The following is a 56,515-nucleotide window of genomic DNA, read 5'->3' as shown; positions in this document are numbered from 1 at the left end:
TTCCCCGAAGCGCTGGTAGCGGCGCAGCCAGGTCTCGTCGAGGGTGCGCGTGAGGCGTACGGCGGAGACGTCGGCGTCGAGGTCGGCTATCGGGGCGAGCGCCGCGATGCGGACCTCCGCGGAGACCTCGCGCCGCCAGCCGTGCCGGTCGAGTTCGGCGCACAGCAGTTCCTGGGTGCCTTCGGCGCCGGTGGCTGTCTGCACGTACGCGGGGAGCTTCCGGGCCGCGTACCACGCGCGCGCGTGCGTCAGGGCGTCGGCGACCGGGAGTCCGGGATCGCCGAGCGGGAGCACGGAGTTGGCGCGGCGGGTGAACCCGTCGGAGGCCCGCAGGGTCCATTCGCCGAGGGCCTCGCTCTCGACGGGCTGCCACGCGCGCGCGGTGGCGCGCGCCAGCTCGGGGAACGTGGCCGAGGGGCCGCGCCTCCGGGCGGGCGCGGCCGGTACGACCTTTCCGGCGACGAGTGCGGATTCCGGGATGCGGACGCTGTCACCGCTCTTTCGTGTGATCAGCAGCACAGCGTCGTCCCATGATGTGAGAACTCCGACCGAGTCGGTGAACTTCTCACTCGTAGCCGAGTCCGTCACGTACCGAACGGAGACACGTTTTCCCACGTCAGCGCCGGTGATTCGGACCTCAAGACGCCCTCCGCCGATGAATTCCACAGCTTCTCCGCCCCTCCTGTTCGGATCGCCCCCAAGAACGGAGATACTAGGTGCGGGCATCGACGACGCCGCGCTCCCGCGCAGACCAGCCCTATCGAGGAGGAACGACAGCGTGACCTACGTCATCGCGCAGCCTTGTGTCGACGTGAAGGACAAGGCGTGCATCGAGGAGTGCCCCGTCGACTGCATCTACGAGGGCAAGCGGTCCTTGTACATCCACCCGGACGAATGCGTCGACTGCGGGGCCTGTGAGCCGGTCTGCCCGGTGGAGGCGATCTTCTACGAGGACGACACCCCGGAGGAGTGGAAGGACTACTACAAGGCGAACGTCGAGTTCTTCGACGACCTCGGTTCGCCCGGTGGTGCCTCCAAGCTCGGTGAGATCGAGCGTGACCACCCCTTCATCGCCGCCCTGCCGCCGCAGAACGGCTGATTGAACGACCGCATCCGGTCCCGTACGGCCTCCGCCGCCGTACGGGACCGAGGCGTTTTCCCGTACGTACAGGAAGTGAGAGCCAACCCGTGAGCGCAGTCTCCTCGCGCCTGCCCGTCTTTCCCTGGGACAAGCTGGAGCCGTACAAGAAGACGGCCCTGGCGCACCCGGACGGAATCGTGGACCTCTCGGTCGGCACGCCCGTCGACCCGGTCCCCGCGCTGATCCAGGAGGCCCTGGTCGCGGCGGCGGACTCTCCGGGCTATCCGACGGTGTGGGGCACGAAGGAGCTGCGGGACGCGCTCACCGGCTGGTGCGGGCGGCGTCTCGGCGCGGTGGACTTCGCGCACGAGAACGTGCTGCCGGTGGTCGGCTCCAAGGAGCTGGTGGCCTGGCTGCCGACGCAGCTGGGTCTCGGTGCGGGCGACGTGGTCGCCTACCCGCGGCTCGCCTACCCGACGTACGAGGTCGGCGCGCGGCTCTGCGGCGCGACACCCGTCGTCTACGACGACCCGACGGAGCTGGACCCGGCCGGGCTCAGGCTCCTCTGGCTCAACTCGCCGTCCAACCCGACCGGCAAGGTCCTCGCCAAGGAGGAGCTGACCCGGATCGTGGCCTGGGCGCGCGAGCACGGCGTGCTCGTCTTCTCCGACGAGTGCTACCTGGAGCTGGGCTGGGAGGCCGACCCGGTGTCGGTCCTGCACCCGGACGTCTGCGGCGGCTCGTACGAGGGCATCGTCGCCGTCCACTCGCTGTCCAAGCGTTCCAATCTGGCCGGCTACCGGGCCGCCTTCATCGCGGGCGACGCGGCCGTGCTCGGCGAGCTGCTGCAGATCCGCAAGCACGGCGGCATGATGACCGCCGCGCCCGTCCAGGCGGCGACGGTGGCGGCGCTCGGCGACGACGCGCACGTGGCCGAGCAGCGCGGGCGGTACGCGGCCCGGCGGGCGGCCCTGCGGGCGGCCCTGGAGGCGCACGGCTTCCGGATCGAGCACAGCGAGGCGAGCCTGTACCTGTGGGCGACGCGCGACGAGCCGTGCTGGGAGACCGTGGCGTACCTCGCGGAGAAGGGCGTCCTGGTGGCGCCGGGCGACTTCTACGGCGAGGCGGGGGATCGATTCGTGCGGGTGGCGTTCACGGCGACGGACGAGCGGGTCGAGGCGGCGGTCAAGCGCCTCGGCTGATCGCGCGCCCACGGCATGGGAGAGGGCCCGGGGAGCAGGTGCTCCCCGGGCCCTCTGTCGTTCCCGTGCGGGGTCAGCCGCCGAGGGGCAGGCCGCCGAGCGTCTGGCCGGCGGGCAGGCTGCCGAGCCCGCCGCCCAGGGCACCGCCGGTCGGGCCCTCGGCGCTCTCGGTCGCGGCGCCGGCGGTCTTGCCGACGACCTCGCCCGCGCTGCCGGCGGTCTCGCCGGCGACCTGCTGGGCGGCCGGGGTGGCGGTCTTGCCCGCCGCGCCGACGGTCTTGCCGGCGGCGGGGACGGCCGTGCCGACGGCCTGGCTGCCGGTGGCACCGACGACGCCGGTGGCGGTCTGCGAGGCGCTGTCGACGGCGGTGCCCGCACCGGCGGCGTCCAGGGCGGTGACGCCGCCGAGGGCGCCGGTCGGCGCGAGGTTGTGGTCCAGGGCGCTCGCGGAGCCGGCCGCACCGACCACGGGGGCTGCTCCGGCCGCGATGAGGAGGGCGGCGCGGGCGATCCGACGGGTCAGGGGGAGGGACATGGTGCTCCTTCGACGAGGTGCGAGGTGTTCGTTCGGACGCAGTGACAACCGGCCCCGGGGCGGGTGAGGTTGCGGAGGTCGAAGGTAAAGAGTTGGTAATGCGTCGTATTGTCAGGTGGGGAGGAAAACGGACGAACGTGTCATTACGTGGAGGGTTGCCGAACCGTCACTTCCCTTGTCGCGCAAGGGGATGGGGCGGGTGGGGCGCGGTGGGTGAAAAGCGGCTCGGAGGGGTGGTGAATTCCCCGGACGAGAACCGGGGCCGTGCCACGACCGAGTGAACGACCGCACGCGTGCACGCCCGCCGTACGAGCCACCGCATGCCTGTACCGGCCACCCCGCGAGTCGCCGTACGAGCCGCCCCGGCCGCCGCCGCGCGCCCGCCCCGGCCGCCGCCGTTCGGCCGCCGCGCGAGTCGCCCGGCTGCCGCCGTCGCTAGCGCGCGAGCCGTACGCGGACGGTGTCGCCGTCGCCGGCGAGCGCGCCCGAGGCCTTCGTCCAGCCGCCGGCGGCCTCGCCGGCCCGCCACACCTTGCCGTCGTACACGACCTCCGTGATGCGCAGCGCGTCCGCCCGCGCCACCGCCCACTGTGCGAGCTCCCAGCCGTGCCGCTCGTCCGCCCCGGCGCCACGCGCCGTCCCGGACCCCGTCCGCACCGGCACCGCGAGGACCGGCGGCTCCGCCGCCGACCGGCCCGCGCTCGGACCGCTCGTCACCGTCGTCGGCGCCGCCTTCTCGCCGAAGGCCCGTACCAGCTCCGCGCGCACCCGCGCGGGGTCGCCCGGCCGGCCCTCCACCTCGTTCGCCGTACAGGTCAGTGCCGCCGGGGCCCGGCCCGTCAGCGCGGCCGACAGGAGCGTGGCGTCCGGCTCGTGCTTCGCGTACGCCTGCGGGAAACCGCTCTTCTGCACCTTCTGCGCGGCCACCGTCAGCGGCAGCCGCGAATACCCCGGGACCTTCTCCAGGCCCGCGTAGAACTTCCCCGCCGAGTACACCGGGTCCATGATCTGCTCCGGCGTCCCCCAGCCCATCGACGGCCGCTGCTGGAACAGGCCGAGCGAGTCGCGGTCGCCGTGCTCGATGTTCCGCAGCGCCGACTCCTGGAGCGCCGTCGCGAGCGCGATCGTCACCGCGCGCTCCGGCAGGCCCCTGGTCGTCCCCACGGCGGAGATCGTCGCCGCGTTGGACGCCTGCTCCGGAGTGAACTCGTACCGGTTCTCGCCACTGCCCACACTGCACCGGGGGGTGCCCTTGCTCCCTGTCATCTGGTGGACGGCCACGTACGCGGCGAGGCCGAGGAGCACGGCGAAGGCGGCCGCGGAGCGGGCGAGGCGGCCGCGACGGGCGGGGCGGATGGGCTCGGACACGGGGCCCACCGTACTGGAGGCCGAGTTAGGGTCGGCATATGGCTGACATCACTCCGCTCGACGCGCCCCTCGACCTGTCCCAGGACGGGGCGGCGCTCACCGCCGCCCTCGTCGACTTCCCGTCCGTCAGCGGGACCGAGAAGCCGCTCGCGGACGTGATCGAGCAGGCTCTGCGCACGCTGCCGCACCTCACCGTCGACCGGTACGGCAACAACGTCGTCGCCCGTTCCCACCTCGGTCACGGCGAGCGCGTCGTCCTCGCCGGCCACATCGACACCGTGCCGATCGCGGACAACGTGCCCTCGCGACTCGACGAGAACGGCATCCTGTGGGGCTGCGGCACCTCCGACATGAAGTCCGGGGTCGCCGTCCAGCTGCGGATCGCCGCCACCGTCCCCCGGCCCAACCGCGACCTCACCTTCGTCTTCTACGACAACGAGGAGGTCGCCGCCGACCTCAACGGCCTCGGGAAGATCGCCGCCGCGCACCCCGACTGGCTGGAAGGCGACTTCGCCGTCCTCCTCGAACCGTCCGACGCCCAGGTCGAGGGCGGCTGTCAGGGCACCCTGCGCGTCATCCTGCACACGGCCGGTGAGCGGGCCCACTCCGCGCGCTCCTGGATGGGTTCCAACGCCATCCACGCCGCCGCCCCGATCCTCGCCCGCCTCGCCGCCTACGAGCCGCGCAAGCCGGTCATCGACGGCCTGGAGTACCACGAGGGCCTCAACGCCGTCGCGATCGAGGGCGGCGTCGCCACCAACGTCATCCCCGACGCCTGCACCGTCACCGTGAACTTCCGCTACGCCCCCGACCGCTCCCCGGCCGAGGCCCTGGCGTACGTCCGCGAGTTCTTCGACGGCTGCGACATCGCCGAGTTCGTCGTCGACGACGAGAGCCCCGGCGCGCTGCCCGGCCTCTCCCACCCGGCCGCCGAGGCGTTCATGAAGGCCGTCGGGGGCAGCGCCCAGCCCAAGTTCGGCTGGACCGACGTGGCCCGCTTCAGCGCCCTCGGCGTGCCCGCCGTGAACTACGGCCCCGGCGACCCGATCTACGCCCACAAGCGCGACGAGCACGTTCCCGTCGACCGGATCCACCACTGCGAGGCACGACTCCGCGACTGGCTGACTGCCTGACTTCCGTAATTTCGCGTTTCGTCACCTCTGTCGTCCTAGGCTGACCGGACCAGAAGATCAGTTGGCGGCCGGCAACGGGCCGCCGATCGGCGGAGGGAGCAGGCCATGGGCATTCCCGAGGGAATGGCGAAGCCCGAGGAGCAGCGACTCGGTCCGGTGCTCAGGCGGCGGGATCAGGTCCAGCCGGGCACGACGGACCAGCGGCTGCTCGACACCGAGGGCGACTCGGAGTGGGTGCACACCGACCCCTGGCGGGTCATGCGCATCCAGTCCGAGTTCGTCGAGGGCTTCGGGGCGCTCGCCGAACTGCCGAGCGCGATCAGCGTCTTCGGCTCGGCCCGCACGAAGCCGGACTCGCCCGAGTACGAGGCGGGCGTACGGATCGGCCGGGCGCTCGTGGAGGCCGGCTTCGCGGTCATCACCGGCGGCGGGCCCGGCGCCATGGAGGCGGCCAACAAGGGGGCCAGGGAGGCCAAGGGCATCTCGGTGGGCCTCGGCATCGAGCTCCCCTTCGAGCAGGGGCTCAACCCGCACGTCGACATCGGCGTGAACTTCCGCTACTTCTTCGTCCGCAAGACGATGTTCGTGAAGTACGCGCAGGGCTTCGTCGTCCTGCCCGGCGGCCTCGGCACCCTCGACGAGCTCTTCGAGGCGCTGACCCTGGTCCAGACGCGCAAGGTCACCCGCTTCCCGATCGTCCTCTTCGGCACGGAGTACTGGAAGGGCCTCGTCGACTGGCTCCGCGACTCCGTCGTCGCGGGCGGCAAGGCCTCCGAGCGGGACCTGCTCCTCTTCCACGTCACGGACGACGTGGAGGAGGCGGTGACGCTGGTGACGAAGGAGACCGGCAAGTAGTCCGGTCTCCGGGGGCGCCGGATCCGGCGCCCCCGTGGGCCGTGCCAGGGCCTACGCGAGCCCGCGCCTGGCGACGGCCGGCGGCCGGTGCCCGGCGATCGACGCCACCATGTCGAGCACCTGCTTCGTCTCCGCGACCTCGTGCACGCGGTACACCTGCGCCCCGAGCCACGCCGAGACCGCCGTCGTGGCGAGCGTGCCGAGCACCCGCTCCTTCACCGGCCGGTCGAGCGTCTCCCCGACGAAGTCCTTGTTCGACAGGGACACGAGCACCGGCCACCCCGTCTCCGCCATCTCCCCGAGCCGCCGCGTCGCCTCCAGGCTGTGCCGGGTGTTCTTCCCGAAGTCGTGCCCCGGGTCGATCATGATCCCGTCCCGCCGCACGCCGAGGGCGACCGCCCGCTCCGCGAGCCCCACCGTGACCCTCAGGATGTCGGCCATCACGTCCTCGTACGCGACCCGGTGCGGCCGGGTCCGCGGTTCGGCGCCGCCCGCGTGCGTGCACACGAGCCCCGCGCCGTACTTCGCGGCGACCTCGGCGAGCGCGGGGTCGACCCCGCCCCACGCGTCGTTCAGGACGTCCGCCCCGGCCTCGCAGACCGCCGCGCCGACGTCCGCCCGCCAGGTGTCGACGCTGATGACCACGTCGGGGTGGCGCCTGCGCACCTCCGCCACGAAGCCGACCGTGCGCCGCGCCTCCTCCTCGGCCGTCACCTCCTCGCCGGGGCCCGCCTTCACCCCGCCGATGTCGATGATCGCCGCGCCCTCGGCCACGGCCTGCTCGACCCGGGCGAGCGCAGGCTCGTCCCGGAAGGTCGCGCCCTGGTCGTAGAAGGAGTCCGGGGTCCGGTTCACGATCGCCATGATCACCGGCTCGTGCGGCCCGAATTCACGCCGTCCCAAGCGCAGCATCCCTTTTGTCCTCCCTCGTGTCCGTTCGCCTGCGACCCTAGCTGTCGGTGGCGCATGGCACGATCGGCACGGGACGATTTCCACTCCGGGGAGAGGCACGCAGGTGTTCTGGTTTCTGCTCATCACCATGGTCGTGGTCGTGGCCGCGGTCACCCTGGCCGTGGTCGGCGGCGGCGACAGCGAGGTGCTGCCCGAGGTGGCGCCCGAGCAGCTCGTCGACCCCCTCCCGGCCGCCCGCCCGGTCGACCGCGCCGACGTCGAGGCACTCCGCCTCCCCGTCGCGGTCCGCGGCTACCGGATGGCGGACGTCGACGACGTGCTGGTCCGGCTCGGCGCCGAACTCGCCGAGCGGGACGCGCGGATCGCCGAACTGGAGGACGCGCTCGCGGGAGCGTCCGCCGGTGACGGAGAGGACGACCGGGCGTGACGGCGGGCGAGGCGGTTCCGGGCCCGGACGGGCGGCTGCGCTGTCCCTGGGGGCTCTCGGCCGAGGACTACGTGGCGTACCACGACGAGGAGTGGGGCCGCCCGGTCCACGGCGACGACGCGCTGTTCGAGCGGCTCTGCCTGGAGGCCTTCCAGTCGGGCCTCTCCTGGATCACGATCCTGCGCCGCCGCGAGGGCTTCCGGCGCGCCTTCGACGGCTTCGCGATCGCCTCCGTGGCGAAGTTCGGGGACGCGGACCGCGAGCGGCTCCTCGTCGACGAGGGCATCATCCGCAACCGCGCCAAGATCGACGCGACCCTCGCCAACGCGAAGCTGCTCGCCACCTGGTCCCCGGGCGAACTCGACTCGCTGATCTGGTCGTACGCCCCTGATCCCGCGCGCCGCCCGGTCCCGCGCACGGTCGCCGAGGTCCCGGCGGTCACGGACGAGTCCACGGCCCTCTCGAAGGCCCTCAAGAAGCGAGGCCTGCGCTTCATCGGCCCCACCACGGCCTACGCGCTGATGCAGGCGTGCGGTCTCGTCGACGACCATGTGGCGGGGTGTGTGGCCCGGGGCGGAAAGTGACCCCGGGCCGTCGTTCCCTGCCGGGTCAGAAGAGGTGGACCCGGTCGGCCGGGTCGTACATCGTGGTGTAGACGGGGCCGCCGATGCCGCCACGGCCGTTGCCCGGATAGACGTGCAGATCCCAGAAGTTGATGGTCCGCATGAGGTCGGCCTTGCCGTCGCCGGTGACGTCGCCGACGGAGAGGACCGGCTCGTTGGACGGCCAGGCGTACGGCAGCTTCGTGCGGGCGCCGAACGTGCCCGAGCCGTTGCCCGGGTAGAGCCAGAGTCCGCGTGAACCGTCCCGCGCGACCAGGTCCGACCGGCCGTCGCCGGTCATGTCGCCCGGCGCCACGAGCCGGGTCATCGTGTTCCAGCCGCCGCCGACCCTCTTGCGGGCGCCGAACCAGCCATGGCCGTTGCCCGGGTACGTCCACAGGACACCGGCGGTGTCACGGGCGACCATGTCGCGGCGGCCGTCACCGGTGATGTCACCGACGGCCTTGATCTCCTTCATGGTGTTCCAGCCGCCGCCGATCTTGACGCGGGGCTTGAACCAGCCCTTGCCGTTGCCGGGGTAGAACCAGAGCACGCCGGAGCGGTCGCGGGCGAAGACGTCCTCGTTGCGGTCGCCGTCGTAGTCGCCGTGCCGGACGATCTGGGTCATGCCGTTCCATCCGCCGCCTATCAGCACGCCCTTGGGGGAGACGTCCCACTGGGCGCTGTAGCCGTGGAGGTACCACAGCCGGCCGTCGTCGGCCCGCTCGATGAGGTCGGGCCGGAGGTCGTTGTTCAGGTCACCGAACTGCGCGGCGGCGGGCAGGCCGGTGGGTCGCTTCTCCTGCGGCGCCCAGGTCATCCACGGAACGCCCTGGGTCGCCTCGTAGCTGGTGGTGGCCACGCGGATGGAGCTGATCTTGTTGTCGAGCTGGCCCATCACGGAGCCGTCGAAGCTGATCGCGCCGTTGTGCGGGTCCGAGTGCAGGGAGTCGCTCCCGCCGAACCCGGCGTCGCTCCAGAGGACCGCGTACAGGCTGGAGTTGTTCACGACGGAGGAGATCGTGTTGTTCCACGTCCCGAGCGTGGACTGACTGGACGAGATGATCTTCATCTCGCCCTTGAAGTCGCGGTACTGGAAGACGCACAGGCGGCCCGAGGGGCAGCGTCCGGAGTCGGCTGCCGCAGGGGGAGCGGCGGTCATCAGAGTCGCCAGGGAGGCCGCTGTGGTCACGGCGGCGGCCAGGGCGCGACGGCCCCGGTTGCTGCGGATCATGGATCGGAATCCGTTCACGAAGAGGGTCAGAAGGCGTAGTGCGTGGTCCGGATCGAGGCGAGGGTCCACGGGGCGCGGAGGTGCCCGTCCCCGGTGCCGTTGTAGACGCGGAGGCGGTTCCGGTCCCTCGTGTCGGGGTCCGGGGTGTGCGCGACGATGTCGGCCTTGCCGTCACCGTTGACATCTCCGATGCCGGCCAGTTCCCCCAGGGAGTTCCAGCCACCGGTGCCGATGATCGTGCGCGCGCCGAACCAGCCGCGCCCGTTGCCCGGGTAGAGCCAGAGCCTGCCGGCCGTGTCGCGGGCGACGAGGTCGGCCCTGCCGTCCGTGTTCATGTCTCCGGCGCCGACGAGCTCGTTGATCGCCTTCCAGCCGCCGCCGACCATCTTGCGGGCACCGAACCAGCCGCGCCCGTTGCCCGGGTACGTCCACAGGACGCCGTCGCCGTCGGAGGCGAGCAGGTCGCCCTTGCCGTCCCCGGTCAGGTCTCCGACGGCGGCCAGGTCGCGCATGGTGTTCCAGCCGCCGCCGATCTTGACGCGGGGCTTGAACAGGCCCCGGCCGGTTCCGGGGTAGCGCCAGAGGACGCCGGAGCGGTCGCGGGCGAAGACGTCCTCGTTGCCGTCGCCGTCGTAATCCCCGTGCCGGACCAGCTTGGTCATGGTGCTCCAGTCGCCGCCGACGAGCTGGGGGTTGCTCCCGCTGGTGTAGTCGTGGGACACCCACAGCTGGCTGACCATGTTGCGGGTGACCACGTCGGCGAAGCCGTCACCGTTGAGGTCGCCGAAGTCGCCCGTCGCGGGCAGCGTCGCGGGACGGCGGTTGACGAGGTCGTACATGCCCGGGTAGCGGCCCTCGGTCCCGCAGAAATCGTCGGCGTCGGGGCCGATGTCGACGGAGCTGACCGCCCGGTCCAGCTCGGGGTGGGCGCTCTCGTCGAAGGACTCCGAGAAGTAGGAGTGCGTGGCGCCCTCCGGGTCGAGGCCCGGCTTCGGGTGGAGGCAGATCGCGTCGCTGTATCCGGGCAGCTTGACGACGTACGAGCGGATGCGGTTGTCCCAGGAGCCGAGTGCCGGCATCGGCTTCCGGATCACGATCATGTCGCCCTGGTGCAGCGGCTGGCTGAAGCCGCACACGGCGTTGTCGGGACACCGGTCCCAGCCGTCGGAGGCCCGTGCCGGCGAGGACAGGGCGGTGGCGGACAGGCCCAGGGCCACACCCGTCGTGAGCGCGCCGCGAAGAAGGCGCGCGGAAGGGTCGGGACGCACGGAACCCCCCAGGTGAATGTGCGTACGAAATGGTGAGCGGATCCTATAGACGCGCCCACCAGTCGTACGAGCGGGTTCCCGTCCCGGCTCAGCGGCCCAGGTACTTCGGCTTCTCCTTGGCGATGAAGGCGCGTACCGCGATCGTGTGGTCCTCCGACGAGCCCGCCAGGGTCTGGAGCTCGTCCTCCTTGTCCAGGGCCTCGGCGAGCGAGTGGTCGGCGCCGTAGGCGAGGGACTCCTTCACGGCCGCGTACGCCACGGTCGGGCCCTCGGCGAGGGTCCTGGCCACCTTCTCGGCCTCGGCGGCCAGGTCGGCGGCCGGGACGAGACGGTTCACGATGCCGAGCTCGTACGCCTCCTGGGCGCTGACCGAGCGCGGGAAGAGCAGCAGGTCGGACGCCCGACTGGCGCCGATGAGCCGGGGCAGCGTCCAGGACACGCCCGAGTCGGCGGTGAGCGCGACGCCCGCGAAGGAGGTGTTGAACGAGGCCGTGTCGGCGACCACCCGGTAGTCCGCCGCGAGCGCGAAGCCGAAGCCGGCCCCCGCCGCGACGCCGTTCACGCCGGCCACCACGGGCTTCCGCATGCCCGCGAGCGCCTTGGTGATCGGGTTGTAGTGGTCGCGGACCGTGTTCATGGTCACGCTCGTGCCGTTCTCCTGGTCCGCCATGAGCAGACCCACGTGTTCCTTCAGGTCCTGGCCGACGCAGAACGCCCGCTCGCCCGCCGCGGTGAGCAGCACCGCCCGTACGGCGGGGTCGGCGGCGGCCGTCTCGACCGCGTCCCGGAGGGCGACCTTCGCGGCCACGTTCATGGCGTTCATGGCCTCGGGCCGGTTGAGCGTGATGGTGGCGAGTCCGTCGCTCACTTCGTACAGGACCGTGTCGGCCATCGGGTTCCCTTCGCCTCTTCGCGTGGTGGACAAGGCCAGCATGGCGGAGATCACCCGCACCGCCCATGTGAGCTGCGTCAAAGATTCTGGGGACCCGGCCGGACGCCGAGCGGCGAAGTATCGCAGGCTGATCGCCGAAATGTGTGGTTTTGAGAGAGCGCGTTGCGCAAGCGATGCCATTCGATGTTGGTCATCGGGTCCTGCCATGCGGGATAATGACCTGGAAGCAATGTGTTCGAAGCCGGTGACCGTGCTCCACATCACGGAGCTGCCCGGCCGACAAAGAGCTGGTTTCAGGAAGGGGAACAAGCATGGCGGCCATGAAGCCGCGGACGGGTGACGGCCCGCTCGAGGTGACCAAGGAGGGGCGGGGCATCGTCATGCGCGTTCCGCTCGAAGGCGGCGGTCGGCTTGTCGTCGAGCTGACCCCGGACGAGGCGGCGGCGCTGGGCGACGCCCTGAAGAAGGTCGTCGGCTGACCCGACTCTCCACGATTTCCCACCGCTGCCCCGGTACGGCCCGCCCGTACCGGGGCAGCGGTGCGTCCGGGGTGCGGACCGGGTGGAAGGTGCGTCAGCCGCGGCGGACGGCGCAGAGCAGGCCGTCGCCCACCGGCAGCAGCGAGGGGACGAACTCCTGGCTCTCCCGCACCGCGCGCAGCAGCTCGCGGACCCGCTGGACCTCCGCGGGCTGGGCCCCCGAGTCGACCGTGCGGCCGTCCGCGAAGACGCCTTCGAAGCAGACGAGACCCCCGGGCCGCAGCAGGCGCAACGATTCAGCGAGGTAGTCCAGGTACTCCAGGCGGTCGCCGTCGCAGAAGACGAGGTCGTACCCGCCGTCCGCGAGACGCGGCAGGACGTCCAGGGCGCGGCCGGGGATGAACCTGGCCCGGTTGCCGGCGAAGCCCGCCGCCCGGAACGCCGTCTTGGCGAACTGCTGCCGCTCCGGCTGGAGGTCCACCGTCGTCAGGACGCCGTCCGGCCGCATCCCGAGCAGCAGGTAGATGCCCGACACGCCCGTGCCGGTTCCGATCTCGGCCACCGCCTTGGCGTCCGCCGTCGCGGCGAGCAGGCGCAGCGCCCCACCGGTGCCCGGAGACACCGAGGGCAGCCCTGCCTCCCTGGCCCGCTCGCGGGCCCAGCGCAGAGCATCGTCCTCGGCGACAAAGGCGTCGGCGAACGACCAGCTCGTCTGCCGGTTGGCGGTAATGGCCCTCTCCTGTCCCCGTAGTTGACGCAACGGTGACTGTATCCGCTGTCAGCGGGAACCCGCAGATGGGACCGTGCGTTCAGCAGGGGTAGGGCGCGACAGGGGACAGCCGGGCGGCCGGGTCCCAAATTCGCGTAAAGATTCTTATCCGGAGCTAACGGGCGAGGTGGCTATGGTAGGGGCTCCACTGGACACCACCAGAGCCGACAGGGGAGGTGCGGCTGCGCCTGTGGATCGGGGAGGAGTGCTTCGGCGTCTTCTCAGGTCGGCGGGTGAGCCGAAATCCGTGACCGACACCGCTGACCGTTTCCGCACCACCGACTCCGCTCCCACCACCGCGACCTTCGCATCGGATGCGGAATCGCAGGCGTGGACTCCGCCCACATGGGAGGAGATCGTCAGCACGCACAGTGGTCGGGTCTACCGTCTCGCCTACCGCCTCACGGGCAATCAGCACGACGCCGAGGACCTCACCCAGGAGGTCTTCGTCCGCGTCTTCCGCTCGCTGTCGACGTACACGCCGGGCACCTTCGAGGGCTGGCTGCACCGCATCACCACCAACCTCTTCCTCGACATGGTCCGTCGCAAGCAGCGCATCCGCTTCGACGCGCTCGCCGACGACGCGGCCGAGCGGCTGCCCAGCCGCGAGCCCTCGCCGCAGCAGGTCTTCAACGACACGCACTTCGACGCCGACGTGCAGCAGGCCCTCGACACCCTCGCGCCGGAGTTCCGGGCGGCCGTCGTCCTCTGCGACATCGAAGGACTGTCGTACGAGGAGATCGCCGCGACCCTCGGCGTGAAGCTCGGCACCGTCCGCAGCCGCATCCACCGCGGCCGCTCCCACCTGCGCAAGGCGCTCAAGCACCGCTCGCCCGAGGCACGGGCGGAGCGTGCCCTGGCCTCCGTCGGATGGGAGGCAGGGACAGCGTGAGCCTCACTCGCCCTTCGTCACCGACCCCCGCGGAACAGCATCTCGGGGACCGGCTGGCCGCGCTCGTCGACGGCGAACTCGGTCACGACGCCCGTGAGCGGGTCCTCGCCCACCTCGCGACCTGCGCCCGCTGCAAGGCGGAGGCCGACGCGCAGCGCACCCTCAAGAGCGTCTTCGCCTCCGCGGCGCCCCCGCCGCCCTCCGAGGGCTTTCTCGCCCGGCTCCAGGGCCTCCCCGGGGGTCCCGGCGAACCGGGAGCCCCCGGCGGACCGCGCAGCCCCCTGGAGCAGTTGCTCGGCGCGGGCGGAGTGAAGTCCGACGGCTTCGCCACGGCCGCCGTCGTCACCCCTGAGCCCCCACGCACCGGCTTCCGCATCCACGAGGTCGGTGACCGCGCGTCGGGACCATCCGGGCGCGGGCGGCGCTTCGCCTTCGCGGCGGCGAGCGCGGTGTCGTTCGCGGCCATCGCCCTCGGCGGCACCCTGCCCCTTGACGCCTCGGTGAACGCGAGCGGACGCGGCGGCCAGGGCGCGGGCACCGCGGTGACCCCGCTCCGTGCCACCGCGACAGGACCCGGCGGCGGCACACCCGTCACCAGGGGCGCCCGGTCCGGCGACCGCTCGGGCGCCCAGTCCGTGGACGCCGCACAGGTGTCTCCCACCGCTCCGCTGTCTCCTGTCGCCCCGGCGGCGGCCGGGACTCCGGGCACCGCCCCCATGGGCGCGTTCCACCCGGACGTGGTGAGCCTCCACAGGCGCGCCCCGCAGCCGCTGTCGGCCCTCTCGCCGTTCATACGACCGACGAGTCCGGTCCTTCAGCTCGCCCTCGCCCCGGGGCCCAGCCCGGCGCCGAGCCCGGCGGCGACGCCGCTCGGCTCCCCCCGCTGAGCCGCGACCTGGTTGAATCCAGGGACAGGGGCGCCCGACCCAGGGGCGCGGACGGGTCAGCGGGTTGCGGGGAGAGCATGAACAACGGGAAGCCGAACTGGTGGAGCCGGCCTTCGAGCGCACCGGAGGCCGCACGGATACCCTCGCCGCCGCCGGCCGACGGAGACGGCGACTTTCCGCTGCCCGCGCCGCAGCCGCCGACCGGAAGCCCGGTGGGCGGCCCGGCGGACGCGTCGGATGCCCCGGTCGCCCCGCCGGTGACGGATGTGACGGATGTGACGGATGTGGCGGGCGAGGCGGGCTCCTCGGCCCCGCCCGCCGCCGCCGAGGCCGCCGACATCCCCGGGCCCGCCCCCGCGCCCCCCGTGCTGCTCACCAAGTCCGATCCTCCCGCACCGGCGCCCGAGGCCCCGACGGCAGGGGCTCCGGCGCCCGAGGCCGCCTCGGGCGCGCAGCCCGCGCCCCAGCCTCTGCACGCCCCCGACGAGTACCGGACGCCGCCCTACGGGGAGCCCGGACCCTGGGCGCCCGCCCCGCCCGTACAGCGCCCGCCGGCGCCCGTACCGCCACAGCAGGCCCACATGCCCCCCGTACCGCCGCAGCCCTATCCGCAGCCGCACCCGCAGCCCCAGCCCCAGCCCCACAACGTCGGCATGCCGCCGCAGGCCGCCGGCGCGCCCTGGACGCAGTACGACCCCTGGGGGGCCGACGGCGCCGGGCTTCCGCCCGTGCCCGCCAAGAAGAAGAAGTCCCGCAAGGGGCTCGCCGTCGCGGGAGCGCTCGTGTTCGCGCTCGTCACCGGAGTCATCGGCGGCGGGGTCGGCGCGTACGTCGAGCGCAACGGCGGCATCAGCACCGTCGAGCTGCCGCAGGCGGACGCCGGGGACACCGGACGGGCGCCCGACAGCGTGGCCGGGATCGCGGCCAGCGCCCTGCCCGGCGTGGTCACCCTGCACGTCAAGGGCGGCGGCTCGTCCGGCACCGGCACCGGCTTCGTGCTGGACACCAAGGGCCACATCCTCACCAACAACCACGTCGTCGACGCGGCCGAGTCCTCCGGGGACATCTCGGTGACCTTCTCCAGCGGCGAGACCGCCCGCGCCAAGCTCGTCGGCAAGGACAGCGGCTACGACCTGGCCGTCGTCCAGGTCACCGGCGTCTCCGGCCTCAAGCCGCTGCCGCTCGGCAACTCCGACAACGTCCGCGTCGGTGATCCCGTCGTCGCCATCGGCGCCCCCTTCGACCTCTCCAACACGGTCACCTCCGGCATCATCAGCGCCAAGGAGCGCCCGATCACGGCGGGCGGCGAGAAGGGCGACGGCAGCGACATCAGCTACGTCGACGCCCTGCAGACCGACGCGCCCATCAACCCCGGAAACTCCGGTGGCCCACTTCTCGACTCCAAGGCCCGGGTCGTCGGCATCAACAGCGCGATCCGCGCGGCCGGCGGCGGGTCCGGCGAGGGCGAGGGCGGCGGCGGACAGGCCGGTTCCATCGGTCTCGGTTTCGCCATACCGATCAACCAGGGCAAGCGCGTCGCCGAGGAGCTCATCAACACCGGCAAGGCCACCCACCCCGTCATCGGTGTGAGCCTCGACATGCAGTTCAACGGCGACGGCGCCCGTGTGGGAGAGAAGGGCAAGGACGGTTCCGCCGCCGTCACGCCCGGCGGCCCTGCGGCCAAGGCGGGCCTCCGACCCGGCGACGTCATCACCAAGGTGGACGGCCAGCGGGTGCACAACGGCGAGGAACTGATCGTGAAGATCCGCGCCCACCGCCCCGGCGACCGGCTGGAACTCACCCTGACCCGTGACGGCAAAGAACTGACGAAGACGCTGACGCTCGGGTCCTCGCAGGGCACCTGAGTGCCATGCGGCGGACACCGGAAGGTACCCGTCCGGCGGTTTCGGCGGGTACCGTGGACCGGGCCCTTGACCGGCATGAAGGAGCTACTAGGTGTTCAGCGACATAGGCGCACTCGAGCTGGTGACGCTCGTGGTCCTCGCCGTGCTCGTCTTCGGGCCGGACAAGCTCCCGAAGGTCATCCAGGACGTCTCGCGCTTCATCCGGAAGGTCCGTGACTTCTCCGACAGCGCCAAGGCGGACATCCGCAGCGAGCTGGGCCCGGAGTTCAAGGACTTCGAGTTCGAGGACCTCAACCCCAAGACGTTCCTGCGCAAGCAGCTGGACCAGAACGAGGACCTCAAGGAGCTGCGCGGCAGCTTCGACCTCAAGAAGGAGATGAACGACGTCGCCGACGCGGTGCACGGCCGCGAGCCGCAGCCCTCGGCCGTCAACGGCGCCGTGGTCAACGGCTCCCCGCCGAACGGTCTCCCGGCGACCGGTTCCGCCGCCGGCGGCACCCCGGACCTGCTGAAGAAGCAGGACAAGTCAGACACCCCCGAGCGTCCGCCGTACGACTCCGACGCGACCTGACGACGGGCTGTCACCGACCCGATGCGTCGCGGTGGCTATCCTCGCCTGTGTTGACGGAACGAGGAGGCGGCCTAGATGGAGACCACGAGTCGGGTGGAGGGCGTACCCACGGCCCGGCGGACCGCCGAGGGGTATCTGCGCGCGCCCTTCGCCTGGTACGGCCTCGACGAGGCGTTCACCGGGCCCCGCTGGCTGATGCAGGTCGGTACGGCGGCGGACGGCAGCGTGCAGCACGGGTCGACCGGGCACGGTGACGCGCCGTCCATAAAGTCGGACGCGAGCGCCGCGGAGAAGGAGCGGTTCGCGGTCGTGGTGACGGTCGCGGCGAGCCCGGTACGCCGGACCGGTGACGGGACCGGCGTCCTCGACGCCACCACCGTCTCCTCCGCCGCCTGGCTGGCCGGCTCGGGGCTGCTCGTCCACACCTGGCCCGCCTCGCTCGACCACGCGACGCGCGACAACTGGCTGGACCAGCAGACCGAGACGGCCTTCGAGCTGGCCGACGACCTCGAAGGACCCGAGTGGTCGACGCTGTCGCTGCCGGTGGACGGCGTGCCGATGCCGTTCCACTACCGGGAGTCCGAGTTCGGCTGGGTCCTCGCCGGATCCGCGACGGGCGTCCACCTGGGTGCGTACGGGCGTGGGATGAGCGCGTACGGGCTCGGGTTCTCGCAGATCAAGGATCTCGACGCGTACGCCTGACGGCATGACAAAGGGCGCCCCCGCGGGGGCGCCCTCGGTTCGTCAGCGCGAAACTCAGAACTTGTTGCGGGGCGTGATGCCCAGGCTCATGCCCGAGAGGCCGCGCGCGCGGCCGCCCAGCTTGCCGGCGATCGCGCGGAGGGCCGCGCCCGCCGGGGAGTCCGGGTCGGACAGGACGACCGGCTTGCCCTCGTCGCCGCCCTCGCGGAGCCGTACGTCGATCGGGATCGAGCCGAGGACCGGGACCGTCGCGCCCGTGGTCCGGGTGAGGCCGTCCGCGACCCGCTGGCCGCCGCCCGTGCCGAACACGTCGACCATCTCGTCGCAGTGCGGACACGGCAGGCCCGCCATGTTCTCGACGACGCCGACGATCTTCTGGTGGGTCTGGACGGCGATCGAACCGGCCCGCTCGGCGACCTCCGCCGCCGCCTGCTGCGGAGTGGTGACGACCAGGATCTCCGCGTTGGGGACGAGCTGCGCGACCGAGATCGCGATGTCGCCCGTGCCCGGCGGCAGGTCGAGCAGGAGGACGTCCAGGTCGCCCCAGTACACGTCCGCGAGGAACTGCTGGAGCGCGCGGTGCAGCATCGGGCCGCGCCACACCACCGGGGCGTTGCCCGGCGTGAACATGCCGATGGAGATGACCTTCACGCCGTGCGCGGACGGCGGCATGATCATGTTCTCGACCTGGGTCGGACGCCCGTCCGCCCCCAGCATCCGCGGCACGCTGTGACCGTAGATGTCGGCGTCGACGACACCGACCTTCAGCCCGTCGGCGGCCATCGCCGCGGCCAGGTTCACGGTCACGGAGGACTTGCCGACACCGCCCTTGCCGGAGGCCACCGCGTACACCCGGGTCAGCGACCCGGGCTTCGCGAACGGCACCTCGCGCTCGGCGCTCGTGCCGCGCAGCGCCGCCGCCAGCTCCTTGCGCTGCTCGTCGCTCATCACGTCGAGCGAGACGTCGACGCCGGTGACGCCCTCGACCCCGGAGACGGCGTCCGTCACGCGCTGCGTGATGGTGTCCCGCATCGGGCACCCGGAGACGGTCAGGTAGACCGTGACGGCGACCCTGCCGTCCGGTTCGATCTCCACCGACTTGACCATGCCGAGCTCAGTGATCGGTTTGTTGATCTCGGGGTCGTTCACCGTCGCCAGTGCTTCACGCACCGCGTCTTCCATAGCCATACCGACGATGGTACGGCGCCGACCACCGGCCCATGAAAGGCCTGTCAACGGTCGGGTACGTCACTTCCGTGGCTGTCGCCCGACGGGAATAGATCCCGGCGCTCCTCGAGCTCCCTGATGAGGTCCTGGAGCTCCGAGCGGATCCAGTCGCGCGTGGCGACCTCGCCGAGGCCCATCCGGAGCGCCGCGATCTCCCGGGTCAGGTACTCGGTGTCGGCGATCGACCGCTCGTTCTGCTTCCGGTCCTGTTCGAGATTGACCCGGTCCCGGTCGTCCTGCCGGTTCTGGGCGAGCAGGATCAGCGGCGCCGCGTACGAGGCCTGGAGGGACAGCGCGAGCGTCAGGAAGATGAACGGGTACTCGTCGAACTTCAGCGATCCCGGCGCGAAGATGTTCCACAGGACCCAGACGATGATCGTCAGCGTCATCCAGACGAGGAACCGGCCCGTCCCCAGGAAGCGGGCGATCCGCTCCGAGAGACGCCCGAAGGCCTCGGGGTCGTACTCCGGAAGGAACCGGGCCCGCCGCTCGCGCGGCAGGTCGAGCCGGATGCGGGGAACCGTCCGCTCGCGCTCCCGTTCGCGCTCCCGGTCCTGCGTCCGCTCAGCCGCCATGCCCCGCCCCCTCCTCGTGGAACTCGGTCTCCCGCCAGTCCTCCGGCAGCAGATGGTCGAGCACGTCGTCGACGGTGACCGCGCCGAGGAGCGAACCGCTCTCGTCCACGACCGGCGCCGCGACCATGTTGTACGCGGCGAGATAGCTGGTGACGGCGGGTAGCGGGGTGTCCGGGCCGAGCGGCGGCAGATCGCTGTCGACGAGCGAGCTGACCAGCGTGAACGGCGGGTCCCGGAGCAGCCGCTGGAAGTGCACCATCCCCAGGTACTTGCCCGTCGGCGTCTCGTCCGGCGGCCGGCACACGTAGACCTGCGCGGCGAGCGCCGGGGACAGGTCCTGCTGCCGCACCCGGGCGAGCGCGTCCGCGACCGTGGCGTCCGGTCGCAGCACGATCGGCTCGGTCGTCATCAGACCGCCCGCCGTGCGCTCCTCGTACGCCAGGAGCCGGCGCACGTCGGCCGCGTCGTCCGGCTGCATCAGGGTGAGGAGCCGCTCCTGGTCCTCCTCGGGGAGCTCGGACAGCAGGTCGGCCGCGTCGTCGGGGTCCATCGCCTCCAGGACGTCGGCCGCGCGCTCCTCCTTCAGCTTGCCGAGGATCTCGATCTGGTCGTCCTCCGGCAGCTCCTCGAGGACGTCGGCGAGCCGGTCGTCGTCGAGCGCGGCGGCCACCTCGGCGCGCCGCTTGGGGGAGAGGTGGTGCAGCGCGTTGGCGAGGTCGGCGGGGCGCAGCTTCTCGAAGGTGGCGAGGAGGCTCTCGGCGCCCTGCCCGTGCTCTTCGAGGGAGAAGCCGGTGACGGCGGACCACTCGACGGTCAGCGTCTCGCCCCTGCGGCTCAGCACCCCGCCCTTCCCCTTGCGGACGAAGACCTTGTCGATCTCCCAGTCGCGGCGGGCGGGCAGCTGCCGGATGGAGACGTCGAGGACGGTGACCTCCTCGCCCTCCTGCCCGCCGGGGCCCACCAGCCGGACCCGGCGGTCGAGGAGTTCGCCGAGGACGAGCCGCTCGGTGGGGCGCTGCTCGAAGCGGCGCATGTTGACGACGCCGGTGGTGATGACCTGTCCGGACTCGACGCCGGTGATCCGGGTCATCGGGACGAACACCCGGCGGCGGCTGAGGACCTCCACGACCATGCCGAGCAGCCGCGGCGGCCTGCGTCCGACGCGCAGCATCGCCACCAGGTCGCTGACGCGGCCGACCTGGTCGCCCACGGGGTCGAAGACGGGGACTCCCGCGAGGTGGGAGACGAAGATCCGGGGGGCGCCTGCCGCCATGCCACGCGCCTCCTCGGTGCCGCACGATTCGAGCCGATGCGGATCGACGCGGGTCCCCGTGGGTCGACGAGAGTCGACCCGGGCCCACGATGATCAGCAGGGCATTGCCTGGTTCAGGCTAGCTCGTGCCGTTCCGGCCCGCCCTGGCAGCACCTCCGTACGGCTGCCGCAGGATCGGTCTCGCGGCCCGGGTACGCTGCGGTCTGCCGTTCCCCCCCAGCTGTTCCCCCCTCCATCGGCTCCGGCACCGGACCCGGTCGTTCCGCCGGGCCGGGAGCGCGGTAGTCTCCCCGGCCCCGGCAGGTCCGTACGGACCTGCGGCCCGTCGGCTCCCCCCCACGACACGAGAGGCAGCGCAGATGACCGTTCGTACCCCGTCATCGCGTATCCGCAGGGCGGTCACGCCCCTGGCGCTCTGCGCCGGACTGGCGGTGGGACTCACGGCCTGCGCGGCCGATCCCGACGAGGGGACCAACGGGGTCGGGAGGCTCTCGGCGCCCGAGATCGAGGGCAAGGCGCGCTCCGCCGCGAACACGGCGAGGGCGGTACGGCTCGCCGGAACCCTGGTCAGCAAGGGCGACACGTTCAAGCTGAACATGCGCCTCAAGCAGGACGGCGCCACGGGTTCGGTGACGACGAAGAACAGCACCTTCGAGCTGCTGCGGGTCGGCGACGCGCTCTACCTGAAGGCCGACGCGGGCTTCTGGAGCCATGAGGCCCAGGGCGACGACACGCCGACGGACGCGGACACCGAAGCCGCCGACAAGCTCGACGACAAGTACGTGAAGGTGCCGCAGGGCGATCCCTCGTACAAGCAGCTCCGCGGCTTCACCGACATGGACCTGCTCCTCGACGGGCTGATCGGCCTGCACGGAGACAAGGTCAAGGGCGACCGGGACCAGATCGGCGGGATCCGTACGATCAAGGTCAAGGGCGGCCAGGGCGGCGACGGCGGCACCCTCGACGTGGCCCTTGAGGGCACCCCCTACCCGCTGCAGTTCGCGCGGGGCGGGGGAGCGGGCATCGTGGTGCTCTCCGAGTGGAACAAGGACTTCCCGCTCGCCGCGCCGTCGAAGGAGGAGACCCTCGACTACGGCAAGCAGCTGCCCCGGACGTGAAGTCCCGGCGCGGGCTAACGCCTGCGGCGCTTGAGCAGCAGCTTCGGGAGCCCGGACGGCACCGGGTCCCGGGTCGTGGCCCCGGAGGGCAGCGGTACGGCGGCCAGGGAGCCGTCAGGCAGCTCGGTGGTCGCCTCGCGCGGGTCGAGCCGCAGGACGCGGCATTCGCGCGCCCAGCGGCCCGTCATGGCCTCGCCGTCGGGCGCGTTGAGCCGCTTGCCCTTCAGCTCGGCGACCGCCGCGTCCCACTCCTCGGTGCCGGGGGGCAGTTCGCGTACGGCGGCCGTCCAGGCGACGAGCCGGCCGCCCTTGTCCTTGCTGCGGACCGTCACCTCGGCCGTACCGCCGTCCACCAGGCCGGGCAGCGGCTGCTCGCCGGGGCCGTCGCCGACGACGCACGCGGCGTCGTCGTGCCAGACGTGCCAGAGCGCGCGGGCGGGGCCGGTGCCGCGCACCCAGACGAGGCCGGACTTCTTGGTGGCCTCCTCGACGAGGAAGAGCTCTTCGGTCATGGCCCGAAGCCTAACGGCAGCCTTCCGGAGGCTGCCGTTCTACAGCCAGCCGTTGCGCTTGAGGGTGCGGTGGATGGTGAAGCAGATGACCACGATGCCGGTCAGCACCATCGGGTAGCCGTACTTCCAGTGCAGCTCGGGCATGTGGTCGAAGTTCATGCCGTAGACGCCGCAGACCGCCGTGGGGACGGCGACGATCGCCGCCCACGAGGTGATCTTGCGCATGTCCTCGTTCTGCGCGACGGTCGCCTGCGCGAGGTTGGCCTGGAGGATCGAGTTGAGGAGCTCGTCGAAGCCGACGACCTGCTCCTGGACGCGGGCGAGGTGGTCGGCGACGTCGCGGAAGTACTTCTGGATGTCGGGGTCGACGAGCCGCATGGGCCGCTCGCTGAGCAGCTGCATGGGGCGGAGCAGCGGCGTGACGGCGCGCTTGAACTCCAGCACCTCGCGCTTGAGCTGGTAGATCCGGCCGGTGTCGGCACCCCGGGTGGAGCCCTTCGCGGCCGGCGAGAAGACGTCGATCTCCAGCTGGTCGATGTCGAGTTCGACGGCGTCGGCGACCGCGATGTAGCCGTCGACGACGTGGTCGGCGATGGCGTGCAGCACGGCCGAGGGGCCTTTGGCGAGCAGTTCCGGCTCGCTCTGGAGGCGGTGCCGGAGGTTGCGCAGGGAGCCCTGGCCGCCGTGCCGGACGGTGATGACGAAGTCGGGGCCGGTGAAGCACATGACCTCGCCGGTCTCCACGACCTCGCTGGTCGCGGTGAGTTCGGCGTGCTCGACGTAGTGGATGGTCTTGAAGACGGTGAAGAGGGTGTCGTCGTACCGCTCCAGCTTGGGCCGCTGGTGGGCGTGGACGGCGTCCTCGACGGCGAGCGGGTGCAACCCGAACTCGGCGGCGATACCGGCGAATTCGGCTTCGGTGGGCTCGTGCAGGCCGATCCAGGCGAAGCCGCCGCTCTCCCGCACCTGGCGCATCGCGCCCCGGGGCGTGAGGCATTCGCTGTCGTCGACGCGGCGCCCGTCGCGGTAGACGGCGCAGTCGACCACGGCGCTGGAGGCCGAGTGGTCGCGGGTGGGGTCGTACGAGGTGTAGGTGGTGGGGGTCTTGCGCAGGGGGTGCCGCAGGCTCGGGCGGACGGCTGCGCGCAGGTCACGGATCATCGACATGGGCATGCTCCTTCACGGAGAGGCCGCCGGCGAGCGTGGAACAGCCCGGAATGGGGACGTGGAGCTACGTCGTCCACAAAGCGGGCGGCACCGAGAGGTCGCGGTGACGGCGTTCGCTACAGACAGGCAAAGGCGAGATGCTCTTCCGTCGTGCGAGATGCCGGGGAGAGGGGTCCGTCCGGAGGAGGACCGGAATCACCGGAGAGTCGTACGCACCGGGCTGGGGTGCGGGGCGGAAGAGCGACTGGTACTGCCCGACCGACTTCGGTCCATCGCAGCCCCACCTCCTCCGGCCGGTCCCTCGTGAGGGATGACGTGTGACGAGTAGTCAGGAGTTCGGGACTCCCGACCAGCGGCCAAGACTATCAGCCGACAGAGGGTCAATCCCTTCCTTTGCCCGTTCCATACGCGCTTTATGCTCGACTCATGGGACAAGTTCTTGCTCTGGTCGAGGCCCGGTTGCGTACGGCGCTCGGTGAACCGGACGCGCGGGCCGCGGTGACGTTTCTCGGCACGGACCGGATCGAGGTACTCCGCTTCATCGACGGAGATCTCGTGCGGTACGCGACGCTCGGTATGTCGGCCCAGCCGATGGCCGACCCGACCGCCGCGCTCGCCGACCCGGTGAAGGGCCCGCGCGCCGAGCTCGTCCTGACGGTACGGGCCGGACTCGCCGACACCGACAAGGTGCTGCGCCCGCTCGCCGTCCTCGCCTCCACCCCTCAGGTCGAGGGCGTCATCGTCGCCCCCGGCGCCTCGCTCGACGTCGGCGAGCCGCTCTGGCCGGGCGCCGCGTTCAGCTCGGTGCTCGTCGCCGAGTCCGGCGGCCTGGTCGAGGACCTGGAACTCGACGAGCCCATGGACCCGGTGCGTTTCCTGCCGCTGCTCCCGATGACCTCGAACGAGGCCGCGTGGAAGCGGGTGCACGGGGCCCAGGCACTGGAGGAGCGCTGGCTGGCGAAGGGCACCGACCTGCGCGATCCGCTGCGCCGGTCCGTGGACCTGGACTGAGCGCCGGGCCGCCGCGCGGGCACGCGTGTCCGGGCCGGGCACGGATCCGCCCGGCGACCCAGGGTGAACGGCACGGGCCGGACGGGTGATCGTCCGTGGTCGTCCTTGACGCCGGGCCCTGGGGGTAGGACCGTTGAGCCCTATGAGGGGCGAACCCAGTTGTCCGAAGTGTGGTGGCCGGGTCAGGGCGCCCGGGCTGTTCGCCGACTCCTGGCAGTGCGACGTGCACGGCGCGGTGCACCCGCTCCAGCCCGTGATCCCGCCCAGTGTCGAGGCTCTCGGCGTCGTCGTGCACCGGTCCCAGGTGCCGGTGTGGATGCCGTGGCCCCTGCCCGTCGGCTGGCTCTTCACCGGAGTGGCGTACGCCGGTGACGACCGCAGCGGAGGCCGGGCGACCGCCGTGGCCTGCTCGGGACCGGGACCGCTCGGCGGAATCGGGGAGCTGCTGCTGATCGCGGAGGAGCTCGGAGTCGGCCTAGGCGCGCGGTACGCCGGCATCGACGGCCCCGATCCGGGTCCCGGCATGGCGATCGACAGGCCCCCGCAGACGAAGGTGCTCGCCGCCGGGCGACCCACCCCGCTCTGGCACGTCAACGGCACGCCCCACGACCGCGCGGTCTTCGCGGGGGAGGCGCGCGGCCTCTGGCTGTGGGCGATCGTCTGGCCCGAGCAGTCCGGCCTCCTGATGTACGACGAGCTGGTCCTGACGGACCTGAGGGACGCCGGCGCCGAGGTCGAACTGCTGCCGTGCGGGGCGCTGACACCGAGGCTGCTCGGTTAGACCTGTCTTCGGGACGAGGCCGGATGAGGCCGGATCGGGTCGTGACGTTCCGTACGGGCGTGTTCGATTCGCCCGTTATGCTGGAGCGTCCCCTCGTCCGTGCCGAGTTCCTGGAGTCCGCGTCGTGCGCATCGATCTGCACACCCACTCCACGGCGTCCGACGGTACGGACTCCCCGGCCGAACTCGTACGGAACGCCGCGGCCGCCGGACTCGACGTCGTCGCCCTCACGGACCACGACACCACCCGCGGCCACGCCGAGGCGATCGAGGCGTTGCCCGAGGGACTGACCCTCGTCACCGGCGCCGAGCTGTCCTGCCGGATCGACGGCATCGGCCTGCACATGCTCGCCTACCTCTTCGACCCCCTGGAGCCAGCGCTCCTCGCCGAGCGCGAGCTCGTCAGGGACGACCGGGTGCCGCGCGCGCGGACCATGGTCGGCAAGCTCCAGGAGCTCGGCGTCCCCGTCACCTGGGAGCAGGTCGCACGGATCGCGGGCGACGGTTCCGTGGGCCGCCCGCACATCGCGGAGGCCCTCGTCGAGCTCGGCGTCGTCCCCGACGTGTCGGGGGCGTTCACCCCCGAGTGGCTCGCCGACGGCGGCCGGGCGTACGCCGAGAAGCACGAACTGGACCCGGTCGACGCGATCCGCTTGGTCAAGGCGGCCGGCGGCGTCACCGTCTTCGCGCACCCGCTCGCCGTCAAGCGCGGCCAGGTACTGCCCGAGGCCTCGATAGCCCGGCTCGCCGAGGCCGGGCTCGACGGCATCGAGGTCGACCACATGGACCACGACGAGGCGACGCGCGCACGGCTGCGCGGGCTCGCGAAGGAGCTCGGTCTGCTGGCCACGGGCTCCAGCGACTACCACGGCAGCCGCAAGACCTGCCGCCTCGGCGAGTACACGACGGACCCCGAGATCTACGGCGAGATCACCCGCCGCGCCGCCGGGGCCTTCCCCGTGCCCGGCGCGGGGGGAATCACCGTCTAGGGCCCGGTCCGAAGGACAGGCCTGATCGCGGGGGACCTCCGTACGGTCCCGGGTCGGCCCCGTCCGGTCCGGGCCGGACTCTCATCGGTCCCGGGTCGGACTCTCTCCGTCCGTTCCCCGCCGTCCCACCGCTCCGGTGGCAGGCCGTCGTGCCCGCCGCCCCCGTGCGACGTGCGCCCGCCCACCCGCGTATCCCTCGCGTCGCCGCGTCCGGCTCCTGCCGTACGGCGGCGCTCACCTGCCCTCCCGGCGGAATCCCACATTCCGGCGGCGTGGGCGACACCCCACCGTTCCACCTCTCCGGCAAGGCACCCCACCGTGTTCGACGTCGCCGTCTTCGGCTCGCTGTTCCTGACCCTCTTCGTCATCATGGATCCCCCCGGGATCACCCCGATCTTCCTCGCCCTCACCTCCGGCCGCCCGGCCAAGGTGCAGCGCCGGATGGCCTGGCAGGCCGTCGCCGTGGCCTTCGGCGTCATCACCGTCTTCGGCATCCTCGGCCAGCAGATCCTCGACTACCTGCACGTCTCCGTCCCCGCGCTGATGATCGCGGGCGGTCTTCTGCTGCTGCTCATCGCCCTCGACCTGCTCACCGGCAAGACCGACGAACCGAAGCAGACCAAGGACGTGAACGTCGCCCTCGTACCGCTCGGCATGCCGCTGCTCGCCGGTCCCGGCGCGATCGTCTCGGTCATCCTCGCCGTGCAGAACGCCGACGGCGCCGCCGCGCAGGTCTCCGTCTGGGCCGCCATCGTCGCGATGCACGTCGTGCTCTGGCTGACCATGCGGTACTCGCTGGTGATCATCCGGGTCATCAAGGACGGCGGCGTGGTCCTGGTGACCCGGCTCGCGGGCATGATGCTCTCCGCCATCGCGGTGCAGCAGATCATCAACGGCGTCACCCAGGTGATCCAGAACGCCTGACCGGCTCCCGTCCGACACCCCGGACGCCACTGCGCCCCCGTACGGATTCCGCTGCTGCGGAGTCCGTGCGGGGGCGCGGTGCGTGGTGTGGACCTGGCGTGTTACGAGGCCGAGGTCTCGGCGGGGCGGATCCAGATGCGCTGGCCGATCGATGCGGCCTGCTGCACGATCCGGTTGACGGAGGCGGCGTCCACGACGGTCCGGTCGACGGGCGTGCCGTCGATGTCGTCGAGTCGCAGGATTTCGAAGCGCACAGGCTTCTCCCTTCGTCTGAGTTGATCCTCCTGATGGAGAACTGCGTTACGTAGGGGTACAACGAGGTGCCCCCTACAAACATTCCTTACGCTAAAGAAAATTTTTGGATTGCTAACTACTACCGGGTAGGAGGATGTGGCGGCGGGCCCCCGAGGAGCGGACAATGAGGCCCGTATGAACGACGCAGACACCACCCAGGTGACCGAGACCGACGCCCGCCTTCGCGCACTCGACGCGCGCGTGGAGCGCACCAATGAGCTCCTCCAGCGGATGCTGGCCGAGGTCGCCAAGACGCCCTCCACCCACGCCATCTTCGTCGACGCAGGTTACGTCCATGCTGCGGCCGGGTTGCTGGTGGTGGGAACCGAGGACCGGCGCTCCTTCGACCTCGACGCCGAGGGCCTCATCGAGGCCTTCATCGACAAGGCCCGCACGATCTTCGCCGACAGCAGACTGCTCCGCGTCTACTGGTACGACGGCGCCAGGCGCCGCATCCACACCCCCGAGCAGCAGGCCATCGCCGAGCTCCCCGACGTCAAGGTCCGCCTCGGCAACCTCAACGCCAACAACCAGCAGAAGGGCGTCGACTCCCTCATCCGCACGGACCTGGAGTCCCTCGCCCGCCACCGCGCCATCAGCGACGCCGCCCTCGTCGGCGGCGACGAGGACCTCGTCTCGGCCGTCGAGGCGGCCCAGGGCTACGGCGCCCGCGTCCACCTCTGGGGCATCGAGGCCGCCGAAGGACGCAACCAGGCCGAGGCGCTCCTCTGGGAGGTCGACAGCCAGCGCACCTTTGAGCTGGAATTCTGCCGCCCGTACGTCACCCGCCGCCCCGTCACCACGTACGAGAACGAGGGCGAGCCGCCGCCCTCCCGCGAGGAGGTGCGCTTCGTGGGCGCCCAGATCGCGGCGACCTGGCTCGCCGAGCGGGGCCGGGACCGGCTCGCCGAACTCCTCCCGAGCGCGCCCTACCTTCCGGGACCCGTCGACCAGGACCTGCTCGTCGAGGCGGAACGCCTGCTCAGCCGCTCCCTGCGCGGCCACGCCTCACTCAGGCGTTCCCTGCGGGACGGCTTCTGGCAGCACCTCAAGGCGCAGTTCTGACCTCGTGGCCCACGGCCCCGACGGTGGCCGCCCGTTCCCAGAACGCGGTGAGCCGGTCGGCCAGCTCCCGCGCGTGCGACACGTTGGGGGAGTGGCCGGCGCCCGCCACCACCGTGTGGTGCGCGCCGGTGCGGGCCGCCGCCGCGGCCAGTTCCGCGACGGGCCAGACCATCTCGTCCGCCCCGTAGGCGATGTGCAGCGGTGTCCGAAGCGCGAGCAGCTCGTCCGTACCGTCCCGGCGGTCGAGCAACAGCCGCCCCGCGCCCGACAGTTGAGCGATGCGGGTGCGCATCCAGCGCCGTTCGAGGAAGCCCGCGAGCTGCGGGGCGTCGTCCGTGTCCGGCTCCTCGCCCCGGCTGTCCAGCCAGCACATCGCCTGCCACACCCGCTCCTTCGGCAGCAGCGCGAGCGAGCCGCGCAGCAGCCGCACCCGGATCCGCTGCGGCCTCGCGACCCGGCCGGGCCCCGAGGAGAGCAGGGTGAGGGAGAGGAAGGCGGCCGGCGCGACCGACGCGGCCTCACGGGCCACCAGGCCGCCGAAGGAGTGGCCCAGCAGGTGGACGGGTCCGTCGCCGAGAGCCGAGGCCTGTGCCACCGCGTCGAGAGCGAGCGCCCTGCGGCGGTACGCGGCCCGGCCGCGGGAGCCCCGGGACTCGTACTGGCCCCGCCCGTCGACGGCCACGGCCCGGTACCCGGCCTCGCTCAACGGACCGAGAAGCGCCAGGAAGTCCTCCTTGCTGCCGGTGTACCCGGGCAGCAGCAGCACCGTCCCGCGCCGCTCACCCAGCGGCTCCGTGTCGAGCGAGGCGAAGTCGCCCCGCGCGGTCACCAGCGGACGGGCGCGGGTGCGGGGCGGCAGGACGAGGGACCGGGGCTTGCTCATATCTGGACTGTAACCGGAGGCGGCCCCGCCGGGGCGGTCGGTGGAACGCCACTGCGGCCCGGCCCCTGGGGAGGGGCCGGGCCGCAGCGGTGAGACGGACGGGATCAGCTCTCGGGCTGAGCCGCCGCCTTCTTGGTGGTGCGACGGCGCGGGGCCTTCGGGGCCTCGGCCGTGGCGGTCTCGGCGGTCTCGACAGCCGTGGCGACCGGCTCGGCGGCCTTCTTCGTCGTACGGCGACGCGTCGGCTTCTTCGGCGCGTCCGCCGCATCCGGCGTCTTCGGCTCGGAGGCGTCGGGCGCCTCGGCGACGACCGTCTTCTTGGCCGCCCGGCGACGGGGAGCCTTCGGGGCCTCCTCGACGACCGGCGCGGTCTCGGCGACCGGCTCCGCGACGGCCTTCTTGGCCGTACGGCGACGGGGAGCCTTCTTGGGCTCCTCGACCGGGGCCTCGGCGGCGGGGGCCTCGACGACCGGGGCCTCGACGACCGGGGCCGTAGCGGCCTCGACCACCGGAGCGGACGGAGCCACGGCGAGCGGCTCCGCGACGATCACCATCTCGGCGGCCTGGGCGGAGCCGGCCGGCGAACCGGCGGCCTTGCGGACCACGCGACGACGGGCGGGCTTCTTCGGCTCCTCCTCGACGACCGGCGCGGGCGCGGCCTCGACGACCAGCGTTCCGACGGCCTCGGTGGCGCCGGCCGGCGAACCGGCGGCCTTGCGCACCACACGACGGCGGCGCGGCGCGGGAACCTCGGCCGTGACCTCGGCGGTGGGCGCGACGACCTCCGCGACGGGCGCGACGGTCTCGGTCACCACCGGAGCCGCGACAGCGGTTTCGGCGGGTGCCACGACCGGCTCGGAGACGGCCTTCTTGGCCGTACGGCGACGGGGAGCCTTCTTCGGCTCCTCGACCGGGGCCTCGACGACCGGGGCCGGAGCGGCCTCGGCCACCGGAGCGGCCGCGGCGGCGCGCAGGGCGGCGGCCGCGGTCTCGACCGTCTGGAACGAACCCGTGTCCTCGACCGGCCGGGCCACGCGGGGCCGGCGGCGGCGCGGGGCCGGGGCCGACTCCTGGGCCACGGGGGCCGGGGCGGCGGGGGTGGCCCTCACGGCCTCCGGACGGGCGGCGGGACGGCCACGACGTCGGGGAGCCTTCGGCTCGGCCGCCGGGGTCTCGGCGACGGGGGCGGCCGGGGCGGTCTCCACGAACGAGGCGACCGTGGCGACGGGAGTGACCGGAGCGGTCCTGGCCTGCGCGACCGCGGCGACGGGAGCCGCCTTGACCGCCTGGGCGACCGGAGCGGCCTGGGCCGCCGGAGCCGCCTGGGCGACCGGGATGCCCGCCGGCGCGGAGCCGGGGGCGCCGACGCGGGTGCGACGGCGACGGCGCGGGGTGCGCGGGCCGGACTCGGCCGGGGCCTCGTCCGTCACCGTCTCGACGGCGGGGGCGGCCGACACCGGGGCGTCGGACTCGCCGCCACGGGTGCGCCGGCGCTGACGCGGGGTCCGCGTCCGCTCCGGGCGCTCCTCGGTGCGCTCGGGCCTGTCGGACTTCGGGCCACGCGCACGGCGTCCGCCGGGCTCGCCCAGGTCCTCGAGCTCCTCCGCGCCCAGACCGGCGCGGGTGCGCTCGGCGCGGGGCAGGACGCCCTTGGTGCCCGCGGGGATGTCCAGCTCCTCGAACAGGTGCGGAGAGCTGGAGTACGTCTCGACCGGGTCGTGGAAGTCGAGGCCGAGCGCCTTGTTGATGAGCTGCCAGCGCGGGATGTCGTCCCAGTCGACCAGCGTCACGGCCGTGCCCTTGTTGCCCGCGCGGCCGGTGCGGCCCACGCGGTGGAGGAACGTCTTCTCGTCCTCGGGCGACTGGTAGTTGATGACGTGGGTGACGCCCTCGACGTCGATGCCTCGCGCGGCGACGTCGGTGCAGACGAGCACGTCGACCTTGCCGTTGCGGAAGGCGCGCAGCGCCTGCTCACGGGCGCCCTGGCCGAGGTCGCCGTGGACGGCGCCGGAGGCGAAGCCGCGACGCTCCAGCTGCTCGGCGATGTCGGCCGCCGTGCGCTTGGTGCGGCAGAAGATCATCGCGAGCCCGCGGCCGTTGGCCTGCAGGATGCGGGAGACCATCTCCGGCTTGTCCATGTTGTGCGCGCGGAAGACGTGCTGCTTGATGTTCGCGACGGTCACGCCCTCGCCGTCGGGCGAGGTGGCGCGGATGTGCGTCGGCTGCGACATGTAACGGCGGGCCAGGCCGATGACCGCGCCCGGCATGGTGGCCGAGAACAGCATCGTCTGACGCTTCGCCGGAAGCATGTTCATGATCTTCTCGACGTCGGGCAGGAAGCCCAGGTCGAGCATCTCGTCGGCCTCGTCCAGGACGAGGACCTTGACGTGGGAGAGGTCGAGCTTGCGCTGGCCCGCCAGGTCGAGCAGGCGGCCGGGGGTGCCGACGACGACGTCGACGCCCTTCTTCAGCGCCTCGACCTGGGGCTCGTACGCCCGGCCGCCGTAGATGGCGAGCACACGCACGTTCCGCACCTTGCCGGCGGTCAGGAGGTCGTTGGTGACCTGCTGGCACAGCTCGCGGGTGGGGACGACGACGAGCGCCTGCGGGGCGTCGGTCAGCTGCTCGGGCTTGGCCCGGCCGGCCTCGACGTCCATGGGGACGGTCACGCGCTCCAGGATCGGCAGACCGAAACCGAGGGTCTTGCCGGTGCCGGTCTTGGCCTGGCCGATGACGTCGGTGCCGGTGAGGGCGACCGGAAGGGTCATCTCCTGGATGGGGAAGGGGTTGACGATGCCGACGGCCTCAAGGGCCTCGGCCGTCTCGGGAAGGATTCCGAGGTCTCGGAAAGTCGTAGTCAGGGTGCTGCCTCTTCTGTGAGACGCGGTGCGAGGCGAACGAAGGGGGTCGTACCGTGCCGTGGACACTTCCGGTGGGATCGTGGAGATCACTGCCGGGTGGCACGGGACCACTGCCGTCGCTCGAGCGTCGTACCGCTGAGGGTGACCCTTCCGCGGGTCCGCCGGAAGGGCTGTCGGGCCGGAGCCGATCGGGCCACCGACCGGGCATCCTCATTCATGAGTCGGCCCGCTGAACACGTCCGAACGTGCGAAAGCATGTCCGCATACTCAGCAGGCGCTTTATCACTGTACCCCGGAATCGCGCATGTGTGTTGGGAGAAATGGCGATGAGGGCACGGTCACACTGGCTGACCAGCGCCTTCCGCGGAGGCCGAGCGGGCTATTGTGCGGTCCATGGAGACGCCTGACAACGCCACGCCCACCGGGATCGCCGCCAAGGACTGGGCGGCGGCATCCGCCGAGCCGCAGTACCGCGCCGCCGTGATCGACCTCCTCGGCGCCCTCGCCTACGGGGAGCTCGCGGCCTTCGAGCGGCTCGCCGAGGACGCCAAGCTGGCGCCGACCCTCGCGGACAAGGCGGAGCTGGCGAAGATGGCCTCGGCCGAGTTCCACCACTTCGAGCGGCTGCGGGACCGCCTCGCCGCCGTGGACGCCGAGCCGACCGCGGCCATGGAGCCGTTCGCCAAGGCGCTCGACGACTTCCACCGCCTGACCGCGCCCTCGGACTGGCTGGAGGGTCTGGTCAAGGCGTACGTCGGCGACTCGATCGCCAGTGACTTCTACCGGGAGGTGGCGGCCCGGCTCGACTCGGACACCCGCGGGCTCGTCGTCTCCGTGCTCGACGACACCGGCCACGGCAACTTCGCCGTGGAGAAGGTGCGCGCGGCGATCGACGCGGACCCGCGTGTCGGTGGTCGGCTCGCGCTGTGGGCGCGCCGGCTGATGGGCGAGGCGCTCTCGCAGGCCCAGCGTGTGGTCGCCGAGCGCGACGCGCTCTCGACCATGCTGGTCGGCGGCGTGGCGGACGGCTTCGACCTCGCGGAGGTCGGCCGGATGTTCTCCCGGATCACCGAGGCGCACACCAAGCGGATGGCCGCGCTGGGCCTGGCCGCGTAACGACGCCGGATGGTGCGGAGGGGCGGGCCGCGCCCCTCACACCGCCGCTGATCGGCGCAGCCGGCGGGTCGCCGGGCGGATCAGCAGCGACAGCAGGACGGCCGCCACCGCCACCGCGCCGATCAGGGTGGCGAGGAAGTGGCCGGGCCCCAGTGCCCCGTGGGTGACGAGCGCGCCGAACACCCCGCCGAGCGTGCCGGTGGCGAGGACTCTGCCCCGGACGGGGAGGCGGTCGGCGAGCCGCTGCACGGCGACCCAGGCCAGGGCGAAACCGAGCAGGGCGGAACCGAGGGCTTCCAGCAACAAGGGATCACCTCGCGGGTGCTGCGGGGCGGGTGGTGCGGTCGGGAACCTCCTACCCCAGCGGGCCGGAACGCAATCCTCCTGTACGTCCTGACGTGGCCGAACGGGCATCGGTGCTCCTGGGGGACAGGAGCCGTTCCGGGCACGCGAAAGGCCCGGCGGACCATGACGGTCCACCGGGCCTCTCCCGTAGATCCTGGGCTCAGAGCGCGCCGAAACCCACGCGGCGCACGGCGGGCTCGCCGAGCTCCACGTACGCGATCTTCTCGGCCGGAATGAGGATCTTGCGGCCCTTCTCGTCCGAAAGGCTGAGCAGCTGCGCCTTGCCGGCCAGTGCGTCGGCGACGGCGCGCTCCACCTCCTCGGCGGACTGCCCGCTCTCCAGAACGATCTCCCGGGGTGCGTGCTGCACGCCGATCTTGACCTCCACGGCTATGTCCCTCCGAACGGTCAGCGTTGCGCGATTCCTTGCGCCGTACGCTGCACACATTAGCCCGGTGAGGGGACGCGTACGGCTCAGTCGGCGCACGCCAGGAGCGAACAGCCCACGGGAATGTTCAGTGACCCTCGGCGCTCAGCTGTCCGTCCACCGGGTGCAGCGGGAAGCCCGCGATGCCGCGCCAGGCGAGCGAGGTGAGGAGGCCGACCGCCGTGTCGCGGGGGATCGCGGACTCACTGGACAGCCAGTAGCGGGCGACGACCTGGGAGACGCCGCCGAGGCCCACGGCGAGCAGCATCGACTCGTCCTTGGACAGGCCGGTGTCCTCGGCGATGACGTCCGAGATCGCCTCGGCGCACTGAAGGCTCACCCGGTCCACGCGCTCGCGTACGGCCGGTTCGTTCGTCAGATCGGACTCGAAGACCAGCCGGAAGGCGCCGCCCTCGTCCTCCACGTACGCGAAGTAGGCGTCCATCGTGGCCGCGACCCGCAGCTTGTTGTCGGTGGTGGAGGCCAGCGCCGTGCGGACCGCCAGGAGGAGGGACTCGCAGTGCTGGTCGAGCAGGGCCAGGTAGAGCTCCAGCTTCCCGGGGAAGTGCTGGTAGAGCACCGGCTTGCTGACGCCCGCCCGCTCGGCGATGTCGTCCATCGCGGCGGAGTGGTAACCCTGGGCGACGAAGACCTCCTGGGCCGCGCCGAGGAGCTGGTTCCGTCGGGCACGTCGCGGCAGGCGCGTGCCCCGAGGGCGTGCTGCCTCTGTCTGCTCGATGGCGCTCACGCGGCCTCCCAAAAATCGATCCATGCGCGCTGTCGCACGCGCCGCCATCGTACTTTTGGGTAACCCGGCTGTGCGCGGTGCGAACGCAGAATTTCACGGACCGGACGCCCGGGTCGACAGTCGATTCAATATTAAACCGAACAAACCGGCGAGAATATCGGGGAGAGCCGTCCGCTCAGCGGTAGTCGTCCTCGTCCAGGGTCACCACCCGCGCCTGTTCGGACGAGTCGGCCTCGTTCGCCGAGTCGCGCTCGACATGGGTGAGCGGCTCGTCCTCCCGCTGCTGCAGTTCGGTGTGCTGCTCGGCGGCGTCGGCCTCCGGGGTCTCCTCGTCCAGCACGACGTCCTCTTCTTCCTCGGTGAACGTGTCCGGCTCGGTCGGATCGACGGTCATGCGGTTCCTTCCGGCGGGTGCGGGCCCTCCCTACGAGCCTAGGAGCACTCGCGCCCCGCCGCACACGCACCTGTGACCGCACCCACACGTCTGCGCGCGTGATCGTCTCGTAATATTGCGGCCATGTCGTCGACCGAGCTGCCGGAAACCCGGACCGCCGCCGCACCAGCCGCGCCGCGCACCACCCGCGCCGTACGGGTCGCCGACGGCGAGGAGCTCCGCTCCGTGTCGCTGCCCGGACTGACCCTCACCGTGCGCGCCCGGCCGGGCGCCGGGGCCGCTCTGCCGCCCGCGCTGTACGTCCACGGCCTCGGCGGCTCCTCCCAGAACTGGTCCACCCTGATGCCGCTGCTCGCGGACGTCGTCGACGGCGAGGCGGTCGACCTGCCGGGCTTCGGCGACTCGCCGCCGCCCGACGACGGCAACTACTCGGTCACCGGCCACGCCCGCGCCGTCATCCGGCTCCTGGACTCCACGGGACGCGGCCCGGTCCACCTCTTCGGCAACTCGCTCGGCGGCGCCGTCGCCACCCGCGTCGCCGCGGTCCGGCCGGACCTGGTCCGCACCCTCACCCTCGTCTCGCCGGCCCTGCCCGACCTGCGCGCCCAGCGCACGGCCTGGCCCACCGCGCTGCTCGCGGTCCCCGGCGTCGCCTCCTTCTTCGCGAGGCTCACCAAGGACTGGTCGGCCGAGCAGCGGGTCCGCGGCGTTCTCTCGCTCTGTTACGGAGACCCGGGCCGGGTCACCGACGAGGGCTTCCGGCACGCCGTCGAGGAGATGGAACGGCGCCTGGAGCTCCCGTACTTCTGGGACGCCATGGCCCGCTCCTCGCGCGGCATCGTCGACGCGTACACGCTCGGAGGCCAGCACGGGCTTTGGCGGCAGGCGGAACGGGTCCTCGCGCCGACGCTCCTCGTGTACGGCGGACGCGACCAGCTCGTCTCGTACCGGACGGCCCGCAAGGCGGCCGCGGCCTTCCGCGCCTCGCGCCTCCTGACCCTTCCCGAGGCGGGACACGTGGCGATGATGGAGTACCCCGAGACGGTCGCCCAGGCCGCCCGGGACCTGATCGTCGATCACGGCGGGAGCTGATCCGGGCCGTGGGACGACATAGTCGCAAGGGCGCCGCGCCCTCGGTGTCCGACACCGGTCAACAGCAACAGCAACAGCAACAGCAGCAGCAGCAGCAACAGGCGGCGGCCGGACAGGCGCAGGCGGCGCCCGGGTCGCAGGGGCCGCCCGCCGGACGCGCGTCCGGGACGGGCCGCCGCCGCAGGACCGGGGACGGCGGGGGCCAGGACACGGCCGGAATTCCGGTGTACGGGACTCCGGCGCACGGCACTCCGGCGTACGGGAGCCAGCCGTACGGGACACCCGCGCACGGCGTCCCCGGGTACGGCGCCCCGGCGCGGGGCAACCCGGCTCAGGGCGCCCCCGCGCCCTCGTACGGGGCCTTCGACACCCCGGCGCACGGCACCCCCGGCACTCCCGCCTACGGGACTCCCGTACGGGGCGGGCATCCGCAGCACGACGAGGGGACCGCTCCCCGGCCCCGGCCGTACGCGCCACGGCACGGCTCCCCGCGTACCGGCGAACCCGAACAGGGCGCTCCGCAGGCGCCGTTCATCCCGGGACCCCGCCGGGAGGACATCGCCGAGGCCGAGGTCCCGGCGAGCCGTGGCGGCCTCGGCCGCACCCTCACCGGTGTCGCGGCGGCCGCCGTCGCCACCGTCCTCGCCGTCGTCGTCGCCGGACAGGTCGCCGACCCGGAGAGGGCCCCGAGCGCCACCCGGGCCGCCGAGCAGCCCGGCGGACGGCCCGCGGACGACACCTCCGCCTCCCGCTCCGACGAGCGGGTCACCCCGACGAGTCCGGCGCCCGTCGTCACTCCCGCGCCGACGTACGAACAGCTGATCACCCGACAGTTCCCGATCGACCCGAAGCTCAAGGGGTCCGGCGACTTCGAGGCCGTGCCGGGCTTCCAGAAGGCGCCCGGCAAGGGGCGCGTGGTCCGCTATCGGATCGACATCGAGAAGGGTCTCGGGCTCGACCACGCGCTCTTCGCCGACACCGTGTTCAAGACCCTCAACGACCCGCGCAGCTGGGCCGGTCGGGGTGCGATGACCTTCGAGCGCATCTCCAGCGGGGATCCCGAGTTCGTCCTGACGCTCGCCAGTCCCGGCACCACCGGCGTCTGGTGCAGGAAGTCCGGGCTCGACACCACGATCGACAACGTGTCCTGCGACTCGGCCTCCACGGACCGGGTGATGATCAACGCCTTCCGCTGGGCGCAGGGATCCGAGACCTTCGGCCCCAAGGCGATGCGCGCCTACCGTCAGATGCTCATCAACCACGAGGTCGGCCACCGGCTCGGCCACGGTCACGTGATCTGCGGTACGCCCGGCGCGCTCGCCCCCGTGATGCAGCAGCAGACCAAGTCCCTGGACATCGACGGCATCAAGTGCCGCCCCAACCCCTGGGTGTATCCGGGCGGTTGAGGTCTCGTATCGACCCGGGGGCAGGCCCTCGCCTGACTCTGCGTGACCACTCTGGCGCTTAGCGCGACGGAACGCGACCGGGTCGGGAAAGTTACGAGCATTCACCCCTTCCAGTGGTGCGACGGACAACCGTCCGTCGCGCCACCGCCCTCTCCGCTTACGTTCGTCCCGCTGCGAGTCGCCGGGCCAACGGTGGCCGGCGTCAAGGGAGATCGGGGGTGCACTCGTGCGGATCGGACTGCTCACGGAGGGTGGCTACCCGTACGCCGTCGGTGACTCCGGGATCTGGTGCGAGCGGCTCGTACACGGACTCGGACAGCACCGGTTCGACCTGTACGCGCTCGGCGGGTCCGGCAGCCCGGCGGCGCTCCCCGCGAACGCCCGCGTCGCACGGGTCGCGGGCCCCGGCAGCCCCGACACGGCCCCGGCCGGCAGGACGCTCCTGGAGCGGGCCGGCTGCGGCGACCACCGCGCCGCCCGCCGCGCGTACGGCCGCCGCGAGCGGCGCCGCTTCATCGACGCCTTCCACCAGCTGGCGACCGGCCTCTGCACGGAGGACGAGGACGGGTCCGGGCCCTCCGCGGGCGGCGCCACGGCCGGGCTCCGGGGCCCGGCCGCCTTCGCCGCGGGGCTCTACGCGCTCGCCGACCTCGCCCGTGAGCGCGGCGGCCTGTCCGGGGCGCTCCGCTCCGACGACGCCGTGCGCACCCTCGAAGCCGCCTGCCGCGCGCCCGGCGCCCGCCGGGGCGCCGCCGCCGCGGGGCTCCCCGACCACCTCGCCTTCGTCGAGCACCTGGAGCGCGCCCTGCGCCCCCTCTCCCTCGACTGGTACGAGGACGACGCGCTCGGCGCCGTCGACCTCTGCCACGCCGCCGCCGGAGGCACCACCGCCCTCCCCGGCCTGCTGGCCAAACGCTTCTTCGGGACCCCCCTGCTCGTCACCGAGTACGGCGTGCAGCTCCGCTCCCACTACCTCTCGGCCGCCGGTGCCGACCGCTCAGGGCCACTGCGCACCCTGCTCGCCGCCCTCCACGGCCGGCTCGCCGGCGAGGTCTACCGGCAGGCGGAGCTCCTCACCCCCGGCAACGCCCACGCCCGCCGCTGGCAGGAGAAGTGCGGCGCCGACCGGACCCGGATCCGCACCGTCCACCCCGGCATGCCGGCCGACCGCTTCGCCGAGGTCGGCGAGGACGAGGAGAGCGGCGACCCCGCCACCCTGGTCTGGGTCGGCCGCGTCGAGCCCGCCAAGGACCTCATCGCCCTGCTGCACGCCTTCGCCGAGATCCGGGCATGCCGGCCCGACGCCCGGCTGAGGATCGTCGCCGTACCCGTACGGGACCAGGGATCAGGCGCGTACCTCGCGCACTGCAAGGGGCTCGCCGCCCAGCTCTTCCCCGACGAGGCGACCGGGGCGCACGCCGTCGGCGAGAACCCGGTCACCTTCGAGGAACTCGGCGGCCCCGAGGCGCCCACCCTGGAGGACGTCTACGCCTCCGGCGCGCTCGTCGTCCTGTCCAGCGTCGTCGAGGGCTTCCCCGCGAGCCTCGTCGAGGCGATGTTCTGCGCACGGGCCACCGTCTCCACCGATGTCGGCGCGGTCGTCGAGATCATCGGCGGCACCGGCCTCGTCGTCCCGCCGCGCAACCCCCGGGCGCTCGCCGACGCCTGCCTGGCACTGCTCCGCGACCCCGAACGCCGCTACCGCCTGGGCGCCGCCGCCCGCGCCCGCGCGCTCGAACTCTTCACCGTCGAACAGAACCTCGCCGCGTTCCGCGGCATCTACCTGGAGCTCCTCTCCCACGCGCCGGTGCGCCACCGATCGGGCGACGGCGTGCCCTTCGCCCACCCCGCCGAGGCGCACGTCCCGGGCAGCTGGGCGCAGAAGGCCGTGGCCGCGGGGACGGGAGCCCCCGATGCCTGAAGGAGGCACCCCCATGCGCGGCTCCGCCGCCCCGACGAGCCCCGGAGCCTGGGACGCCCGTTCCGAAGCCCTGCTCGGCGCCCCCGCCCTGACCCCGCACGCCGACGGAAGCCTCGAACCGCGCCCCACGGAGGAGACCGTCGACGCCCCGTCGGCCGGGATAGCACCCGCTCCCTCGGTGACCCCCGCCCCGGCCCCGTCCGCGGCGCCTTCCCCGGCCTCCCGCACCGCTCCCGCCGCTGCCGCCTCCCGCGCCCGGCGCGGGAACGCCGACCCCGTCAAGGTGCTCATGCACCGGCACCAGGAACTCTGCGCGCGTGCCGTCGACCCGCTGGAGATCGCCGCCGGGCTCGAAGCCCAGGGCTTCACCGACCGGACCGCGGCCCGGTTCCGCCACCGGGACGTCTTCTCGCTCGCCGAGGAGCTCTACGCGCGCGTGCCCCGGGGAATCGAGTCCGCCCCACCCACCGTGCCGGCGGCGCCCCGTTCGGACGCCTGGGTCCTCGCCGTCCTCACCCCGGGCGCCGCCGCCGCGCTCACCGGCATCGGGCTGGCCGTCACCCACGGCCCCCTCCGGCTCGCCGTCGGCGCGGCGGGGGCGCTGCTCCTCGCCGGCGCCCTCCTGTTCGCCGTCCGGCGCGGACCCCTCCGCGCCCCCGACGGCGCGGCCCCGCCCGCCGTCCGCGTCTGGACCCTGTGGCTCCTGGCGTACGCGGTCGCCGGCGACGGACTCCTCGCGCAGGTCCTCAGCGGCGGCCCCGACGGCCCCTGGGACCTCGCCCCAGGACCGCTCCTCGGCCTCGCGCTCGCCGTCGCGCCCGCCGCCTGGTGCGCCCAGCTCTTCGCGAACCGGGCGCGCCGCAGGATCGCCGACAGCCGGGGGCTCGCCGACTTCGCCGCCGGCGTCCGGCCGCTGCTCCTCGGCACCGTGACCCTGCAACTCCTCGCCCTCACCGTCCTGCTCGGGCTCACCGGGTTCAGCTCCGGGGCCCTGGCCCTCGGCGCGCTCCTGCTGTTCGCCCGGCTCCTCACCGTCCACGGCTTCCCCGAGACGGCCGCCGCCGCCCTCGCCGCCGCCAGTGCCGCGGAGGCCCTCGCCCTCGCGAGCGTCTTCGCCGCCCGCGTCCCCGCCCCCGGCTTCGACGCGCTCGCCGCACCGGTGCGCGCCGTCGTCGACACCTGGGGCCCCGGGGCCGTACCCACCCTCGTCTGCGGCGCCGCCGCGCTCGGCCTGCTGGCCCACGCGACCGGCTCCCTCGTCCGGGCCTCGGCCCACACCCCGTGAATGTCCCGCGCCCCCGCGGAGCCGACGCCGCGGGCGCGCCCCGTCACCTCTGTCATCACCCCGCAAGGAGACCCGAGACCATGACCCCGCAACCTCCAGCACCGGCCGGTCGGCACGAAGGGGCCGCACGATGAGGGTGCTGCTGCTCGGAGCCAACGGCTTCATCGGCCGATTCGTCGCCGACCGACTGCTCGCCGACCCGGCCGTCCACCTCACCGCGCTCGGCCGGGGCGACGACGCCGACGTGCGCTTCGACCTCGCGTCCGGCAGCCCCGGCGCGCTGACCCGCTTCCTCGACGCCGTCCACCCCGGAGTCGTCGTCAACTGCGCGGGCGCCACCCGCGGCGGCGCCCGGGACCTGACCCGGCACAACACCGTCGCCGTCGCCACCGTCTGCGAGGCCCTGCGCCGCAGCGGCTGCGGCGCCCGGCTCGTCCAGGTCGGCTGCGCCTCGGAGTACGGGCCCAGCCAGCCCGGCTCCTCCACCGCCGAGGACGCCGTGCCCCGCCCCGGCGGCCCGTACGGGGTGTCGAAGTTGGCGGCGACCGAACTCGTCCTCGGTTCCGGCCTCGACGCCGTGGTGCTCCGGGTGTTCTCGCCCGTGGGACCCGGCACGCCCGCCGGCTCGCCGCTCGGCCGGCTCGCCGAGGCGATGCGCCGGGCCATGCAGGCCGGGGACGGTGAGCTGAAGCTCAGCGGCCTCGGGGTGCAGCGGGACTTCGTCGACGTGCGGGACGTGGCCCGGGCCGTCCACGCGGCCTCGCTGTCCGCCGCGCAGGGCGTCGTCAACATCGGCACCGGCCGCGCGATCCGGCTCCGGGACGCCGCCGCGGTCCTGGCGAGGGTCGCGGGCTACGCCGGCAACCTGCACGAGCTGGACGCCCCGCACGGCATGTCCCAGCGCCCCATGATCGGCGCCCCCCGTACCGAGGGGACCATCGCCGACCAGCTGGCCTCCGCGCCCTACCCGTACCCCGACGGCTGCGGCCCCTGGCAGCAGGCCGACGTCCGCACCGCCCGCGACCGGCTCGGCTGGCGGCCCCGGATCAACCTGGAGGAGTCGCTCGCGGACATCTGGATGGAGGCGGCGTGTCGCATCTGACGACGAGCACCGCCACCGGGGCGGTCCAGGCCCTCGGGGTGGGCGTGCCCGGCTACGCCCACCCGCTGCTCGCCCCGGTCGAGTGGGGCGAGCTGACCCGCCCCGGGACCCCGCTCCACTGGGCGGTGCTCAACGTGGCCGAGGGGCCGGGCAGCCGCCCGGACCCGCACTGCCTGGAGGCGGCGGGGAAGCTCCGTAACGCCGGGGTCCGGGTCCTCGGGCACCTGGACGCGGCCCACGGCTCCCGACCCTTCGGGGAGCTGGTCTCGGAGGCCCACCGCTTCCTCGACTGGTACAAGGTGGACGGCTACTACCTGGACCGCGCCCCCGCCGACCGGGCCGACCTGGCCGGGACGCGGCGGGTCACCGCGACCCTGGAGGCGGTCCTCGGCGGCGAGGCGCACCTCGTCCTCGGCCACGGCACCCATCCCCATCCGGGATACGCCGAGGTCGCCGACCAGCTGGTGACCTTCTCCGGCGCCTGGGCGGACTACCGCTGGTCGCAGGTGGCGGAGTGGACGGCCGAGTACACGGAGTCGAAGTTCGTCCATCTCGTGCACGGGGTCCCGCGGACCCACCTCGAAGAAGCGCTCCGGATCGCCCGCTGGCAGGGGGCCGGGACGATCTTCTTCACGGACCGCCCGGGGGGCCGGGGACAAAGCGCGCCATTCCACTCGCTGCCCGGCTACTGGGACGAAATCGTCTCGCGGATCGGACCGGGTGTCTCGGAATGAGGAGGGGCGTGGCAGTGTTACGGGGAGAACAACCGTACTGACATACCGACAACCGGAGTCCCCGTGTCGCTGCCACCCCTGGTCGAGCCGGCTGCCGAGCTCACCGTAGACGAGGTCCGCAGGTACTCCCGCCACCTGATCATCCCGGACGTCGGGATGGACGGGCAGAAGCGGCTGAAGAACGCCAAGGTGCTGTGTGTCGGCGCCGGTGGCCTCGGCTCGCCGGCGCTGATGTACCTGGCCGCCGCCGGCGTGGGCACGCTCGGCATCGTGGAGTTCGACGAGGTCGACGAGTCGAACCTCCAGCGCCAGATCATCCACAGCCAGGCCGACATCGGCCGCTCCAAGGCCGCCTCGGCGCGCGACAGCGTGCTCGGCATCAACCCGTACGTGAACGTGATCCTTCACGAGGAGCGGCTCGAAGCCGAGAACGTGATGGAGATCTTCGGTCAGTACGACCTGATCGTCGACGGCACGGACAACTTCGCCACCCGTTACCTGGTGAACGACGCCTGCGTGCTGCTGAACAAGCCGTACGTCTGGGGCTCGATCTACCGCTTCGACGGCCAGGCGTCGGTCTTCTGGTCCGAGTACGGCCCCTGCTACCGCTGCCTCTACCCGGAGCCGCCGCCGCCGGGCATGGTCCCGTCCTGCGCCGAGGGCGGCGTCCTCGGCGTGCTGTGCGCGTCCATCGGCTCCATCCAGGTCACCGAGGCCATCAAGGTCCTCGCCGGCGTGGGCGACCCGCTGGTCGGCCGCCTGATGATCTACGACGCCCTGGAGATGCAGTACCGCCAGGTCAAGGTCCGCAAGGACCCCGACTGCGCGGTCTGCGGCGACAACCCGACCGTCACCGAGCTCATCGACTACGAGGCCTTCTGCGGCGTCGTGTCCGAGGAGGCCCAGGAGGCGGCGCTCGGCTCCACGATCACTCCGAAGCAGCTCAAGGAGTGGATCGACGAGGGCGAGAACATCGACATCATCGATGTCCGCGAGGTCAACGAGTACGAGATCGTCTCGATCCCCGGCGCGCGCCTGATCCCGAAGGGCGAGTTCCTGATGGGCACGGCCCTCCAGGACCTTCCGCAGGACAAGCGGATCGTCCTGCACTGCAAGACGGGTGTCCGCAGTGCGGAAGTCCTCGCCGTGCTCAAGTCCGCGGGCTTCGCGGACGCGGTGCACGTCGGCGGCGGCGTGATCGGCTGGGTCCACCAGATCGAGCCCGAGAAGCCGGTCTACTAGGCGACACACGGCGACACACGGAAGGCCCCGGACCTCCTCGCGAGGTCCGGGGCCTTCCGCGTGTCCCTCAGCAGGTCGTGCCGTACGCGGGGACCTTCCCGTCCAGGAGGTACGCGTCGACCGTCCGCGTCACGCACTTCGAGGTGCCGTAGGCACCGTGGCCCTCGCCCTTGTTGGTGACGAGGACGCCGACGCCGTCCCCGAGCTCCTTCGCCATCTTCACCGCGCCCTCGTACGGGGTGGCCGGGTCGCCCGTGGTGCCCACGACCAGGATCGGGGCCGCGCCGGGGGCGCTCGCCTCCGGGGTGGCCCGCTCGCCCTTCACCGGCCAGTCCCAGCACCAGCCCGCCGTGTCCCAGGCGAGGAACGCGCCGAACACGGGGGAGAGCGCGCGGAACTCGGGCACGAGCGCCTTCGCCTGGGCGGCGGTCGGCCGGGCGTTGGAGTCGGCACAGGAGATGGCCCGCTGGGAGTGCGACTGGGTCGAGTAGTGGCCGTTCGCGTCGCGGTCGTTGTAGTAGTCGGCGAGTTCGAGCAGGGCGTCCCCGCTACCGCGCTCCGCCTCCTCCAGCGCCTCCGTCAGGAGGGGCCAGTTGGCCTGGCCGTACAGCGTGACCGCTATCCCCGTGAGCGCCAGGCCCTCGGTGAGCCGCCGTTCGCCGACGGCCAGCGGCTCCCGGTCCAGCTTCGTCAGCAGGCGGGTGATCCGCTCGTTGCCCGCCTTCGGGTCCTGGCCGGTGCTCTTCAGGTAGTTGTCCAGGGCCCGCTGGAAGCCGATCGTCTGGTGGCGGGCGTGCCCGACGGAGTCGGCGGTCGGGTCGACGACCGCGTCGAGGACGAGCCGGCCCACGCTCGACGGGAACAGGTGGGCGTACGTGCCGCCGAGCTGTGTCCCGTACGAGATGCCGAAGTAGTTCAGCTTCTCGTCCCCGAGGACCTGCCGGATCAGGTCCAGGTCCCTGGCGGTGGCCGTGGTCGTGGTGTGGGGGAGGAGCGGGCCGGAGCGGCGGGCGCAGCCGGCCCCGAAGGCGGCGCCGTCCTTGAGGTACGCGGCCTCCTCGGCGGCCGAGTCGGGGGTGAGGTCGACGGTGGTCTCGGCGGCGGCCTGCTCGGCGTCGCTCCGGCAGACGACGCCCGCGCTGCGGCCCACTCCCCGCGGGTCGAAGCCGACCAGGTCGTAGCGCTCGCCCGGCTTCCGGTACTCGTCCTCCAGCTGCGGCAGCATCGCCACGCCCGAGGCGCCGGGGCCGCCGAAGTTGAAGAGGAGCGAGCCGACGCGGCCACGCTCGTCGGTGGCCTGCTTGCGGATCAGTGCGACCGGCAGCGTGGCGCCCTCGGGCTTCGCGTAGTCCACCGGGACGGTCACCGTGGCGCACCGCCACTTCGCACCCGGCGCCTCGCCGCCCTCCGGGGCCTCGCAGGTCTTCCAGTCGGGGCGCTGGCCGGTGAGGGCGCCGGGGAGCGCGGGGGCGGCGGGCGCGGTGCCGGTGGCGGTGTCGGTGGCCGACGGCTTGGCGTCGCCGGTCGGCGGGGCCGACGTGGCGCCGGTGCCGCCGTCCGTGCTCGTACAGCCCGAGACCAGGACCCCGGTCACGGCCAGCACCGTCATGCGTACACGTATGGACATGCGTTCCCCCTGGATCCCGGCAAGGCGGCCATCCTAGGCGGGGCGGGCGGACTACTTGCAGACCGTCCCGGAGGCCGGGACCTTGCCGTCCAGGAGGTAGGCGTCGACCGCCTTCTTCACGCATGCGCTGCCGCTGTTGTAGGCGCCGTGGCCCTCGCCCTCGTACGTCAGCTCCACGCCGACGCCCTCGCCGAGCGCCTTCACCATCGACCGGGCGCCCTCGTACGGCGTCGCCGGGTCCCCGGTGTTTCCGACGACCAGGATCGGCGCGGAACCGGGCGCGGACACGTCCGGGTGCTCCCAGGTGCCCGCCACCGGCCACTGCGAGCAGCTGGAGAGGGCCCAGCCCATGAAGTCGCCGAAGACGGGGGAGGCCTCCCGGAACTCGCCGAGCCGCTCCTTCGCCTGGCCGAGGGTGTAGCGCTCCTTGAAGTCCACGCAGTTGATGGCGGCGTTGGCGGCCTGGATGTTGCTGTAGGAGCCGTTCTGGCCGCGCCCGTTCATCGAGTCGGAGAGGGTGAGGAGCAGCGCCCCGTCGCCGCCGTCGGCCGCGTCGAGCCCCTGCTCCAGATAGGTCCAGTACTCCTTGGAGTACAGGGCCTGCGCGATGCCGTTGGTGGCCTGCGTCTGGGTCAGCTTCCGGTCTCCGATGCCCGCGATCGGTTCCTTGTCGAGGGCGGCGAGCAGCTCCGTGACGAAGGACTCGATCTCGGCGACGCTCGTGCCGGGCAGGGTGCACTCGTCGCCCCGGTCCACACAGTCCTGGGCGAAGTTGTCCAGGGCGAGCTGGAAGCCCTTCGCCTGACCGAGCGCGCCCTCCTCGACTCCCGCGTCCGGGTCGACGACGGCGTCGAAGACGGCCCTGCCGACGTTCTTCGGGAAGAGATGGGCGTAGACCCCGCCGAGTTCGGTGCCGTACGAGATGCCGAAGTAGTGGAGCTTCGTGTCCCCGAGGACCTGGCGCATCAGGTCCATGTCCCGGGCGGCGTTCTCGGTGCCGACGTGCGGCAGGGCCCGGCCGGCGTCCTTCTCGCAGCCGGCCGCGTACTTCTTCTGCGCCTCGGAGAGCGTCCGTTCCTCGGTCTCGTCGTCGGGCGTGAAGTCCAGGGCGTAGTACGCGTCGAGCTCCTTGTCGGTGGCGCACTCGACGGGGTCGCTGCGCCCGACCCCGCGCGGGTCGAAGGAGACCAGGTCGTAGCGCCCGCGCAGGGTCTCGTAGTCCTTGGCGAAGCCGGGAAGCCCGGTGACGCCGGAGCCGCCGGGCCCGCCGAAGTTGAAGACGAGCGAACCGATCCGCCGGTCCTTGTCACGGGCCCGGGCCCGGATCAGCGCCAGCTCGATCGTCTCGCCCTCCGGCACCGCCCAGTCGAGCGGCGTCTGGAGGAAGGAGCACTCCCAGGCGGTGCCGCCGGGGAGCGGCGAGGGCGGCTCGCCGCCGCCCTCGGCGGCGGACGGCGCCGGGCACGGGGCCCAGGCGAGTTTCTGCGCCGCGAGCGCCGGGAGTCCGGCCGAGCCGCTCGGCTTCGTCGGATCCGCCGCGTCGTCGCCCCCGCCCGAGCACCCGGCGGCGAGCAGCACGGTGGTGGCGGTCAGCAGAGCGGCGCGCTGGGCGGCGGAGATCGGCATGAACCCATCGTGGGCCGCCGCCCCCGCGGCCGCGCGGGACGGAGGTCCATGCGGGTGGCCGGGCACCGGTGGAGCCCCGGAGCCGGACTACCGGGCTCGGCGGGTGGCCCGGAGCCGGACTACCGGGCTCGGGGGGTGGCCCGGAGCCGGACTGCCGGGCTCGGGGGTGGCCCGGAGCCGGACTACCGGGCTCGGCCGGTCACAGTGCCTCGCGCTTCGTCAGCCAGTTGAAGCAGAGCCAGCCCGGCAGCACCGGGATCCACAGGGTGAGCAGGCGGTACAGCAGGACGGCCGGTGTGGCGACCTCCAGCGGCAGGCCCACCGCGACCAGACCGAATGTCAGCGCGCCCTCGACCGCGCCGACACCGCCCGGCGTCGGCGCCGCCGAGCCGAGCGCGTTGCCCGCGAGGAAGACGACCGCGACGCTCGCGTAGCTGATCGTCTGGTTGCCGTTGCTGAAGGCCCGGATCGAGGCGTCCAGACAGAGGACGAACACACCGGTGAGGAGCAGCATCCCGCCGATGCCGGTGAGCAGCTTCATCGGCCGCTGGAGCACGTCCAGCATGCGCGGCACCACACCGGCGAACAGCGACCGCAGCCGGGTCGACACGAACTTGCGCATGAACGGGATCGCCGTGACCACCAGGACGAGCACCGCGACCGTCAGGAGACCGGCGATGACCGTCCTCGACGGGGTGAAGGACTGCGACTTCTCCGTCCCCGTCAGATAGCCGAAGGAGAGCAGGAGCAGGATGTGCGCCCCGAGACCGAAGAGCTGCGAGGCGCCGACGCTCGCCACGGCGAGCCCCGGCCGCACGCCCGCGCGCTGGAGGAAGCGGGTGTTCAGGGCGACACCGCCGACCGCCGCGGGGGCCACGATCTTCACGAACGAGCCGGCGACCTGCGCCACCACCGTCCGCCAGAACCCGACCCGCTCCGGCACGAAGCCGAGCAGGCTCATCGCCGCCGCCACATAGCTGATGGCCGAGAACAGCACCGCCGCCGCCACCCACCGCCAGTCCGCCTGACTGATCGTCGACAGCGGGGTGCGGGCGATCTGCGAGAGCAGGAAGTACGCGGCGACCGCGCCGGCGATCAGGCTGACCAGGGTCCTCGGCTTGATCCGTTCGAGCCGGACGGGCTCCACCGGGGCCTGCGGGCGGATGAGCAGGACCTGCTGCCGGATCTGGGCGAGCAGGTCCTCCTCGCGGGCCTCGTCGAGGGCGGTGTCCAGGGCTCGCTTCTCGGCCTTCTTGTCCGCCTTCTTCTCGGCCTTGGTCTCGGCGCGTACGAGCGTCGGGTCCGCGGCGATCTCCGCCCCGTGGCCCTTGGCCAGCTCCCGTTCGTGCTTGGCCGCCTCCGACGCGGCGAGCACGGCCTCCCGCTCGCGGGCCGACCGCTCCCGAGCCCGTTTCCGCAGCGTCGCGCGCGTGGAGCGGCTCAGCGCGATGGGCTGGAGCAGCGGCAGACAGTCGGCGACGGTGTCCGGGCCGAGCACGTCGACGGCCGCGGCGACCGCCCGCTCGGCCCCGACCCGCAGGCCCAGGGTGGTGAGCAGCTGGGCGATGTCCATCCGCAGGATCAGATCGCCCGCGGCGATCTCGCCGCCCCGCAGGTCGGTGAGGATCACCCTGCCGGAACGATCCACCAGAATCGCGTCGCCGGTGAGCCTGCGGTGCGCGATCCGGCGCGACTGGAGCGCCCGCATCTGCCGGAAGGCGCTGCGGACCAGCTCGTCGGTGATCTCGTGGTCGTCCAGCGAGTCCAGGCTCCGGCCGCCGATGTGCTCGTACACCAGCATCACGGCGTCCGGGCCGAGCTCCGAGGTGGCGATCAGCTTCGGCGCGTTCGCCCCGGCGGCGATCGCCGCGTACGCGAGGAGCGCCTCCTGTTCCAGGGCCTGGCGCAGCGAGACGATCGAACGGCGGGTGGTGATCGTCCGCAGGGTGAGCCTGCGCCACGCGCGGTAGAAGAAGCCGTGCGCCTGCTGTTCCCGGTCGACGACGGTGACGTCGAGCGGCGGTCCCTCCTCCAGGGTCACGATGTAGCGGCGGCCCCGGTCGCCGCTGTCCGCCGCGTCGGGCACGCCCTCGGCGCGCAGCGCCGTCACCGGCCGGAAGCCGACCCGGCGCAGGCCGGCGAGGAGGGTCTGCCCGGTGGGCCGGACGTTGGGGGAGCCGACCGCGTACAGCGTGCCGTACGCCACCGTCCAGCCGATCAGGACGGTCAGGATGATCGAGAGCGCGGTGGTGTAGCCGGCCACCAGCATCGTGAAGGCGTCGAGCAGCAGCACCGCCCAGAGCGAGACCCGCCAGCGCGGCCTGCGGGCCATGCCGACGGCGGTCATGTACGCGATCACCGGGGCCAGGTAGTTGTGCACCGGGTCGGTGAGCCCGCCGCCGGACTGCGCCTGGGTCAGCGCGTCCTGGATCGTGCCGGGCGCGGCCTGGGCGACCCAGAGGTCGGTGGCGAGGGTGACGCCGTGCGCGAGGACGGCGGCGAGGACGCCGTCGGCGATGCGCAGGCCGTCCCGTTTGATCAGGCGCTCGATGGCGAAGGCCACGGGGACGAGCAGGACGGCGATGGAGGAGACGAGTCCGGCGATCTTGACGAAGACATCGGGTGCGCCGACGGCGCCCTTGTTGATGTCCTCCTCGAGGCCCGAGGTCGTCGCGTGGGCGAACGCGGCGACGGCGATGACCAGGGCGATGGCGAGGATACCGGCGAGCAGCCGCATGAGGTCGGAGGGCCGGTGCACGCGGGCGGCGAGCAGTGGTTCGTCACCGGAGACGCGCTCGGGCACGTCGGCCTTGCCCTCCTCGGGAGGCTGCGTCTCCTGCCCCATCACCATGTCCGTCTCTGCATGCGCGCCGCGTCGTTCTCGTTCTCGTTCTTGTTCGTCTGTTTGTTCTTGTCTGTGCGTTTGTTCTTGTACTTGTCGCTCTTGATCTCGTATCACCAGTCACCGCCCGCACGATGGTGGCATGAAGAGCCGCCGCGCGGAGGCATCAGGGCCATGTCGGTGGGGTGAGGCACGATGGGGCGGATGAGCATGGAGGAGCCTGTGGGGGAGACCGGAGAACTGCCCGAGTACGCGGAGCGGGTGCTCGACGTCGCCGACGGGATCCCGCCCGGCCGGGTGATGACCTACGGCGACGTCGCCGAGTGGCTGGGCGAGGGCGGGCCGCGTCAGGTCGGCCGCGTGATGGCCCTGTACGGCGGGACGGCGCCCTGGTGGCGGGTGGTCCGCGCGGACGGCACGCTGCTGCCGGGACACGAGCTGAGGGCCCTCGGCCATTACCGCGAGGAGGGCACCCCGCTGCGCGAGGCCGGCCGCGCCGCCGAGGGGCACGTACCGCGGATCGACATGCGGCGGGCCCGCTGGGACGGAACTCACACCTGAGGGAGCCGGCCGGGGTGGGACCGGCCGGACACGGCGGATACGGCTCCGCCCGGGGCGTGTACGGCTCCGCCCGGAGGGTGGAACGGGGCCCGGAGTACGGCTCGGCGACGGGCCGATTCGCGTAACGTCGACGTTCGCGTCCTCCGCGACGGCGGGCCGGCGCGCTCGCCTGCCGGCCGCGGCGGACGGCCGCCTCACCCGCACCACCACTCCCACCAGGACCGGCGACCCACGTGAGTACCTCCTCCACCACCCGGCGTACGCCGCCGCACCAGGGACAGCCGTACCCCGGTCCGGGACGGCAGCGGACCCCGGGCGCGTACCGACTGGTGCGTACCACGCCGGCCCCGATGGATCCCCCTCACCTGGACGCAGCCCAACGGGAAGTGGTTGACCACACCGGCGGACCGCTTCTCGTCCTCGCCGGACCCGGCACCGGCAAGACCACCACCCTGGTCGAGTCCGTCGCCGCCCGCATGGAGAACGGCGCCGACCCCGAACGCCTCCTCGTCCTCACCTTCAGCCGCAAGGCCGCCGTCGAACTCCGCGACCGCATGGCCGCCCGGCTCGGCGGCCGCCGACCGCCCCAGGCCACCACCTTCCACTCGTACTGCTACGCCCTGATCCGCGCCCACCAGGACGCCGAACTCTTCGCCGAACCCCTGCGGCTCCTCTCAGGGCCCGAGCAGGACCTCGCCGTACGCGAGCTGCTCGCCGGCCACGTCGACCTGGAGAAGAGCGGCCTCGGGAGCATCCGCTGGCCCGACGAACTGCGCGCCTGCCTCACCACCCGCGGCTTCGCCGACGAGGTACGGGCCGTGCTCGCGCGCTCCCGTGAGCTGGGCCTCGGACCCGACGCGCTCGCCCGGTTCGCCGACCGCGTCGGCCGCCCCGACTGGAAGGCCGCGGCCGGTTTCCTCGCCGAGTACCTCGACGTCCTCGACCTCCAGGGCGTCCTCGACTACACCGAACTCGTCCACCGGGCCGTCCTCCTCGCCGAGGACATCAGCCTGCCCGCGTACGACGCGGTGTTCGTCGACGAGTACCAGGACACCGACCCGGCGCAGGTCCGGCTCCTCCACGCGCTCGCGGGCGGCGGACGCCGCACCGTGGTCGCCTTCGGCGACCCCGACCAGTCCATCTACGCCTTCCGCGGCGCCGACGTGAACGGCATCCTCGACTTCCCCTCCTCCTTCGGCGGCGCCGACGTACGCGTCCTGCGCACCGCGCGCCGCTCCGGAGCCGGCCTGCTCGCGGCGACCCGGCTGCTCGCCCAGCGGATGCCGATGCCCCGGCTCCCCGCCGACAAGGTCCGCGCCCACCGCGACCTCACGGCGGCGAGGGACGGCGGCGGGGCGGAGGCGTACACCTACCCGACGGCCTCCGCGGAGGCCGAGAACATCGCCGACCTGCTGCGCCGCGCCCATCTGGAGGACGGCGTCCCCTGGCAGGACATGGCCGTCCTCACCCGCGCCGCAGCGTCCCTCCCCTCCCTCCGCCGCGCCCTCACCTCGGCGGGCGTCCCGGTGGAGACCGACGCGGCGGACACCCCGCTCCGCCACGAACCGGCGGTGGCACCCCTGCTCCTCGCCCTGCGGGCGGTGGCGGGTGCGGGGCCGGACCGTGCCTCGGCATCGGACCCGGCTGTGGCCGATCCCGCGCCTCCGTCGGACCACGTTGTGGGCGAGTCCGCGCTCCCTTCGGACCCCGCACCCACCGAGCCCGAGCCCGACGCGACCGACTGGCTCCCCGTGGAGACCGCGCTCGAACTGCTCGCCTCCCCCCTCGCGGGCGTGGACCCGGCCGACCTCCGCCGCCTGGGCCGCGCGCTCAGGGACGAGGAACGCGCCGCCGGCAACAAGGTCCCGCCCCCCTCCGACGTCCTCCTCGCCCGCGCCCTCGCGGAGCCGACGCGCCTCGTCGCGCACGACCCCGCGTACACCCGCGGCGCGAAGCGGCTCGGCGACCTCCTCCGGGAGACCCGGGCACTGCTCGCGGCCGGCGGCACCGCCGAAGAGGCCCTCTGGGTCCTCTGGAACGGCACCCCCTGGCCCGGCCGACTGGAGCGCGCCGCCCTGCGCGGCGGCCCCGCCGGCCGTAACGCCGACCGCGACCTCGACGCCGTCTGCGCCCTCTTCGAGACCGCGGCCCGCGCCGAGGAACGCGTCGGCGGCCGCGGCGTCCTCAACTTCCTCGAAGAACTCGACGCCCAGGACATCGCCGCCGACACCCTCACCCGCCGCCACACCCGCCCCGACGCCGTCCGCCTGATGACCGCCCACCGCTCCAAGGGCCTCGAATGGAGCCTCGTCGTCGTCGCCGGCGTCCAGGAGGGCCTCTGGCCCGACCTGCGCCGCCGCGGCTCCCTCCTCGAAGCCGACCGGATCGGCCGGGACGGACTCGCCGAGCCCCTCACCCCCGGCGCCCTCCTCGCCGAGGAACGCCGGCTCTTCTACGTGGCCGCCACCCGCGCCCGCGACCGGCTCGTCGTCACCGCGGTGAAGGCCGCCGCCGAGGACGGCGACCAGCCCTCCCGGTTCCTCACCGAACTGGGCGCCGAACCGAAGGACGTCCCCGGCCGCCCCCGCCGCCCCCTCGCCGTCTCCGCCCTGGTCGCCGAACTGCGCGCCACCACCGTCGACCCGGCCGCCTCGCCCGCGCTCAGGGACGCGGCCGCCCAGCGCCTCGCCGAACTCGCCGCGCTCACCGACGAGGACGGTCAGCCGATGGTCCCCGCCGCGCACCCGGACCGCTGGTGGGGCCTGTTCGAGCCGACGCACAGCACGGTGCCGCTGCGCGACCGCGACCTGCCCGTCGCCCTGTCGCCGAGCGCCCTGGAGAACCTGGTCACCACCTGCTCCCTCCAGTGGTTCCTGGGCCGCGAGGTCAAGGCCGCCGCCCCCGCCACCGCCGCCCAGGGCTTCGGCAACGTCGTCCACGTCCTCGCCGACGAGGTCGCCTCCGGCCGTACGCCCGCCGACCTCGACGTCCTCATGGCCCGCCTCGACTCCGTCTGGGACGCCCTCGCCTTCGACGCCCCCTGGAAGTCGGCCCAGGAGAAGCAGCACGCGCGCGTGGCCCTTGAACGCTTCCTGAGCTGGCACGTCATGGACCGGGGCGGCCGCACCCCCGCCGCCTCGGAACACGGCTTCGACGTGACCCTGGAGGCGGGCGAGTACGAGGTCCGCATCCGGGGCTCGATGGACCGCGTCGAGACGGACGAGCACGGCCGCGCCTACGTCGTCGACTTCAAGACCGGCAAGTCGGCCCCCACTCGCGACGAGGTCGCCCACCACCCGCAGCTCGCCGTCTACCAGCTCGCGGTACGGGAGGGCGCCCTCGACGAGGTCTTCGACGGCCACCGGCCGGAGCCGGGCGGCGCCGAACTCGTCCAGCTGCGGCAGCCCGCACCCCAGAAGGAGGGCGGCGACGCCCTCCCGAAGGTCCAGGCGCAGGAGCCGCTCGCGGGGGAGTGGGTCGGCGACCTGCTCGCCACCGCGGCCGGCCGGGTCCTCGACGAGCGCTTCTCCCCGACCACCGGCCAGCACTGCGCGAACTGTGCCTTCCGGGCCTCGTGCAGCGCCCAGCCGGAGGGCCGCCAGGTCGTCGACTGACCTCGCCGTCCGCCCTCTGCCGCTGTCTCTTCCCTCGCCTGTGGGGAGCGTCTTGTGGGGAGCGTCACGTCCTGTTCGTACATCCTTTGCACGCCCTGCGCGGTCACTCTCTCCGCGTCGCCTTTACAAGGGCGACGTGAAGACAAGCTGTGAAAGACGCTGAGGGAGTACGCGCATGAGGGCCAACAGGAAGCTCTGGGCAGTGGCGACGGTCTGCGTGGCCGTGGTCGCCGGTGTCACGGGCTGTTCCAAGGGTGACGACAAGCCCGCCGACCCCTTCACGGGCCTCACCGCGGACGCCATCGCGGACAAGGCCGTCAACACCACGAAGGCGGCCACCGCGCTTCGTATGAACGGCACCGGCAAGTCCGACGGTGACGAGCTGACGGTCGACTTCTCCGTCGACGACAAGGGCAACTGCAAGGGCACGATGCAGGCTCCCAAGGGCGGCAAGGCCGAACTCATCGGCACCGGCGGCGTCAGCTACATGAAGGGCGACGACACCTTCTGGCGCTCCAGCGGCGGCGAGGACGGCGCCTCGGCGGACGAGTCCGGCGCCATGGCCGAGATGCTCAAGGGCCGCTGGCTGAAGATGCCCGCCGACGCCGGCTCGGACAGCCCCTCCGCCTTCTGCGACCTCAAGACCATCGTCAAGGACATGGACGAGGACACGCCGCGCAAGGGCATGACCCGCGGCGCCGACGCCGATGTCGACGGCAAGCCCGCCGTGACCCTGACGAAGAAGGGCGAGAAGGGCGAGACCACCACCTTCTACGTCGCCAAGGACGCGGCCAAGCCGTACATCCTGCGCGTCGTGGAGACCGGCGGCGAGGAGCCCGGCACGACCACCCTGAGCGACTTCGACAAGCCGGTCACCGCCACGGCCCCGCCGGCCGACCAGACCGTCGACATGGAGGAGCTGATGAAGGGCGCCTCCTGACGTCCTTCCCCACACCCTTCCCCCGGCAGGAGTAGCGGTCACGCGCGCGTGGGGCGACCCTGGTGAGAGCCTCGGGGAATCCGCGAGGAGGCTCGCATGGCGCCCCATTCCGATCGAAAGCTCCTGGCCGCCGCCGCAGTCGTCTGCGCGGCCGTCGTCGCGGGTCCCGCGCCGGCGGCGGCGTGGGCGGCGCCCGCGGGCCCTCCGGCCGGCGTCGGCCAGGCCGCGCCGGCCGCGATGGCCGTGGCCGCGCACGCCTCGGCGGCCGTGGCCCCGTCCCCGGATCCCTTCGCCGGCCTCAGCGCCGACGAGATCGGCGACAAGGCCGTCACCGCGACCCGCTCGGCGACCTCGCTCCGTATGACGGGCCGCATCGTCACCGACGGGCAGCCGCTCGACATCGACTTCGCCGTCAACGACCGCTCCGAGTGCACAGGCCTCATGAAGATCAAGGGCGGCACCGCCGAACTCCGCCGCCTCGACGCGATCACCTACATGAAGGGCGACGAGGCCTTCTGGCGCACCTCCATGACCTCCCAGGGGATGTCCGAGGCACAGATCGACACCACGATCGAGCTGGTCAAGGGCCGCTGGCTGAAGATCGCTCCCGGGCAGCCGGGCAGCGGCGACCTCGGCGGCGTCTGCGACCTGAAGGAACTCCTCGCCGACCTCGACAAGGACAAGGACAAGGACAAGGACAAGGACAAGGCGGAGCGCGAAGGGCTGACCAGGGGCCCCGACGCCGAGGTCGACGGCACCCCCGTCGCGACCCTGGTGAAGAAGAAGGACGGCGGTGAGACCACCACGGTGTCCGTCGCCCAGGAGGGCAAGCCGTACATCCTGAAGATGGTCAAGACGGGCGGCGACGAACCCGGCTCGATGACGCTCTCCGACTACGACAAGCCCGTCGACGTGGTCGTCCCGCCCGCCGACGAGACGGTCGACCTCTCCAAGCTGCAGAGGGGCACGCCCGCGTGAGCCCACGTGAGGTGCGCCACCGGGCAGACCGGGCGGGACGGGACTGTCGGTGGTCCGCGTTAGCCTCTTTGAGGTGACCGCACGCATCACCGACCCCGAGCAGCTCAAGGAGCTCCTCGGCATCCCCTTCACCCCGGAGCAGACGGCCTGCATCACCGCGCC

General features: G+C 72.7%; 54 protein-coding genes (2 of these 54 running past the window's edge). 31 read left to right on the top strand and 23 right to left on the bottom strand.

From position 1 onward, the window contains the following. Window positions 1-666, bottom strand: the 5' portion of a protein-coding gene (locus IO20_RS0121160; protein WP_030548584.1) for a GNAT family N-acetyltransferase. 333 nt of this gene lie to the left of the window's left edge; 666 of the gene's 999 nt are visible here — the first part of the coding sequence; its start codon is at window positions 664-666; its stop codon lies off the left edge, out of view. A gap of 112 nt (window positions 667-778) precedes the next feature. On the opposite strand from IO20_RS0121160, the gene fdxA reads away from it, so the two are divergent. Together fdxA and dapC are read left to right on the top strand one after the other, a co-directional pair. After that, window positions 779-1,099, top strand: coding sequence for a ferredoxin (gene fdxA, locus IO20_RS0121155; RefSeq protein ID WP_030207635.1), 321 nt, complete (start codon window positions 779-781; stop codon window positions 1,097-1,099). An 89-nt stretch (window positions 1,100-1,188) separates the two neighbouring features. Next, entirely contained in the window at window positions 1,189-2,283 is a 1,095-nt protein-coding gene (dapC, locus tag IO20_RS0121150) for a succinyldiaminopimelate transaminase (RefSeq protein ID WP_030548582.1), read from the top strand. A 73-nt stretch (window positions 2,284-2,356) separates the two neighbouring features. Here the strand turns inward: dapC and IO20_RS0121145 are convergent, their stop codons facing one another. Continuing rightward, window positions 2,357-2,818 carry a hypothetical protein gene (locus IO20_RS0121145; protein WP_030548579.1) on the bottom strand — a complete coding sequence of 154 codons (462 nt, stop codon included), beginning with the start codon at window positions 2,816-2,818 and terminating at the stop codon, window positions 2,357-2,359. 435 nt (window positions 2,819-3,253) lie between these two features. Then, window positions 3,254-4,195 (bottom strand): VldE C-terminal domain-containing protein, encoded by a 942-nt coding sequence (locus IO20_RS0121140; protein WP_030548577.1) that lies wholly within the window; start codon window positions 4,193-4,195, stop codon window positions 3,254-3,256. 29 nt (window positions 4,196-4,224) lie between these two features. Here IO20_RS0121140 and dapE point away from each other — a divergent pair, with 29 nt between their 5' ends. Both dapE and IO20_RS0121130 read left to right on the top strand, forming a co-directional pair. Beyond that, window positions 4,225-5,319 carry a succinyl-diaminopimelate desuccinylase gene (gene dapE, locus IO20_RS0121135; RefSeq protein ID WP_030548575.1) on the top strand — a complete coding sequence of 365 codons (1,095 nt, stop codon included), beginning with the start codon at window positions 4,225-4,227 and terminating at the stop codon, window positions 5,317-5,319. 105 nt (window positions 5,320-5,424) lie between these two features. After that, window positions 5,425-6,174 (top strand): LOG family protein, encoded by a 750-nt coding sequence (locus IO20_RS0121130; RefSeq protein ID WP_030548573.1) that lies wholly within the window; start codon window positions 5,425-5,427, stop codon window positions 6,172-6,174. Between the two features lie 51 nt (window positions 6,175-6,225). On the opposite strand, the gene folP is transcribed toward IO20_RS0121130, so the two are convergent. Then, entirely contained in the window at window positions 6,226-7,086 is an 861-nt protein-coding gene (folP, locus tag IO20_RS0121125) for a dihydropteroate synthase (protein WP_030548570.1), read from the bottom strand. Between the two features lie 103 nt (window positions 7,087-7,189). On the opposite strand from folP, the gene IO20_RS0121120 reads away from it, so the two are divergent. Continuing rightward, window positions 7,190-7,513: a hypothetical protein gene (locus tag IO20_RS0121120; RefSeq protein WP_030548568.1), complete on the top strand. Its 324-nt coding sequence runs from the start codon at window positions 7,190-7,192 to the stop codon at window positions 7,511-7,513. Further along, window positions 7,510-8,097 (top strand): DNA-3-methyladenine glycosylase I, encoded by a 588-nt coding sequence (locus IO20_RS0121115; RefSeq protein WP_030548565.1) that lies wholly within the window; start codon window positions 7,510-7,512, stop codon window positions 8,095-8,097. Before IO20_RS0121120 ends, IO20_RS0121115 begins: the two co-directional genes overlap by 4 nt. A 25-nt stretch (window positions 8,098-8,122) precedes the next feature. On the opposite strand, the gene IO20_RS0121110 is transcribed toward IO20_RS0121115, so the two are convergent. The 3 genes from IO20_RS0121110 to chcB form a co-directional block, all read right to left on the bottom strand. After that, the gene (locus tag IO20_RS0121110) at window positions 8,123-9,349 is read right to left on the bottom strand and encodes an FG-GAP-like repeat-containing protein (RefSeq protein WP_051874365.1); all 1,227 of its coding nucleotides are present in this window, start codon (window positions 9,347-9,349) and stop codon (window positions 8,123-8,125) included. Between the two features lie 26 nt (window positions 9,350-9,375). After that, window positions 9,376-10,617 (bottom strand): FG-GAP-like repeat-containing protein, encoded by a 1,242-nt coding sequence (locus tag IO20_RS0121105; RefSeq protein WP_030548561.1) that lies wholly within the window; start codon window positions 10,615-10,617, stop codon window positions 9,376-9,378. 88 nt (window positions 10,618-10,705) lie between these two features. Continuing rightward, complete coding sequence (chcB, locus tag IO20_RS0121100; protein WP_030548559.1) at window positions 10,706-11,509, bottom strand: 2-cyclohexenylcarbonyl CoA isomerase; 804 nt, start codon at window positions 11,507-11,509, stop codon at window positions 10,706-10,708. A gap of 311 nt (window positions 11,510-11,820) precedes the next feature. Here chcB and IO20_RS38740 point away from each other — a divergent pair, with 311 nt between their 5' ends. After that, entirely contained in the window at window positions 11,821-11,988 is a 168-nt protein-coding gene (locus tag IO20_RS38740) for a DUF3117 domain-containing protein (protein WP_078945926.1), read from the top strand. A 94-nt stretch (window positions 11,989-12,082) separates the two neighbouring features. On the opposite strand, the gene IO20_RS0121090 is transcribed toward IO20_RS38740, so the two are convergent. After that, complete coding sequence (locus tag IO20_RS0121090) at window positions 12,083-12,748, bottom strand: O-methyltransferase (protein WP_078623435.1); 666 nt, start codon at window positions 12,746-12,748, stop codon at window positions 12,083-12,085. Between the two features lie 142 nt (window positions 12,749-12,890). Between IO20_RS0121090 and sigE the strand changes: the two genes are divergently transcribed. The 5 genes from sigE to IO20_RS0121065 all read left to right on the top strand — a co-directional run bounded on the left by sigE (window position 12,891) and on the right by IO20_RS0121065 (window position 17,674). Continuing rightward, window positions 12,891-13,649: an RNA polymerase sigma factor SigE gene (sigE, locus tag IO20_RS0121085; RefSeq protein ID WP_078623434.1), complete on the top strand. Its 759-nt coding sequence runs from the start codon at window positions 12,891-12,893 to the stop codon at window positions 13,647-13,649. Beyond that, on the top strand, window positions 13,646-14,536 hold the full coding sequence (locus IO20_RS0121080) for an anti-sigma factor family protein (protein WP_030548557.1): 891 nt from the start codon (window positions 13,646-13,648) through the stop codon (window positions 14,534-14,536). Before sigE ends, IO20_RS0121080 begins: the two co-directional genes overlap by 4 nt. Window positions 14,537-14,613: 77 nt before the next feature. Then, window positions 14,614-16,401 (top strand): trypsin-like peptidase domain-containing protein, encoded by a 1,788-nt coding sequence (locus tag IO20_RS0121075; RefSeq protein ID WP_030548555.1) that lies wholly within the window; start codon window positions 14,614-14,616, stop codon window positions 16,399-16,401. A gap of 91 nt (window positions 16,402-16,492) precedes the next feature. Next, window positions 16,493-16,972 (top strand): sec-independent translocase, encoded by a 480-nt coding sequence (locus IO20_RS0121070; protein ID WP_030548553.1) that lies wholly within the window; start codon window positions 16,493-16,495, stop codon window positions 16,970-16,972. A 75-nt stretch (window positions 16,973-17,047) separates the two neighbouring features. Beyond that, window positions 17,048-17,674: a hypothetical protein gene (locus IO20_RS0121065; RefSeq protein ID WP_030548552.1), complete on the top strand. Its 627-nt coding sequence runs from the start codon at window positions 17,048-17,050 to the stop codon at window positions 17,672-17,674. A 54-nt stretch (window positions 17,675-17,728) separates the two neighbouring features. Here the strand turns inward: IO20_RS0121065 and IO20_RS0121060 are convergent, their stop codons facing one another. Genes IO20_RS0121060 through IO20_RS0121050 form a run of 3 tightly spaced genes read right to left on the bottom strand, consistent with a single transcriptional unit; the run spans window position 17,729 to window position 20,749 of the window. After that, the gene (locus tag IO20_RS0121060) at window positions 17,729-18,862 is read right to left on the bottom strand and encodes an Mrp/NBP35 family ATP-binding protein (protein WP_030548549.1); all 1,134 of its coding nucleotides are present in this window, start codon (window positions 18,860-18,862) and stop codon (window positions 17,729-17,731) included. A gap of 44 nt (window positions 18,863-18,906) precedes the next feature. Continuing rightward, a complete protein-coding gene (locus IO20_RS0121055; protein WP_030548547.1) occupies window positions 18,907-19,476 on the bottom strand; it encodes a DUF1003 domain-containing protein in 570 nt (189 codons plus the stop codon). Beyond that, window positions 19,466-20,749, bottom strand: a complete 1,284-nt coding sequence (locus IO20_RS0121050; protein ID WP_030548545.1) for a magnesium transporter MgtE N-terminal domain-containing protein — start codon at window positions 20,747-20,749, stop codon at window positions 19,466-19,468. The genes IO20_RS0121055 and IO20_RS0121050 overlap by 11 nt, the downstream gene beginning before the upstream one ends. Before the next feature lie 359 nt (window positions 20,750-21,108). Here IO20_RS0121050 and IO20_RS0121045 point away from each other — a divergent pair, with 359 nt between their 5' ends. Beyond that, a complete protein-coding gene (locus IO20_RS0121045) occupies window positions 21,109-21,867 on the top strand; it encodes a hypothetical protein (RefSeq protein WP_030548543.1) in 759 nt (252 codons plus the stop codon). A 14-nt stretch (window positions 21,868-21,881) separates the two neighbouring features. Here the strand turns inward: IO20_RS0121045 and IO20_RS0121040 are convergent, their stop codons facing one another. Together IO20_RS0121040 and IO20_RS0121035 are read right to left on the bottom strand one after the other, a co-directional pair. Continuing rightward, entirely contained in the window at window positions 21,882-22,379 is a 498-nt protein-coding gene (locus IO20_RS0121040; RefSeq protein ID WP_030548541.1) for a hypothetical protein, read from the bottom strand. Window positions 22,380-22,418: 39 nt separating this feature from the next. Beyond that, window positions 22,419-23,546, bottom strand: coding sequence for a magnesium and cobalt transport protein CorA (locus tag IO20_RS0121035; RefSeq protein ID WP_030548539.1), 1,128 nt, complete (start codon window positions 23,544-23,546; stop codon window positions 22,419-22,421). 426 nt (window positions 23,547-23,972) lie between these two features. Between IO20_RS0121035 and IO20_RS0121030 the strand changes: the two genes are divergently transcribed. The 4 genes from IO20_RS0121030 to IO20_RS0121015 all read left to right on the top strand — a co-directional run bounded on the left by IO20_RS0121030 (window position 23,973) and on the right by IO20_RS0121015 (window position 27,250). Beyond that, on the top strand, window positions 23,973-24,557 hold the full coding sequence (locus IO20_RS0121030; protein WP_030548537.1) for a suppressor of fused domain protein: 585 nt from the start codon (window positions 23,973-23,975) through the stop codon (window positions 24,555-24,557). A 142-nt stretch (window positions 24,558-24,699) separates the two neighbouring features. Beyond that, window positions 24,700-25,338 carry a DUF6758 family protein gene (locus IO20_RS0121025; RefSeq protein ID WP_030548532.1) on the top strand — a complete coding sequence of 213 codons (639 nt, stop codon included), beginning with the start codon at window positions 24,700-24,702 and terminating at the stop codon, window positions 25,336-25,338. A 124-nt stretch (window positions 25,339-25,462) separates the two neighbouring features. Continuing rightward, entirely contained in the window at window positions 25,463-26,326 is an 864-nt protein-coding gene (locus IO20_RS0121020; RefSeq protein ID WP_030548530.1) for a PHP domain-containing protein, read from the top strand. Between the two features lie 318 nt (window positions 26,327-26,644). Beyond that, entirely contained in the window at window positions 26,645-27,250 is a 606-nt protein-coding gene (locus IO20_RS0121015; protein ID WP_030207557.1) for a MarC family protein, read from the top strand. Window positions 27,251-27,351: 101 nt separating this feature from the next. On the opposite strand, the gene IO20_RS39815 is transcribed toward IO20_RS0121015, so the two are convergent. Continuing rightward, a complete protein-coding gene (locus IO20_RS39815) occupies window positions 27,352-27,504 on the bottom strand; it encodes a hypothetical protein (RefSeq protein ID WP_086024648.1) in 153 nt (50 codons plus the stop codon). A gap of 175 nt (window positions 27,505-27,679) precedes the next feature. Here IO20_RS39815 and IO20_RS0121005 point away from each other — a divergent pair, with 175 nt between their 5' ends. After that, window positions 27,680-28,609 carry an NYN domain-containing protein gene (locus IO20_RS0121005; protein WP_030548528.1) on the top strand — a complete coding sequence of 310 codons (930 nt, stop codon included), beginning with the start codon at window positions 27,680-27,682 and terminating at the stop codon, window positions 28,607-28,609. Here the strand turns inward: IO20_RS0121005 and IO20_RS0121000 are convergent. Both IO20_RS0121000 and IO20_RS36755 read right to left on the bottom strand, forming a co-directional pair. Next, a complete protein-coding gene (locus IO20_RS0121000) occupies window positions 28,593-29,492 on the bottom strand; it encodes an alpha/beta fold hydrolase (RefSeq protein WP_051874363.1) in 900 nt (299 codons plus the stop codon). The genes IO20_RS0121005 and IO20_RS0121000 overlap by 17 nt on opposite strands. Before the next feature lie 104 nt (window positions 29,493-29,596). Further along, window positions 29,597-32,260, bottom strand: a complete 2,664-nt coding sequence (locus IO20_RS36755; protein ID WP_037635965.1) for a DEAD/DEAH box helicase — start codon at window positions 32,258-32,260, stop codon at window positions 29,597-29,599. Between the two features lie 486 nt (window positions 32,261-32,746). Between IO20_RS36755 and IO20_RS0120990 the strand changes: the two genes are divergently transcribed. Beyond that, window positions 32,747-33,469: a ferritin-like fold-containing protein gene (locus IO20_RS0120990; protein ID WP_030548523.1), complete on the top strand. Its 723-nt coding sequence runs from the start codon at window positions 32,747-32,749 to the stop codon at window positions 33,467-33,469. Between the two features lie 36 nt (window positions 33,470-33,505). On the opposite strand, the gene IO20_RS0120985 is transcribed toward IO20_RS0120990, so the two are convergent. The 4 genes from IO20_RS0120985 to IO20_RS0120970 form a co-directional block, all read right to left on the bottom strand. Next, window positions 33,506-33,775: a hypothetical protein gene (locus IO20_RS0120985; RefSeq protein ID WP_030207542.1), complete on the bottom strand. Its 270-nt coding sequence runs from the start codon at window positions 33,773-33,775 to the stop codon at window positions 33,506-33,508. Between the two features lie 199 nt (window positions 33,776-33,974). After that, entirely contained in the window at window positions 33,975-34,202 is a 228-nt protein-coding gene (locus IO20_RS0120980) for a DUF3107 domain-containing protein (protein WP_030207540.1), read from the bottom strand. A gap of 127 nt (window positions 34,203-34,329) precedes the next feature. Beyond that, window positions 34,330-34,989, bottom strand: a complete 660-nt coding sequence (locus IO20_RS0120975) for a TetR/AcrR family transcriptional regulator (RefSeq protein WP_030548521.1) — start codon at window positions 34,987-34,989, stop codon at window positions 34,330-34,332. 175 nt (window positions 34,990-35,164) lie between these two features. Next, window positions 35,165-35,383 carry a hypothetical protein gene (locus IO20_RS0120970; protein ID WP_030548519.1) on the bottom strand — a complete coding sequence of 73 codons (219 nt, stop codon included), beginning with the start codon at window positions 35,381-35,383 and terminating at the stop codon, window positions 35,165-35,167. A 123-nt stretch (window positions 35,384-35,506) separates the two neighbouring features. Here IO20_RS0120970 and IO20_RS0120965 point away from each other — a divergent pair, with 123 nt between their 5' ends. The 7 genes from IO20_RS0120965 to moeZ all read left to right on the top strand — a co-directional run bounded on the left by IO20_RS0120965 (window position 35,507) and on the right by moeZ (window position 44,165). Continuing rightward, window positions 35,507-36,475 carry an alpha/beta fold hydrolase gene (locus tag IO20_RS0120965; protein WP_030548517.1) on the top strand — a complete coding sequence of 323 codons (969 nt, stop codon included), beginning with the start codon at window positions 35,507-35,509 and terminating at the stop codon, window positions 36,473-36,475. An 8-nt stretch (window positions 36,476-36,483) separates the two neighbouring features. Beyond that, window positions 36,484-37,881 carry a DUF3152 domain-containing protein gene (locus IO20_RS0120960; protein ID WP_030548515.1) on the top strand — a complete coding sequence of 466 codons (1,398 nt, stop codon included), beginning with the start codon at window positions 36,484-36,486 and terminating at the stop codon, window positions 37,879-37,881. Window positions 37,882-38,107: 226 nt separating this feature from the next. Then, the gene (locus IO20_RS0120955; protein WP_031127523.1) at window positions 38,108-39,802 is read left to right on the top strand and encodes a glycosyltransferase; all 1,695 of its coding nucleotides are present in this window, start codon (window positions 38,108-38,110) and stop codon (window positions 39,800-39,802) included. Between the two features lie 13 nt (window positions 39,803-39,815). After that, window positions 39,816-41,087 (top strand): hypothetical protein, encoded by a 1,272-nt coding sequence (locus IO20_RS0120950; protein ID WP_078945924.1) that lies wholly within the window; start codon window positions 39,816-39,818, stop codon window positions 41,085-41,087. Window positions 41,088-41,217: 130 nt separating this feature from the next. Then, complete coding sequence (locus tag IO20_RS0120945; protein ID WP_030548509.1) at window positions 41,218-42,189, top strand: NAD-dependent epimerase/dehydratase family protein; 972 nt, start codon at window positions 41,218-41,220, stop codon at window positions 42,187-42,189. Further along, window positions 42,177-42,923 (top strand): spherulation-specific family 4 protein, encoded by a 747-nt coding sequence (locus IO20_RS0120940; RefSeq protein WP_030548507.1) that lies wholly within the window; start codon window positions 42,177-42,179, stop codon window positions 42,921-42,923. Before IO20_RS0120945 ends, IO20_RS0120940 begins: the two co-directional genes overlap by 13 nt. 63 nt (window positions 42,924-42,986) lie before the next feature. Further along, window positions 42,987-44,165, top strand: coding sequence for an adenylyltransferase/sulfurtransferase MoeZ (moeZ, locus tag IO20_RS0120935; RefSeq protein WP_030207517.1), 1,179 nt, complete (start codon window positions 42,987-42,989; stop codon window positions 44,163-44,165). Between the two features lie 67 nt (window positions 44,166-44,232). On the opposite strand, the gene IO20_RS0120930 is transcribed toward moeZ, so the two are convergent. The 3 genes from IO20_RS0120930 to IO20_RS0120920 all read right to left on the bottom strand — a co-directional run bounded on the left by IO20_RS0120930 (window position 44,233) and on the right by IO20_RS0120920 (window position 50,269). Next, window positions 44,233-45,792, bottom strand: a complete 1,560-nt coding sequence (locus IO20_RS0120930; RefSeq protein ID WP_030548505.1) for an alpha/beta hydrolase — start codon at window positions 45,790-45,792, stop codon at window positions 44,233-44,235. A gap of 51 nt (window positions 45,793-45,843) precedes the next feature. Then, entirely contained in the window at window positions 45,844-47,418 is a 1,575-nt protein-coding gene (locus IO20_RS0120925) for an alpha/beta hydrolase (protein ID WP_030548503.1), read from the bottom strand. Window positions 47,419-47,617: 199 nt separating this feature from the next. Continuing rightward, the gene (locus IO20_RS0120920; protein WP_030548501.1) at window positions 47,618-50,269 is read right to left on the bottom strand and encodes a flippase-like domain-containing protein; all 2,652 of its coding nucleotides are present in this window, start codon (window positions 50,267-50,269) and stop codon (window positions 47,618-47,620) included. A 186-nt stretch (window positions 50,270-50,455) separates the two neighbouring features. Between IO20_RS0120920 and IO20_RS0120910 the strand changes: the two genes are divergently transcribed. From IO20_RS0120910 to IO20_RS0120885, 5 genes are all read left to right on the top strand, one after another. Beyond that, a complete protein-coding gene (locus tag IO20_RS0120910; RefSeq protein WP_030548499.1) occupies window positions 50,456-50,821 on the top strand; it encodes an MGMT family protein in 366 nt (121 codons plus the stop codon). Between the two features lie 233 nt (window positions 50,822-51,054). Further along, entirely contained in the window at window positions 51,055-54,435 is a 3,381-nt protein-coding gene (locus IO20_RS0120900) for an ATP-dependent helicase (RefSeq protein WP_030548497.1), read from the top strand. 175 nt (window positions 54,436-54,610) lie between these two features. Next, a complete protein-coding gene (locus tag IO20_RS0120895; protein ID WP_030548495.1) occupies window positions 54,611-55,375 on the top strand; it encodes a hypothetical protein in 765 nt (254 codons plus the stop codon). 96 nt (window positions 55,376-55,471) lie between these two features. Then, window positions 55,472-56,353, top strand: coding sequence for a hypothetical protein (locus tag IO20_RS0120890; protein WP_030548493.1), 882 nt, complete (start codon window positions 55,472-55,474; stop codon window positions 56,351-56,353). A 73-nt stretch (window positions 56,354-56,426) separates the two neighbouring features. Next, window positions 56,427-56,515: the 5' end (the start) of an ATP-dependent helicase gene (locus IO20_RS0120885; protein ID WP_030548491.1), read on the top strand. It continues 3,307 nt past the right edge of the window; only the first 89 of its 3,396 coding nucleotides appear in the window; its start codon is at window positions 56,427-56,429; its stop codon lies beyond the right edge, outside the window.

The organism is Streptomyces exfoliatus (assembly GCF_000725545.1).
Classification (GTDB): Bacteria; Actinomycetota; Actinomycetes; order Streptomycetales; family Streptomycetaceae; genus Streptomyces; species Streptomyces exfoliatus.
The sequence above is the reverse complement of the archived record's forward strand: the minus strand, read 5'-3'. Positions and strand labels throughout refer to the sequence as shown.

Coding starts and splice junctions, on each gene's coding strand:
- IO20_RS0121145 (WP_030548579.1), bottom strand. CDS start 2,818: ATGTCCCTCCCCCTGACCCGTCGGATCGCCCGCGCCGCCCTCCTCATC.
- dapE (WP_030548575.1), top strand. CDS start 4,225: ATGGCTGACATCACTCCGCTCGACGCGCCCCTCGACCTGTCCCAGGAC.
- IO20_RS0121130 (WP_030548573.1), top strand. CDS start 5,425: ATGGGCATTCCCGAGGGAATGGCGAAGCCCGAGGAGCAGCGACTCGGT.
- folP (WP_030548570.1), bottom strand. CDS start 7,086: ATGCTGCGCTTGGGACGGCGTGAATTCGGGCCGCACGAGCCGGTGATC.
- IO20_RS0121110 (WP_051874365.1), bottom strand. CDS start 9,349: ATGATCCGCAGCAACCGGGGCCGTCGCGCCCTGGCCGCCGCCGTGACC.
- chcB (WP_030548559.1), bottom strand. CDS start 11,509: ATGGCCGACACGGTCCTGTACGAAGTGAGCGACGGACTCGCCACCATC.
- IO20_RS38740 (WP_078945926.1), top strand. CDS start 11,821: ATGGCGGCCATGAAGCCGCGGACGGGTGACGGCCCGCTCGAGGTGACC.
- sigE (WP_078623434.1), top strand. CDS start 12,891: ATGGTAGGGGCTCCACTGGACACCACCAGAGCCGACAGGGGAGGTGCG.
- IO20_RS0121075 (WP_030548555.1), top strand. CDS start 14,614: ATGAACAACGGGAAGCCGAACTGGTGGAGCCGGCCTTCGAGCGCACCG.
- IO20_RS0121065 (WP_030548552.1), top strand. CDS start 17,048: ATGGAGACCACGAGTCGGGTGGAGGGCGTACCCACGGCCCGGCGGACC.
- IO20_RS0121060 (WP_030548549.1), bottom strand. CDS start 18,862: ATGGCTATGGAAGACGCGGTGCGTGAAGCACTGGCGACGGTGAACGAC.
- IO20_RS0121055 (WP_030548547.1), bottom strand. CDS start 19,476: ATGGCGGCTGAGCGGACGCAGGACCGGGAGCGCGAACGGGAGCGCGAG.
- IO20_RS0121050 (WP_030548545.1), bottom strand. CDS start 20,749: ATGGCGGCAGGCGCCCCCCGGATCTTCGTCTCCCACCTCGCGGGAGTC.
- IO20_RS0121045 (WP_030548543.1), top strand. CDS start 21,109: ATGACCGTTCGTACCCCGTCATCGCGTATCCGCAGGGCGGTCACGCCC.
- IO20_RS0121040 (WP_030548541.1), bottom strand. CDS start 22,379: ATGACCGAAGAGCTCTTCCTCGTCGAGGAGGCCACCAAGAAGTCCGGC.
- IO20_RS0121035 (WP_030548539.1), bottom strand. CDS start 23,546: ATGTCGATGATCCGTGACCTGCGCGCAGCCGTCCGCCCGAGCCTGCGG.
- IO20_RS0121030 (WP_030548537.1), top strand. CDS start 23,973: ATGGGACAAGTTCTTGCTCTGGTCGAGGCCCGGTTGCGTACGGCGCTC.
- IO20_RS0121025 (WP_030548532.1), top strand. CDS start 24,700: ATGAGGGGCGAACCCAGTTGTCCGAAGTGTGGTGGCCGGGTCAGGGCG.
- IO20_RS0121005 (WP_030548528.1), top strand. CDS start 27,680: ATGAACGACGCAGACACCACCCAGGTGACCGAGACCGACGCCCGCCTT.
- IO20_RS0121000 (WP_051874363.1), bottom strand. CDS start 29,492: ATGAGCAAGCCCCGGTCCCTCGTCCTGCCGCCCCGCACCCGCGCCCGT.
- IO20_RS36755 (WP_037635965.1), bottom strand. CDS start 32,260: ATGACCCTTCCGGTCGCCCTCACCGGCACCGACGTCATCGGCCAGGCC.
- IO20_RS0120990 (WP_030548523.1), top strand. CDS start 32,747: ATGGAGACGCCTGACAACGCCACGCCCACCGGGATCGCCGCCAAGGAC.
- IO20_RS0120970 (WP_030548519.1), bottom strand. CDS start 35,383: ATGACCGTCGATCCGACCGAGCCGGACACGTTCACCGAGGAAGAAGAG.
- IO20_RS0120965 (WP_030548517.1), top strand. CDS start 35,507: ATGTCGTCGACCGAGCTGCCGGAAACCCGGACCGCCGCCGCACCAGCC.
- IO20_RS0120950 (WP_078945924.1), top strand. CDS start 39,816: ATGCGCGGCTCCGCCGCCCCGACGAGCCCCGGAGCCTGGGACGCCCGT.
- IO20_RS0120945 (WP_030548509.1), top strand. CDS start 41,218: ATGAGGGTGCTGCTGCTCGGAGCCAACGGCTTCATCGGCCGATTCGTC.
- IO20_RS0120930 (WP_030548505.1), bottom strand. CDS start 45,792: ATGTCCATACGTGTACGCATGACGGTGCTGGCCGTGACCGGGGTCCTG.
- IO20_RS0120925 (WP_030548503.1), bottom strand. CDS start 47,418: ATGCCGATCTCCGCCGCCCAGCGCGCCGCTCTGCTGACCGCCACCACC.
- IO20_RS0120920 (WP_030548501.1), bottom strand. CDS start 50,269: ATGGTGATGGGGCAGGAGACGCAGCCTCCCGAGGAGGGCAAGGCCGAC.
- IO20_RS0120910 (WP_030548499.1), top strand. CDS start 50,456: ATGGGGCGGATGAGCATGGAGGAGCCTGTGGGGGAGACCGGAGAACTG.
- IO20_RS0120895 (WP_030548495.1), top strand. CDS start 54,611: ATGAGGGCCAACAGGAAGCTCTGGGCAGTGGCGACGGTCTGCGTGGCC.
- IO20_RS0120890 (WP_030548493.1), top strand. CDS start 55,472: ATGGCGCCCCATTCCGATCGAAAGCTCCTGGCCGCCGCCGCAGTCGTC.